General features: G+C 73.5%; 48 protein-coding genes, 2 tRNA genes and 1 other RNA gene (1 of these 51 cut by a window edge). 33 read left to right on the top strand and 18 right to left on the bottom strand.

The window, feature by feature from the left end:
- On the top strand, positions 1–737 hold the 3' portion of the coding sequence (locus tag ACFWI8_RS13725) for an AEC family transporter (RefSeq protein ID WP_387089954.1). The gene continues 187 nt to the left of window position 1, outside the view; 737 of the gene's 924 nt are visible here — the last part of the coding sequence; the start codon falls outside the window, past its left edge; it ends in the stop codon at positions 735–737.
- A 28-nt stretch (positions 738–765) separates the two neighbouring features.
- On the opposite strand, the gene ACFWI8_RS13720 is transcribed toward ACFWI8_RS13725, so the two are convergent.
- Positions 766–966 carry a hypothetical protein gene (locus tag ACFWI8_RS13720; RefSeq protein WP_311596455.1) on the bottom strand — a complete coding sequence of 67 codons (201 nt, stop codon included), beginning with the start codon at positions 964–966 and terminating at the stop codon, positions 766–768.
- A gap of 101 nt (positions 967–1,067) precedes the next feature.
- Between ACFWI8_RS13720 and ACFWI8_RS13715 the strand changes: the two genes are divergently transcribed.
- The 3 genes from ACFWI8_RS13715 to ACFWI8_RS13705 all read left to right on the top strand — a co-directional run bounded on the left by ACFWI8_RS13715 (position 1,068) and on the right by ACFWI8_RS13705 (position 4,903).
- Positions 1,068–1,952, top strand: a complete 885-nt coding sequence (locus ACFWI8_RS13715) for a MurR/RpiR family transcriptional regulator (protein WP_387089951.1) — start codon at positions 1,068–1,070, stop codon at positions 1,950–1,952.
- An 87-nt stretch (positions 1,953–2,039) separates the two neighbouring features.
- Entirely contained in the window at positions 2,040–3,554 is a 1,515-nt protein-coding gene (locus ACFWI8_RS13710; protein WP_387089948.1) for an SDR family oxidoreductase, read from the top strand.
- Positions 3,551–4,903 (top strand): cryptochrome/photolyase family protein, encoded by a 1,353-nt coding sequence (locus ACFWI8_RS13705; RefSeq protein WP_387089945.1) that lies wholly within the window; start codon positions 3,551–3,553, stop codon positions 4,901–4,903. The genes ACFWI8_RS13710 and ACFWI8_RS13705 overlap by 4 nt, the downstream gene beginning before the upstream one ends.
- Before the next feature lie 18 nt (positions 4,904–4,921).
- Here ACFWI8_RS13705 and ACFWI8_RS13700 read toward each other — a convergent pair whose 3' ends face one another.
- Positions 4,922–5,974: a hypothetical protein gene (locus ACFWI8_RS13700; protein ID WP_387089942.1), complete on the bottom strand. Its 1,053-nt coding sequence runs from the start codon at positions 5,972–5,974 to the stop codon at positions 4,922–4,924.
- A 224-nt stretch (positions 5,975–6,198) separates the two neighbouring features.
- Between ACFWI8_RS13700 and ACFWI8_RS13695 the strand changes: the two genes are divergently transcribed.
- The 3 genes from ACFWI8_RS13695 (at position 6,199) to ACFWI8_RS13685 (ending at position 10,662) form a co-directional block, all read left to right on the top strand.
- On the top strand, positions 6,199–8,454 hold the full coding sequence (locus ACFWI8_RS13695; protein ID WP_387089939.1) for a germacradienol/geosmin synthase: 2,256 nt from the start codon (positions 6,199–6,201) through the stop codon (positions 8,452–8,454).
- A 157-nt stretch (positions 8,455–8,611) separates the two neighbouring features.
- Positions 8,612–9,778 (top strand): cytochrome P450, encoded by a 1,167-nt coding sequence (locus tag ACFWI8_RS13690; protein ID WP_387089936.1) that lies wholly within the window; start codon positions 8,612–8,614, stop codon positions 9,776–9,778.
- A 23-nt stretch (positions 9,779–9,801) separates the two neighbouring features.
- The gene (locus ACFWI8_RS13685) at positions 9,802–10,662 is read left to right on the top strand and encodes a hypothetical protein (RefSeq protein ID WP_387089933.1); all 861 of its coding nucleotides are present in this window, start codon (positions 9,802–9,804) and stop codon (positions 10,660–10,662) included.
- 567 nt (positions 10,663–11,229) lie between these two features.
- Here the strand turns inward: ACFWI8_RS13685 and ACFWI8_RS13680 are convergent.
- Both ACFWI8_RS13680 and ACFWI8_RS13675 read right to left on the bottom strand, forming a co-directional pair.
- On the bottom strand, positions 11,230–13,566 hold the full coding sequence (locus ACFWI8_RS13680) for a rhamnogalacturonan lyase (protein WP_387089931.1): 2,337 nt from the start codon (positions 13,564–13,566) through the stop codon (positions 11,230–11,232).
- A gap of 194 nt (positions 13,567–13,760) precedes the next feature.
- Positions 13,761–14,372, bottom strand: coding sequence for a DUF4232 domain-containing protein (locus tag ACFWI8_RS13675; RefSeq protein ID WP_387089928.1), 612 nt, complete (start codon positions 14,370–14,372; stop codon positions 13,761–13,763).
- A 91-nt stretch (positions 14,373–14,463) separates the two neighbouring features.
- Here ACFWI8_RS13675 and ACFWI8_RS13670 point away from each other — a divergent pair.
- Positions 14,464–14,537, top strand: a tRNA-Met gene (locus tag ACFWI8_RS13670).
- 88 nt (positions 14,538–14,625) lie between these two features.
- Here ACFWI8_RS13670 and ACFWI8_RS13665 read toward each other — a convergent pair.
- From ACFWI8_RS13665 to ACFWI8_RS13655, 3 genes are all read right to left on the bottom strand, one after another.
- Entirely contained in the window at positions 14,626–15,087 is a 462-nt protein-coding gene (locus ACFWI8_RS13665) for a pyridoxamine 5'-phosphate oxidase family protein (protein WP_387089925.1), read from the bottom strand.
- A gap of 55 nt (positions 15,088–15,142) precedes the next feature.
- On the bottom strand, positions 15,143–16,615 hold the full coding sequence (locus ACFWI8_RS13660) for an MFS transporter (RefSeq protein ID WP_387089922.1): 1,473 nt from the start codon (positions 16,613–16,615) through the stop codon (positions 15,143–15,145).
- Positions 16,616–16,715: 100 nt separating this feature from the next.
- Entirely contained in the window at positions 16,716–17,204 is a 489-nt protein-coding gene (locus ACFWI8_RS13655) for a MarR family winged helix-turn-helix transcriptional regulator (protein ID WP_387089919.1), read from the bottom strand.
- Between the two features lie 121 nt (positions 17,205–17,325).
- Between ACFWI8_RS13655 and ACFWI8_RS13650 the strand changes: the two genes are divergently transcribed.
- Positions 17,326–19,377 carry a UvrD-helicase domain-containing protein gene (locus ACFWI8_RS13650; protein WP_387089916.1) on the top strand — a complete coding sequence of 684 codons (2,052 nt, stop codon included), beginning with the start codon at positions 17,326–17,328 and terminating at the stop codon, positions 19,375–19,377.
- Between the two features lie 29 nt (positions 19,378–19,406).
- Here the strand turns inward: ACFWI8_RS13650 and ACFWI8_RS13645 are convergent, their stop codons facing one another.
- Entirely contained in the window at positions 19,407–19,646 is a 240-nt protein-coding gene (locus tag ACFWI8_RS13645; RefSeq protein ID WP_387089913.1) for a hypothetical protein, read from the bottom strand.
- Positions 19,647–20,052: 406 nt separating this feature from the next.
- Here ACFWI8_RS13645 and ACFWI8_RS13640 point away from each other — a divergent pair, with 406 nt between their 5' ends.
- The 5 genes from ACFWI8_RS13640 to ACFWI8_RS13620 all read left to right on the top strand — a co-directional run bounded on the left by ACFWI8_RS13640 (position 20,053) and on the right by ACFWI8_RS13620 (position 25,093).
- Positions 20,053–21,069 carry an AraC family transcriptional regulator gene (locus ACFWI8_RS13640; RefSeq protein WP_387089910.1) on the top strand — a complete coding sequence of 339 codons (1,017 nt, stop codon included), beginning with the start codon at positions 20,053–20,055 and terminating at the stop codon, positions 21,067–21,069.
- A 300-nt stretch (positions 21,070–21,369) separates the two neighbouring features.
- On the top strand, positions 21,370–22,248 hold the full coding sequence (locus tag ACFWI8_RS13635; protein WP_387090122.1) for an ABC transporter permease: 879 nt from the start codon (positions 21,370–21,372) through the stop codon (positions 22,246–22,248).
- Between the two features lie 89 nt (positions 22,249–22,337).
- Positions 22,338–23,387: an ABC transporter substrate-binding protein gene (locus ACFWI8_RS13630; protein ID WP_387089907.1), complete on the top strand. Its 1,050-nt coding sequence runs from the start codon at positions 22,338–22,340 to the stop codon at positions 23,385–23,387.
- The gene (locus tag ACFWI8_RS13625; RefSeq protein WP_387089903.1) at positions 23,371–24,174 is read left to right on the top strand and encodes an ABC transporter ATP-binding protein; all 804 of its coding nucleotides are present in this window, start codon (positions 23,371–23,373) and stop codon (positions 24,172–24,174) included. The genes ACFWI8_RS13630 and ACFWI8_RS13625 overlap by 17 nt, the downstream gene beginning before the upstream one ends.
- Before the next feature lie 34 nt (positions 24,175–24,208).
- Positions 24,209–25,093: a TauD/TfdA dioxygenase family protein gene (locus ACFWI8_RS13620; protein ID WP_387089900.1), complete on the top strand. Its 885-nt coding sequence runs from the start codon at positions 24,209–24,211 to the stop codon at positions 25,091–25,093.
- A gap of 8 nt (positions 25,094–25,101) precedes the next feature.
- Here ACFWI8_RS13620 and ACFWI8_RS13615 read toward each other — a convergent pair whose 3' ends face one another.
- The 5 genes from ACFWI8_RS13615 to ACFWI8_RS13595 form a co-directional block, all read right to left on the bottom strand.
- Entirely contained in the window at positions 25,102–25,710 is a 609-nt protein-coding gene (locus ACFWI8_RS13615; protein WP_387089897.1) for an ATP/GTP-binding protein, read from the bottom strand.
- A complete protein-coding gene (locus ACFWI8_RS13610; RefSeq protein ID WP_311596423.1) occupies positions 25,691–26,065 on the bottom strand; it encodes a DUF742 domain-containing protein in 375 nt (124 codons plus the stop codon). Before ACFWI8_RS13610 ends, ACFWI8_RS13615 begins: the two co-directional genes overlap by 20 nt.
- Before the next feature lie 11 nt (positions 26,066–26,076).
- Entirely contained in the window at positions 26,077–26,502 is a 426-nt protein-coding gene (locus ACFWI8_RS13605; RefSeq protein WP_387089894.1) for a roadblock/LC7 domain-containing protein, read from the bottom strand.
- Entirely contained in the window at positions 26,499–28,916 is a 2,418-nt protein-coding gene (locus ACFWI8_RS13600) for a nitrate- and nitrite sensing domain-containing protein (RefSeq protein WP_387089891.1), read from the bottom strand. Before ACFWI8_RS13600 ends, ACFWI8_RS13605 begins: the two co-directional genes overlap by 4 nt.
- A gap of 275 nt (positions 28,917–29,191) precedes the next feature.
- A complete protein-coding gene (locus tag ACFWI8_RS13595) occupies positions 29,192–30,280 on the bottom strand; it encodes a helix-turn-helix domain-containing protein (RefSeq protein ID WP_387089889.1) in 1,089 nt (362 codons plus the stop codon).
- A 126-nt stretch (positions 30,281–30,406) separates the two neighbouring features.
- Here ACFWI8_RS13595 and ACFWI8_RS13590 point away from each other — a divergent pair, with 126 nt between their 5' ends.
- The 8 genes from ACFWI8_RS13590 to ACFWI8_RS13555 all read left to right on the top strand — a co-directional run bounded on the left by ACFWI8_RS13590 (position 30,407) and on the right by ACFWI8_RS13555 (position 40,311).
- A complete protein-coding gene (locus ACFWI8_RS13590; protein WP_387089886.1) occupies positions 30,407–31,756 on the top strand; it encodes an FAD-dependent oxidoreductase in 1,350 nt (449 codons plus the stop codon).
- Between the two features lie 100 nt (positions 31,757–31,856).
- Positions 31,857–33,221 carry a protein kinase gene (locus ACFWI8_RS13585; protein WP_387089883.1) on the top strand — a complete coding sequence of 455 codons (1,365 nt, stop codon included), beginning with the start codon at positions 31,857–31,859 and terminating at the stop codon, positions 33,219–33,221.
- A gap of 90 nt (positions 33,222–33,311) precedes the next feature.
- A complete protein-coding gene (locus ACFWI8_RS13580; RefSeq protein WP_387089880.1) occupies positions 33,312–34,064 on the top strand; it encodes an FHA domain-containing protein in 753 nt (250 codons plus the stop codon).
- 19 nt (positions 34,065–34,083) lie between these two features.
- Positions 34,084–34,794: a Crp/Fnr family transcriptional regulator gene (locus tag ACFWI8_RS13575; RefSeq protein ID WP_387089878.1), complete on the top strand. Its 711-nt coding sequence runs from the start codon at positions 34,084–34,086 to the stop codon at positions 34,792–34,794.
- Positions 34,795–34,948: 154 nt separating this feature from the next.
- Positions 34,949–36,655 (top strand): FHA domain-containing protein, encoded by a 1,707-nt coding sequence (locus ACFWI8_RS13570; protein ID WP_387089875.1) that lies wholly within the window; start codon positions 34,949–34,951, stop codon positions 36,653–36,655.
- Positions 36,652–37,710 (top strand): hypothetical protein, encoded by a 1,059-nt coding sequence (locus ACFWI8_RS13565; protein WP_387089872.1) that lies wholly within the window; start codon positions 36,652–36,654, stop codon positions 37,708–37,710. Before ACFWI8_RS13570 ends, ACFWI8_RS13565 begins: the two co-directional genes overlap by 4 nt.
- Positions 37,711–37,714: 4 nt before the next feature.
- Complete coding sequence (locus tag ACFWI8_RS13560; protein WP_387089869.1) at positions 37,715–38,599, top strand: Ig domain-containing protein; 885 nt, start codon at positions 37,715–37,717, stop codon at positions 38,597–38,599.
- A 2-nt stretch (positions 38,600–38,601) separates the two neighbouring features.
- Complete coding sequence (locus tag ACFWI8_RS13555) at positions 38,602–40,311, top strand: bifunctional serine/threonine-protein kinase/formylglycine-generating enzyme family protein (RefSeq protein ID WP_387089866.1); 1,710 nt, start codon at positions 38,602–38,604, stop codon at positions 40,309–40,311.
- A gap of 61 nt (positions 40,312–40,372) precedes the next feature.
- Here the strand turns inward: ACFWI8_RS13555 and ACFWI8_RS13550 are convergent.
- Positions 40,373–40,460 (bottom strand) — tRNA-Ser (locus ACFWI8_RS13550).
- An 84-nt stretch (positions 40,461–40,544) separates the two neighbouring features.
- On the opposite strand from ACFWI8_RS13550, the gene ffs reads away from it, so the two are divergent.
- The 6 genes from ffs to ACFWI8_RS13520 all read left to right on the top strand — a co-directional run bounded on the left by ffs (position 40,545) and on the right by ACFWI8_RS13520 (position 45,175).
- An RNA gene (gene ffs, locus ACFWI8_RS13545) (signal recognition particle sRNA small type) lies at positions 40,545–40,643 on the top strand.
- A 38-nt stretch (positions 40,644–40,681) separates the two neighbouring features.
- Positions 40,682–42,784 (top strand): DNA polymerase III subunit gamma and tau, encoded by a 2,103-nt coding sequence (locus ACFWI8_RS13540; RefSeq protein ID WP_387089863.1) that lies wholly within the window; start codon positions 40,682–40,684, stop codon positions 42,782–42,784.
- Between the two features lie 70 nt (positions 42,785–42,854).
- Positions 42,855–43,193 carry a YbaB/EbfC family nucleoid-associated protein gene (locus ACFWI8_RS13535; RefSeq protein WP_311596398.1) on the top strand — a complete coding sequence of 113 codons (339 nt, stop codon included), beginning with the start codon at positions 42,855–42,857 and terminating at the stop codon, positions 43,191–43,193.
- A 50-nt stretch (positions 43,194–43,243) separates the two neighbouring features.
- Positions 43,244–43,843, top strand: coding sequence for a recombination mediator RecR (recR, locus tag ACFWI8_RS13530; protein WP_311596396.1), 600 nt, complete (start codon positions 43,244–43,246; stop codon positions 43,841–43,843).
- A gap of 87 nt (positions 43,844–43,930) precedes the next feature.
- Positions 43,931–44,602: a DUF5063 domain-containing protein gene (locus tag ACFWI8_RS13525; RefSeq protein WP_387089859.1), complete on the top strand. Its 672-nt coding sequence runs from the start codon at positions 43,931–43,933 to the stop codon at positions 44,600–44,602.
- A 204-nt stretch (positions 44,603–44,806) separates the two neighbouring features.
- Positions 44,807–45,175, top strand: a complete 369-nt coding sequence (locus tag ACFWI8_RS13520; RefSeq protein ID WP_387089856.1) for a hypothetical protein — start codon at positions 44,807–44,809, stop codon at positions 45,173–45,175.
- A gap of 21 nt (positions 45,176–45,196) precedes the next feature.
- On the opposite strand, the gene ACFWI8_RS13515 is transcribed toward ACFWI8_RS13520, so the two are convergent.
- From ACFWI8_RS13515 to ACFWI8_RS13505, 3 genes are read right to left on the bottom strand one after another with little or no spacing between them, the layout of a single operon-like run.
- Positions 45,197–46,732: an MFS transporter gene (locus ACFWI8_RS13515; RefSeq protein ID WP_387089854.1), complete on the bottom strand. Its 1,536-nt coding sequence runs from the start codon at positions 46,730–46,732 to the stop codon at positions 45,197–45,199.
- Positions 46,729–47,280 (bottom strand): TetR/AcrR family transcriptional regulator, encoded by a 552-nt coding sequence (locus tag ACFWI8_RS13510; protein ID WP_387089851.1) that lies wholly within the window; start codon positions 47,278–47,280, stop codon positions 46,729–46,731. Before ACFWI8_RS13510 ends, ACFWI8_RS13515 begins: the two co-directional genes overlap by 4 nt.
- A gap of 48 nt (positions 47,281–47,328) precedes the next feature.
- Complete coding sequence (locus ACFWI8_RS13505; RefSeq protein ID WP_387089848.1) at positions 47,329–49,509, bottom strand: SpoIIE family protein phosphatase; 2,181 nt, start codon at positions 49,507–49,509, stop codon at positions 47,329–47,331.
- Positions 49,510–49,708: 199 nt separating this feature from the next.
- On the opposite strand from ACFWI8_RS13505, the gene ACFWI8_RS13500 reads away from it, so the two are divergent.
- From ACFWI8_RS13500 to ACFWI8_RS13480, 5 genes are all read left to right on the top strand, one after another.
- On the top strand, positions 49,709–49,996 hold the full coding sequence (locus ACFWI8_RS13500) for a hypothetical protein (RefSeq protein WP_387089846.1): 288 nt from the start codon (positions 49,709–49,711) through the stop codon (positions 49,994–49,996).
- Complete coding sequence (locus tag ACFWI8_RS13495) at positions 49,978–50,391, top strand: DNA-binding protein (RefSeq protein ID WP_387089843.1); 414 nt, start codon at positions 49,978–49,980, stop codon at positions 50,389–50,391. Before ACFWI8_RS13500 ends, ACFWI8_RS13495 begins: the two co-directional genes overlap by 19 nt.
- Before the next feature lie 63 nt (positions 50,392–50,454).
- The gene (locus tag ACFWI8_RS13490) at positions 50,455–54,174 is read left to right on the top strand and encodes a hypothetical protein (RefSeq protein ID WP_387089840.1); all 3,720 of its coding nucleotides are present in this window, start codon (positions 50,455–50,457) and stop codon (positions 54,172–54,174) included.
- A gap of 59 nt (positions 54,175–54,233) precedes the next feature.
- Positions 54,234–54,962 carry an SDR family oxidoreductase gene (locus ACFWI8_RS13485; RefSeq protein ID WP_387089838.1) on the top strand — a complete coding sequence of 243 codons (729 nt, stop codon included), beginning with the start codon at positions 54,234–54,236 and terminating at the stop codon, positions 54,960–54,962.
- 66 nt (positions 54,963–55,028) lie between these two features.
- A complete protein-coding gene (locus ACFWI8_RS13480; protein ID WP_387089835.1) occupies positions 55,029–55,715 on the top strand; it encodes a response regulator transcription factor in 687 nt (228 codons plus the stop codon).
- A 27-nt stretch (positions 55,716–55,742) separates the two neighbouring features.
- Here ACFWI8_RS13480 and ACFWI8_RS13475 read toward each other — a convergent pair.
- Positions 55,743–56,410: alpha/beta hydrolase (locus ACFWI8_RS13475; protein WP_387089832.1), on the bottom strand; the 668-nt coding region annotated here is incomplete at its 5' end.

Here is a 56,410-nt window from a genome sequence, read left to right as displayed (position 1 = left end):
CCTCCCTGCTGGTGACCGCGCTGAGCACGCTCGCCGTCGCCGCGATCTTCGTCACCCTCGGCGTCCTCCGCGGCTGGGGCGTGGGCCGCACCACCATCGGCGCCCTCTGCTCCAGCTACGTGAACGCCGGCAACCTCGGCATCCCGATCGCCGTCTACGTGCTCGGTGACGCCTCACTCGTGGCACCCGTGCTGCTTCTCCAGCAGCTGACGATCACACCCGTGGCCCTGACCGTGCTCGACCTGGCCTCGCCCGCCGCCCAGCGCCGCACCGTCTGGCAGCGGGTCACCACCCCGTTCCGCAACCCGGTGGTCGCCGGCTCGCTCAGCGGCGTCGCGGTCGCGGCCAGCGGCTGGTCGGTGCCCGTCACCCTGCTGGAACCGGCCACCCTGATCGGCAACATGGCGGTGCCGGCCGTGCTGCTGGCGTTCGGCATCTCGCTGCGCGGCTCCGCGCTGCCCGGCCGTGGGCCCGAGCGGTGGCCGGTGCTGGCCTCCGTCGCCCTGAAGTCCGTGGTCCACCCGCTGATCGCCTGGGCCATCGCGGCCGGCGTCTTCCGGCTCGACGCCACCGAGCAGCTCAACGTCGTGGTCACGGCGGCGCTGCCGGCCGCGCAGAACCTCTTCACCTACGCGTCCCGCTACGCCACCGGCGTCCGTCTCGCCCGGGAGTCCATCCTGCTCTCCACGATCCTGGCGGTGCCGACGCTCACCGTGATCGCCGCGCTGCTCGGGTAGCGCCGGACGGCCCGACGGCCGAGGCGGCTCAGGCGGTGATGGTCAGCGAACGGTAGAGCGTGTAGACGACCGCGGGCAGCGTCCCCACCAGCACCCCGGAGGCCACGATGACGCGCGGCAGCCGATGGTGCGAACCATGGAGGACGCGGGCGACGTAGGCGACGAGGGCGATGAAGGCCAAGCTGAGAATGACCCCTGCCAGCACCAGTTCCGAAGCATCGGCTCGCATAGGCGAAGCCTAGGCCCTCGCCGGGCCGCGCCGGTCCGTGGGTGGCGCGGGGACGTCGAGCGGCGAAGGGCGAACCGCCCGTACGGGGCACAATCCCCTGCATGGCCCTCGCACCCGGGAACTTCGACGACCTGCTCGCCCTGCTCCAGCAGCGCCGCGGCACGCTCACCCGCTCCCAACGACTGCTCGCCGAGCGCGTGATGGCGGACCCGGAGGGCGTGGCGTTCATGACGGTCTCCGAGCTCGCCTCGGCGGTCGGCGTCAACGAGGCGACCGTGGTGCGGTTCGCCACCAGCCTCGGCCTCGAGGGCTACCCCGGGCTCACCCGGCTCTGCCGCGAGCGGCTGCGCGAGCAGGCCCAGCTGCTGCGCCGCTACAGCACCCTCGAACAGCTGGGCGGCGGCGAGGGCGACCTGCTCGACCAGGCCGTGGCGCTCGACCGGGCCAACATCACCCGCAGCTTCGCGCGGATAGACAGGTCCACCTGGGCGGAGGCCGTCAAGGCGCTGGCCGAGGCGCCGCGCGTGCACGTGATGGGGCTGCGGAAGTGCCACGCCCCGGCCTACCTGCTCGGCTACCTGCTGCGGATGCTGCGCGAGGAGGTGGCCACCGTCACGCCGGGCGCCGGCACCCTGACGGACGAGCTGCGGCGGGTCCGGGCCGGCGACTGCTTCGTCTCCATCGCCATCCACCGCTACTCGGCCGACACGGTGCGGGCCGCCTCCTGGGCGCGGGCGCGCGGCGCGCGCTGTGTGGCGCTCACCGACAACCCGGCGTCGCCGCTGGCCGCCTCCGCCGAGCACGTCTTCTACGTCGACGCCTCGGGCCCCTCGGTGCTGCGGTCGCTGACCGCCTTCACCGCGCTCGTCCAGTCCCTGGCGACGGACGTGGCCCGCCACCGCGGCCAGGACGCGCGCTCGGCGCTGCTGCGCGAGGAGGAACTGCTCGAGGAGTTCAGCGTCTACGACCCGGAGCACCGGCGGTAGGGCCGGTCGCTCCGGTTGCGGCCCGGCGCCGGGGCGCCAAGAGTGGCTGGCAGCAGCGGGCGGGGCCACGGCGTGCGGAGTGACGGCATGAGCCCACAGCGAGACACCAGGTGCCTGGTCGTCGGCGCCACCGGATACATCGGCGGCCGGCTGGTGCCCGCCCTGCTGGCCGCCGGCCACCGGGTGCGGTGCCTGGCCCGCTCCCCCGCGAAGCCGCGCGCCCACGGCTGGGCGGGACAGGTCGAGGTGGTGCGGGGCGACATCCTCGACCCGGAGTCCGTCGCCGAGGCGATGCGCGACGTCGACATCGCCTACCACCTGGTCCACTCGATCGGCGGCGGGGCCGACTTCGAGGAGCTCGACCGGCGCGCCGCGCGGATCTTCGGCGAGCGGGCCCGCGCCGCCGGCGTGCGGCGCGTCGTCCACCTGAGCGGCCTCACCCCGGCCGGGGTGCCGGAGCGTGAGCTCTCCCCGCACCTGCGCTCCCGCGCCGAGGTCGGGCGCCTGCTGCTCGCCTCCGGGGTGCCGACCGCCGTGCTGCGGGCGGCCGTCGTCATCGGCTCGGGATCCGCCTCGTTCGAGATGCTGCGGCACCTCACCGAGCGGCTGCCCGTCATGGTGACGCCGCGCTGGGTGCGCACCCGCGTCCAGCCGATCGCGATCGCCGACGTGGTGCGGCTGCTGGTGGGCTGCGCCGACCTGCCGGCGGACGTCAACCGCTCCTTCGACATCGGCGGTCCCGACGTCGTCACCTACGAGGAGATGATGCGGAGCTACGCCCGCCGGGCCGGGCTGCCCAGGCGGCTGATCCTGCCCGTGCCGGTGCTGACGCCCGGTCTTTCCAGCCTGTGGATCGGCCTGGTGACGCCCGTGCCGGGCGACCTCGCCAGGCCGCTCGCCGAGTCGCTGCGGCACGAGGTGGTGTGCCACGAGCGGGACATCGAGCGGTACGTGCCGCCGCCCGCCGGGGGCTGGCTCGGGCTCGACCCGGCGCTCGCGGCGGCACTGGAGCGGGCGGGCGAGGACCAGCCGGACCAGGCGGCGCTGCCCGCCGACTCGCTGCGCGCCGACCCGGACTGGGCGGGCGCCAGCCGGTATGTCGACGAGCGGTCGACGCCGGTCGACGCCTCGCCAGAGGCGCTGTGGCGCGTCGTGGAGGCCGTCGGCGGCGACACCGGCTGGTACTCGGCGCCGCTGGCCTGGACCGTGCGCGGCTGGCTCGACCGGCTCTTCGGCGGGGCGGGCGGCCGGCGTGGGCGACCGCACCCGACCCGCCTGGAGCGCGGCGACCCGGTGGACTTCTGGCGCGTCGAGGCGCTGGACCGGGGACGGCTGCTGCGGCTCCGCGCCGAGCTGCGGCTGCCCGGCGACGCGTGGCTCGAACTGCGCGTGGAGCGGGACGACGAGGGCCGCACCCGGTACCGTCAGCGCGCGGTGTTCCGCCCTCGCGGGCTGCTCGGCCACGCCTACTGGTGGGGCATCTCGCCGTTCCACGCCTGGGTGTTCGGCGGCATGACGCGCACCATCGCCGAGCGCGCCGGGGCGGAGTCCGGCTCGGCCGGGGAACGACCGCCGCGTTCTCAGGACCTGGAGCGAGCATGACCGTGGCCGTGGCCCTCTTCACGGCGGACCTGCGGGTCCACGACAACCCGGTGCTGCGGGCCGCGGCGGACGGGGCGTCCCGGGTGGTGCCGCTCTTCGTGGTGGACTCCGGGATCCGGGCGGCCGGCTTCGTCGCGCCCAACCGGGCCGCGTTCCTCGCCGACTGCCTCGCCGACCTCGACGAGGCGCTGCGGAAGCGGGGCGGGCGCCTGGTGGTGCGGCGCGGCGACGTGGTGGCGGAGACCCGCCGCATCGCGGCCGAGACGGACGCCGGGACCGTGCACCTGGCCGCCGGGGTGAGCGGCTACGCGGCCCGCAGGGAGCGCCGGCTGCGCGCCGCGCTTGCCGAGGACCGGCGTGAACTCCGCGTCCACGACGCCTCGTTGACCACCCTGCCGGCCGGCGCCCTGGTGCCGGCGGGGCGCGACCACTACGCCGTCTTCACCCCGTACCTGCGCCGCTGGCTGGCCGCCGAGCCGCGCGCCGTGCGAGGCGCGCCGCGCGCCATCGAGGTGCCCGAGGTGCGGTCCGAGGGGCTGCCGTCGGCGGCCGACCTCGGCGGCGGGGGCGAGCGGTCGCCGGAGCTGCCGGCCGGCGGCGAGGGCGCGGCGCGGCGCCGGCTGCGGGCCTGGGAGCGCGACGGCCTCGACGGATACGCCGACCACCACGACGACCTGGCCGGCGACGCCACCTCCCGGCTCTCCCCCTACCTGCACTTCGGCTGCCTCTCCCCGACCGAGCTGCGCCGCCGCGCCGGGGGGCACGGGGGAGCGGGCGCCGAGGCGTTCGTCCGGCAGCTCGCCTGGCGGGACTTCCACCATCAGGTGCTGGCCGCCAGGCCCGACGCGGCCTGGGCGGACTACCGGACCCGGCACGACCGGTGGCGCCGGGACCCGGACGAGGTCGAGGCGTGGCGCGCGGGCCGCACCGGCTTCCCCCTGGTGGACGCGGCGATGCGGCAACTGCGCGCGGAGGGCTGGCTGCACAACCGGGCCCGGCTGCTGGTGGCCAGCTTCCTCACCAAGTCGCTCTACCAGGACTGGCGGATCGGGGCCCGGCACTTCCTCGCGCTGCTGGTCGACGGGGACCTGGCCAACAACCAGCTCAACTGGCAGTGGGTGGCCGGCACCGGCACCGACACCCGCCCCAACCGGGTGCTCAACCCGCTCACCCAGGCCCGCAGGTTCGACCCACGCGGCGACTATGTGCGGCGCTGGGTGCCGGAGTTGGCCGCGGTGGCCGGCGCGGCGGTGCACCGGCCGTGGCGCCTCGACGGCGTCGACTACCCGGCGCCGATCGTCGACCTGGACGCGGCCGCCGACCGGTTCCGCCGGGCCAGGCACGGCTGACGCCGGGCGGCCCGGGGATCACTCCCCGCCACCGCCCCCGCCACCGTCTCCCCCGCCGCCGTCTCCGCCGCCGCCCTCACCTCCACCGTCGCCGATCCAGCCGTCCCCGCTGCCACCGGGCCCGTTGTCCGCCGAGCCCTTCCCGAGGCCGGTGAACCACGGCTCCTCCCAGAGCGAGTCGACGATCTCCGCCTCCTCCTTCGGCCGGCGCATGCCGAACCGCACCTTGCCCGTGTCGTCGCCGAGCCCGAAGCAGACGCCGAAGAAGTGCGCCAGCACCGCGTCCACCGGATAGCTCGTGTGGTACTGGACGTCCGCCAGCGGCCGCAGATTGCCGGTCAGGGACCGGCGGCGATCCGGCCGGCCGAGCAGCGCCACCGAGCCGCCGTCCCGGAACAGCCGCGAGGTGTTCCAGCCCTCCCGGCGCAGCTCCCACCGGCCGACCGGGGAGTGAACCGTCACCGAACGCTGGGACTTGCGCCAGCTCCGCTCGATGGCGAGGGCGGCCGGCGCGCTCCCGACGGTCACCGCCAACAGCTCGGCCACGTTCTCCTGGCCGGCCCGCAGGCCGAGCGGGCCGCGCAGCCGCGCCGACGGCACGTCCGGCGCCCACACGTCGGCGCGTGCCAGGCGCCGGTCGACGGCGACCGCTATCGGGCCGCCCGAGGGGCCGAACGTGATCCGGCGCGCGATCCACAGCGGTACCCCCTCCTGGGCGGCCAGCCGCGCGTAGCCGGCGACGACGTCCCGGCCGCCCGCCATCCGCACGGACAGCTCGCCCAGCGTCGCGGCGAACTCGGCGGCCCTGCGCACCCGCAGCGGCGTCGCCGAGCCGGAGAGCCTGGTCACCGGCACCACCCCGGAGCCCGGCCCGATCGCGGCCAGCGCCCGCTCGGTCCCGGCCGCGCCGAGCCAGTACCCGCGCAGGTACGCGTCGGCCATCGCCACCAGGTTCAGCTCGCCCAGCGGCATGATCCTGCCGTGGGCCCGCAGCTGACCCTCGTCGAGTTCGACGGAACCCGCCAAGGGGTTCCAGGTCTTGTCGGAGTAGAGCGTCCGTGGCTGAGACATCGATCGACAACCCCCCGTGAGCGCCTGTGGAACGCGGTCATGCTGCCAGCCAGGACGTCACGACGAGGGCCAACGGTTCACCAGGAAGGGTGGTTTGACGGGGCAACGGGGCGAAGTCGGGTAATGCTGGCTGGACCGAGCAGGCCGGACCCGCCACGTCCGGCCGACATCCGGCCCGTGACCGGCCATCCGGCCGCCCGGCTAACCCAGGAGATGACGCGACGGTGGCACAACAGCCCTTCCGCCTGCCCGACTTCTACACCCCCTACCCCGCCCGGCTGAGCCCGCACCTCGAGGAGGTGCGCGCCCACTCCACCCGGTGGGCGCGCGAGATGGGCATGCTGGAGGGCTCGGGGATCTGGACCCAGCAGGACCTGGAGGCGCACGACTACCCGCTGCTCTGCGCGTACACGCACCCGGACACCACCGCGTCCGACCTGGCGCTGGTCACCGACTGGTACGTGTGGGTCTTCTTCTTCGACGACCACTTCCTGGAGACCTTCAAGCGCAGCCAGGACCGCGCCGGCGGCAAGGCGTACCTGGACCGGCTGCCGGCCTTCATGCCCATGGACCTCGCCGCCGGCACCCCCGAGCCGGTCAACCCGGTCGAGGCCGGCCTCGCCGACCTGTGGGCCCGCACCGTGCCCGCGATGTCGCTGGCCTGGCGGGCCAGGTTCGCCAAGGCCACCGAGCACCTGCTCAACGAGTCGCTGTGGGAGCTCGCCAACATCAACATCGGCCGCATCCCCAACCCCGTCGAGTACATCGAGATGCGCCGCAAGGTCGGCGGCGCCCCCTGGTCCGCGGGACTCGTCGAGTACGCGGCGCGCGCCGAGGTGCCGGCCGCCGTCGCCGCCGCCCGGCCGCTGACGGTGCTCCGCGACACCTTCGCGGACGCCGTCCACCTGCGGAACGACCTGTTCTCCTACCAGCGCGAGACCGAGGAGGAAGGGGAGCTGAGCAACGGCGTGCTCGCCCTGGAGACCTTCCTCGGCTGCACCACCCAGGAGGCCGCCGACGCCGTCAACGACCTGCTGACCGCGCGGCTCCAGCAGTTCGAGCACACCGCGCTCACCGAGCTCCCGCCGCTCTTCGTCGAGCACGGCCTGACGCCCGACCAGTGCGCCGCCGTGCTCGCCTACGCCAAGGGCCTCCAGGACTGGCAGTCCGGCGGCCACGAGTGGCACCTGCGCTCCAGCCGCTACATGAAGCCGGCGGAGCCCGAGGCCGCGCCCGCCGCCAGGCTCGGCCTCAGCGGCCCCTTCACCGCGCTCGCGGGGCTCGCCGGTCTCGGCGGGCGCGGCGGCCTCGGGGTGTCGACCACCCCGCGCGCCGAGCGGGCCAGGGCCCGCGGCTTCGCGCACCTGCCGCACCAGCACGTCGGGCCCTCCCTGCTGCCCGACTTCGACCTGCCGTTCCCGCTCCGGCTCAACCCCCTGCTGCCCGCCGCCCGCCGCGAGGTCGTCGACTGGTGCGACCGGGTCGGCGTCTTCACCGACACCCCCGTCGTCTGGACCGAGGACAAGACGCGCGGCTACGACCTCGCGCTCTGCGCCGCCGGCATCAGCCCCACCGTCGGGCAGGAGGAGCTCGACCTGGCCAGCTGCTGGCTGGCCTGGGGCACCTACGGCGACGACTACTACCCCGCGGTCTTCGGCCGCACCAGGAACCTGGCGGCGGCCCGCGCCTGCACCGAGCGCCTCACCGCCCTGCTGTCGCTCGACGACCCCGCCGCCCCGCCCCCGCCGCTCACCAACGCCCTGGAGCGCGGCCTCGCCGACCTCTGGGCGCGCACCGCGAGCGGCATGACCCCCGCCGCGCGCCGCGCGTTCCGCACCACCATCGTCGACATGGTCGACAGCTGGCTGTGGGAGCTCGTCAACCAGGCGCAGAACCGTATCCCCGAACCGGTCGACTACCTGGAGATGCGCCGCCGCACCTTCGGGTCCGACCTGACCATGAGCCTGTGCCGCCTACGACTCGACCGCTCGCTGCCCGAGGAGGTCTACGAGAGCGGCCCGTTCCGCTCCCTGGAGAACGCCGCCGCCGACTACGGGGCGCTGATCAACGACGTCTTCTCGTACCAGAAGGAGATCGAGTTCGAGGGCGAGATCCACAACGCCGTCCTCGTCGTGCAGAACTTCTTCTCCTGCGACTACCCCAGGGCGCTGGGCATCGTGGACGACCTGATGCGCTCGCGGCTGCGCCAGTTCCAGCACGTGGCCGCCAACGAACTCCCGGTACTGGCCGACGACTTGAGCCTGGACGAGGCGGCGCGCGCGACGCTCGACGGCTATGTGGAACAGCTGGGGAACTGGCTGGCCGCCGTCCTCAACTGGCACCGCGAGTGCCGCCGTTACCGCGAGGAGCACCTGCTCGCCGACGTCACGCCCCCCGGCTTCCTCGCCCCCACCGGGCTCGGCACCTCGGCCGTCCGGCTGGCCGCCGCCGTCCGCCACCGGGCCGCCGTACCCCGCTGACCGGGGCCGGCCCGCGACCCAGGCCAGCCGCGGGCCGGCACCCATCCCCGACCCCCACCCCCCGGCCGAACGGCCCCCGGCATCACCCGGCCGGGGCAGGAGAAAGGTTCCCGCATCCGCTACTGCATTCCGTAATCGCACATGTACGTTAGGTGGTGTGCACATCGACGAGTCCTTCTTCGCGGACCCGCACGGGATGTACGCCCGGCTGCGGGCCAGCCGCTCCGTGCACCGCGTCACCGGCCCCGGCGGCGCGGCGGCCTGGCTGGTCACCCGCTACCCGGACGTCCGCGCCGCGCTCCAGGACCCCCGGCTCTCCACCAACGCCGCCACCAGCCACGGCGGCGACTACCAGGGCCTGCCGCTGCCGCCCGCGCTCCGCAACGACCTGCTCCACCTCGACCCGCCGGACCACACCCGGCTGCGCCGCCTCGTCGCGCCCGCCTTCACCCGCCGCGCCATCGAGGGCCTGCGCCCCACCGTCCAGGCCCACACCGACACCCTGATCGACGCCGTCCACCCGGCCGGCGAGGCCGACCTGCTCGCCGCGCTCGCCCTCCCGCTGCCGCTCCGCGTCATCTGCGGCCTGCTCGGCCTGCCCGCCTCCGCCGGCGCCCAGATCGCCTCCTGGACCGACGCCCTGCTGATCCCCGGCCGGCCGCACGCCATCCTCGACGCCATGCGCCAGGCCGAGGCCCAACTGCGCGACGTCATCACCCACAAGCGCCGCCACCCGGCCGACGACCTGCTCAGCACCCTGATCCAGGCCCGCGACGCCGACGACCGGCTGACCGAGGACGAGCTGGTCAGCCTCTCCTTCATCCTCCTCGCCGCCGGCCACGACACCACGGCCAGCATGGTGTGCAACGGCATCCTCGCCCTCCTCGACCCCCGGATGCACTGGGAACGGCTGCTCGCCCGTCCGGAGTTGCTGCCCACCGCCATCGAGGAACTGCTGCGCTACGAGGGGCCGCTGCCGCTCGCCATCCGCCGCTTCGCCACCGAGGACCTGGAGCTCGGCGGCGTCCGGATCAGCGCCGGCGACTCCGTGCTGCTCTCCCTCGCCTCCGCCAACCGCGACGCCGCGCACTTCCCCTGCGCCGACGACGTCGTCCTCGACCGCACCCCCAACCCCCACCTCTCCTTCGGCCGCGGCACCCACCTCTGCCTCGGCATCCCGCTCGCCAGGCTCCAGGCCGACGTCGTCTTCGCCACCCTGCTCCGCCGCACCCCCAAGATCGAACTCGCGGTGCCCGCCAGCCGGTTGACCTGGCGGCCGACCCACCGCACCCGCCGCCTCGAATCCCTCCCCGTCACCTTCTAGCCCCTGGACCACCCCTCGTGCACATGCCCATCCCGAGCCAGCCGCTCCACCCGCGCTCACCCGAGCTGGAGGAGCAGGCCTACGACTGGGCCGCCCGCCACGGCCTGGTCGACGCCGCCGGGCACCGCCGCCTCGCCGCCTCCCGCGTCGTCACCCTGGCCACCAGCTACTACCGCACCGCGCCCTACCCCGAGATGGCGCTGCTGGCCCGCTGGTACGTGTGGCTGCTCGCCGCCGACGACTGGTTCGACCGGGCCGGCACGGCCGGGGGCCACGGACCCTGGGCCGTCTTCCGCCGCGCCCTCGTCCACGAGCTCTGGCCGCCGACCGCCGAGCCGATGTCGACCGCCTGGCGCCGCCGCTTCGCCCGCCACCTCCGCGACTGCCTCGCCGGCTACCACTGGCAGGCCGCCGTCCGCCTCGGCCTGCGCCCGACGCCCACCCTCGCCCAGTACGTCGCCTGGCGCCGGCTCTCCTTCGGCGCCCACCCGATCTTCGAGCTGATCCAGTTCGTCGAGCGCCGCGAGTTCGCCCCCACGCTGCTGGACGCGGCCCCGGCCCGCGAACTGACGGCCGCCGCCAGCGACGTCATGGCCTGGACCAACGACGTGCGCTCCCTGCGGCGCGACCTCGCGGCCGGCGAGCGCGCCAACCTGGTGCTCCTCGTCCGCGACCGCCTCGACCTCGACGAGGCCGCCGCCACGGCCGCCGTCCAACGGATGGTCGCCGACCGGATCGACCACCTGTTGGCCGCCCGCCGCGCCCTGCGACGCCTCGGCCCCGACGCGCACCTTCTCGGCGACCGCGTCACCACCGCCGTCCGCGGCGCCTGGGACTGGCACCACCACAGCACCCGCTACGCCCCGGCGCCGGCGGCGCCGTAGGCGCCGGACGGACCGTCCCGGTCGTTACGGCGGTGCTGGGGCTGGGTTTCGGGGCTTAGGGCCCGGCGGCGCCGTGCGCCCGCGCCGGCCTCAACGGCCGGCCGCCAGGGCGAGGCGAGGGCCGGTACGGCGCGGGGGGCGGCCGCGCCTGCGGCGGCCTGGGCGGCCGGCCGCCGGGCCGCCGTCGGCCGACGACCGCCGCCTGCGGCGGCGCCGGCGCTCGGCCTCGGGGCGCGGCGGCACGCTTCGGGTCTGCGGCGTACGGCCCGGCGGCCGTCGTCTGTCGCCTCTGGCCTGCGGCCGTCCACGCTGCGGGCCATCGGTTGTTCGGCCGGCCGCCTCGGCAACGGTTCTCGGAGTGCGGCGGTGCGCCTCGGCTGCGCCGGGCCGGCCAGGCAACGGCTACGGTGCGGCCGCGCCGGCCTGAACGGCCGGCCGCCGGGCCGTGCCGCAGGCCGGTACGGCGCTGGCGCGGCCGCCGGCTGGGCGGGGCGTGGGGCCGCCCGGCCGGCGGCCGCCGCGTCGCAGCCGCGCCGCAGGCGCCAGGCCCCCGCTCAGACCCGCCGGTCAGGCCCCGCGCCGGCCGGGAAGGGGGACCTGGGACCAGTCCGTGTCCGAGGCCAGGTAGAAGCTCGGGTACGCCGGCTGGTTGTAGGTGGTCTGCTGGCGTGCCACCTCGACCCGGTACTGCGGGTCGTGCATCAGCGTGTAGAGCTTGTGGTCCGTCACCTCGGTGGACACGTAGAAGCGGATCGCGGAGCTGTCCGCCGTCCGCACCATCAGCTCCTCGCGCCAGTCGCCGAACACGTCGGCCACCAGCGACGGGTTGCCCTTGGTGTGGTTGTTGGTCAGCGTGCCCTCGGCCGTCAGCAGCGTGCCGCGCCGCCAGTCGTCCACGGTCGGTGTCTGGTCGATCGAGCCGTTGACGATCTGCGTGGTCAGGTCGCCTGACCAGCGGATCGACATGTTGGTGCCCGGCGTCTGTGCGCCCAGGTAGTCGCCGCGCGCCGTCCACAGGCCGGTCTCGGAGACCGACTGCGGCTGGGACGCCCAGGTCTCGATGCCCCGCTGGTCGGGGTCGACGTCGCCGATCATGCCGCGCCCGGTGTCCACGCCCGTGTAACCGCCGTACAGCACCTCGCCGGTGGCCGCGTCGCGCAGCGCGAAGCCGTAGGGCGCGTACCGGCCGCCCTCGTGGACCGTGAAGATCTCCAGGCCGGGCCGGTCCGGGTCGATGTCGGCGACGTGCATCGCGTCGCCGTGCCCCAGCCTGATGTTCTCGCCCGGCTGCGCCGCCTCCGGCGGTGCCTCGCCGAACGAGCTGTAGAGCAGGCTGCCGTCGTCGTCGATGGTGGCCGAGCCGTAGACGATCTCCTGCCGCCCGTCCCCGTCGACGTCGGCCGAGGAGAGCGAGTGGAAGCCCTGGGTGGTGAGGGAGCCGAACTCCGGGTCGGTGCCGTCGACGCCGTGCGGCGAGTCGTTGAACGGGTTGGACATCGGGGTCCAGCCGCTGTCCACCGTCCAGTCCTGGCGGATCCGGCGGCCGTCCCAGCGGTAGGCGACGAGCGTGGAACGGGTGTAGTAGCCGCGCGCGAAGACGGCCGAGGGGTGGCGGCCGTCGAGATAGGCGACGGTGGAGAGGAAGCGGTCGACCCGGTTGCCCGGCTCGATCCTGGCCATCGCGTAGTCGCCCCACATCAGGCCGTCGTCGTACCGGCCCGGCTCGTAGCGGACGGTCTCCAACTCCCGCCCGGCGCCCAGGTCGAGGACCGTCAGGTACTCGGGCCCCTCCAGGACGAAGCCCTCGAAGGCGCGCAGGTTGTTGCGGGCCGAGCGGCTCGGCGCGTAGACGTCGACGAAGTGGTCGGCCAGGGCCTCGGCGTCGGCGCGCGACAGCGGGTAGTCGTAGGCCGGCTCGATGCCGAACGCCTCCTCCAGGGTGGCCGGCCAGTTGCCCGCGCGCACCTCGGGGTGGTCCTGCCAGCCCTGGAACATCTCGACCAGGTGGTCGTGGTAGCCCTCGGCGCTGAGCCGGTAGTCGTCCTGGTGCGAGTAGCCGGCGCGGACGTCGGCGCGCGGCATGGTGACGTACTCGGTGCCGGCCACCCGGCCGTCCGGGCGGTAGCGGGTGATCGTGGTGCCGGGCGCCGTCTTGAGCATCATCTCGGCGCGGCCGTCGCCGTCGAAGTCGTAGACCAGGAACTGCGTGTAGTGCGCGCCGGCGCGGACGTTGGGGCCGAGGTCGACGCGGCTGAGCAGGGTGCCGTCGAGCTCGTAGGTGTCGAGGTAGACGTTGCCCGTGTAGCCGACCTGGGAGACGTCCTTGGAGTTGGACGGGTCCCACTTGACGACGTACTCGTAGGTCCCGTCGCCGTCGACGTCGCCGACGCTCATGTCGTTGGCGCGGTAGGTGTACGCCTCGCCGGCGGGGGTGACGCCGTCCGCCGGCCGGCGCAGCGGCAGGTCGTGGTAGCCGTCGGCCCAGGGGGAGACGGGGTCGCTGCGGCGGCCCTCGCGGCCGCGCACGATGGGCGCGACCCGGTACTCGGCGCCCGAGGTGGCGTTCTCGTCGAGGTAGTTGGTGCTGTCGGTGACGGTGGCGAGCCGCCGGCCGTCCCGGTAGACGGCGAAGTCGGTGCCCGAGACGCCGGTCTCGGTGTGTCCCGTGGCCTCGGAGCCCAGCAGCCGCCAGCTGAGGAAGACACCCTCCTCGGAGGCGACGGCGACGAGCCCGCGGTCGAGGTCCTCGAGTTGGACCGCGCCCGGCCTGCCGCCCGCGGCCCGCTCGGGTGCCGCCGCGTCGGCCGGCCCCGCGGTGAGCAGCATCAGCCCGGCGAGCGGGATGACCAGGGGGCCGAACGTCAGGCGGCGCCGCGTCGCCCGGGTGCCGTCAGGTGGTCTCATCGTGAGATCGCCCTTCCTCCGTCTTGTATCGTTCGATGACGCTCGATTGAGTCGTTTCAAATCCGCATTCCGTGGGTTCTTGATTCGTTTCAATCAAGCGGGCGTGACAGTAGGGCGACGCGGAACGCCGGTCAATACCCCGCGCACCGGGCGGCTGTGGCGCTACGAGGCGGCTACGAACTCGCTACGTCTGGCTACGACTCGACGGCGACCCGCGTCCACGGCCCGACGCCGAGCAGGCCCGTGGTGCCCAGGTCTATGCCGCCGTCCGGGGTGATCGTCTGCGACTTCTCGCCGGGCGCAGGCACGACCTCGACGTAGCGCGCGTCGAGCGCCGGCCCGCTGGTGTCCGTCGTGTTCCGCCAGACCAGGGACGCCGTGGCCGACTCGCCCGGCGCGAGCGTCACCGGCTCTGGCTCGTCGAAGCCGGCGACGGAGGCCGTGATCTTCGTCTCGTCGTGCTCGATCGCGACGTCCAGCGCCTCGAGCTCGTCGTCGATGAGAGTGAGCTGCGGGTAACCCTCCACCGTGTAGGGCTCGTCGCCGCAGTTGGTCAGCTGGATGGTGCCGGCGCGCAGGCCCATGGCGGCGTCGATCAGGCCGGGGGAGACCCGGGCGCCGGACTCGGGGCACTCGGTCGAAGGGGCCGTGACCTCGGGTGGTTCGGGCTGCGGCGACACCACCGCCGGCGCCCCCGCGCCCTCCGCGCCGTCGCCTCCGCCGGCCACCTCGGTGCCGCAGCCGGCGAGCAACGCCCCCACCGCCGCCAGGCTCAGCGCCGGCCCTCTCGTTCTCCTCCACCTCATGCCGCGATCCTCGCACGCGCCTTCGCCGGGGGGAACGGACGAAAGTGAGGTGCGACCACCCTCTTTCGTAGCGTAGAGTTCATTCCAACGCCGCGGGGTGGAGCAGCTCGGTAGCTCGCTGGGCTCATAACCCAGAGGTCGCAGGTTCAAATCCTGTCCCCGCTACGAGAGTTCGGGCCCGGCATCCGTGAGGATGCCGGGCCCGAGCGTTTTCGCCGTCGTGTTCGTCCGCGTTCAGCGGCGTTCGCCCGCGTTACGCGTCGAGTGCCGTGCCGTAGAGCCGGTCCGCCCGGATCCGGATCACCACCCGCCGCTCGGCCACCTGCTCCCGCAGGAACTCCGCCTCCGCCGCCTGGTCCGCGGGCGGTTCGGGCAGCAGCGACAGCAGTTCGCGCCCCACCTTGTCCCCCGGCTCCCGCGTCGGCTCGGACACCTCGGCGGTGCCCTCGACGACCGCGAAGGCCATGTGGTTCGCCGTGCTCACGTGCAGCGCCGCGTGCGGATCGCGGCTGAGCTGCCGCGGCTTGCCCCGGTCGGCGGTGCTGGAGACCCGCAGCAGCCGCCGGTCCTCGTCCCAGTGGTAGAGCACCGTGGTCAGGTGCGGATGCCCGCTGGCCCGCACGCTCGCCAGCACGCCGAACCCACGCCGGCCCAGCAGCCGCGAGGCCTCCGCCTCGTCCAGCACCCGCGGCCTCGGCTTCTCGTTCTCACTCATCGTCCGCTCCGTTCCTCTCGTCCCTGCTTCTCTGCCGCTTCGCCGCTCGCCGGCCTCAGACCCCGGTCGGCACGGCGTCCGTCCGCTCCGACTCCCGCTCGGCCTCCGGCTCCGGCGCGGCTCCCGGCCGCCGCCTGGCCAGCGCCGCCACCGCGACCACGACGGCCACGCCGAGCAGTGCCGCGCCGATCCCGAACGCCAGCCGGTAGCCGGCGGCCAGCGCCTCCGCCCGCTCGGCGCCCTCGCCGAGCAGCCCCTCGGTGCGGGCGGCGGCGGCCGTGGAGAGCACCGCGATGCCGAGCGCCATGCCGACCTGCTGGGTGGTGTTGAAGAGCCCGGAGGCGAGGCCGGCGTCCTCGGACCTGGCGGCCGACATCCCGAAGGTGGTCAACGCCGGCTGCGCGAGGCCGAATCCGGCGCCGAGCAGCAGCAGGGGCAGCAGGTCGGTGGTGTACTCCGCGTCGTCCGGCAGCCGGGCGAGCAGCACCAGCAGCGCGGTGAGCATCGCCAGTCCGACCAGCAGCATGGCGAGTTCGCCGAACCTGGCGTTCAACCGCGCCGCCAGGCCCAGGGACACGGCGCCGATGACGACGGCCGCCGGCAGCATCGCGAGGCCGGTCTCGGCGGCGCCGTAGCCGAGCACGTTCTGCAGGTGGAGTGCGAACATCACCTGGAACGAGAACATCGCGCCCACCAGCAGCACCTGGATCAGGTTGGCCGCCCAGACCGCGCGCGGCCGCAGCATCCGCAGCGGCATCAGCGGTGTGCGGGCCGTCAACTGCCGCAGCAGGAAGCCGGCGAGCAGCGCGAGGCCGACCAGTCCCGCGCCCAGGGTGTGCGCCGAGGTCCCGCCGTGGCGTTCGACGTTGACCACCGCGTAGCTGCCGAGCAGCAGTCCGCCGGTGACCAGGACCGCGCCCGCCGCGTCGGCGCCGGCCCGCAGCCCGAGGCCCGCGTCGTCCGGCAGGTACCGCCGGGCCAGGACCAGCGCGGCGATGCCGAGGGGCACGTTGATGAAGAAGATCCAGTGCCAGCTGAGGCCGTCGGTCAGCACGCCGCCGAGCACCTGCCCGATGGCGGCGCCGGTCGCGCCGGTGAAGCTGAACACGGCGATGGCGCGGCCGCGTTCGCGCGGCTCGGTGAACAGCGTCACCAGGATGCCCAGCGCGACGGAGGACGCCATGGCGCTGCCGACGCCCTGGGCGAACCGGGCCGCGATCAGCAGCCCGGGCGAGGTGGCGAGGCCGGCCAGCAGCGAGGCGCCGGTGAACACCGCGGTGCCGGCGGCGAACATCCGGCGGCGGCCCAGCAGGTCGCCGAGCCGGCCGGCGAGCAGCAGCAGGGCGCCGAAGGCGATCAGGTACGCGTTGACCACCCAGCTGAGGCCGGTGGCCGAGAACCCGAGGTCCTCCTGGATGGCGGGCATGGCCACGGTCACGATGCTGCCGTCGAGGACGATCACCAGCATGCTGGACGCGATCACCCCGAGTGCGACCCAGCGTGAGCGGGCGGCGGATTCGGATGCCATGGGACCTCTCCTGTCGTCGATCAGGCAACAGGAAGGACACTAACAGATAGTTCTGTTGCAGACTATCTCTCTCGGGTCAAAGATTTCCCGAGGTGGCCCGCTACCCGCTCTGCCGCGCCCGCCGCGCGGGCCGCGGGCTCTCGACCGGCTCCGCCAGCACCCCGCCGACCAGCCGCTTCATCGCCGAGAGCAGCGCCTCCCGCTCGTCCTCCGGCAGCGCGGCCAACGTCTCCCGGTGCACCCCGTCGACGATCTCCTGGCTCCGCCGCGCCACCCGCGCGCCCTCCTCCGTCACCGCGATCACCCGCGCCCGCCGGTCCGCGCTCGAAGGGCGCCGCTCCGCGAGCCCGGCCTCCTCCAGCGCGTCCACGGTCACCACCATCGTGGTCTTGTCCATGTCCCCGATCTCGGCCAGCTGCGCCTGGGTCCGCTCCTCCTCCAGCGCGTGCACCAGCACGCAGTGCATCCGCGCGGTCAAGCCGACCTCGGCCAGCGCGGCGGCCATCCGGGTGCGCAGCACGTGGCTGGTGTGGTCGAGGAAGAACGACAGGTCGGGCTCGGAGCGCGTCTGCGGCGTCATGGCGGTCATGCCGGCCAGCGTAACAAGCAGACGATCCGTCGCGGATGATCCGCAACCGACGCAATCGCCCCCTCCCGTGACGTGGCACTCCGTCCTATGATCATCACTCCGCGTACGAGGGGGTATGAGGATGGCCGCGGGGGACTCGGCGTCGCGCAGGGCCCAGGAGGCTCGGCGGCAGGAACGACTGCTGCGCGAGCAGTGGCAGGAGGCACGCCGGCGCGCCGCGCGGTGGGAGGCCGCGAGCGAGGGGGAACGGCTGGTCGCCGCCCAGCTGCTGGTGCTGGCCGAACGCGGCTGGCGGCTGCTGATGGACCGCCGCTGGCCGGGCACCGCGGCGGCCAACGTGGACATGCTGCTGGTCGGCCCGGGCGGCGTGTACGTCATCGACGTCAAGAACTGGGCCCGGGCGCCCGAGGGCCGGGACGACCCGCGGCTGCCGCGCGAGGTGGCCAAGCTGCTCGCCGTGACCCGGGCCACCGAGCGTGCCGTGACCGCCCTCGGCATGTCACCCGTGGCCGTCCACCCCGTCATGGTCTTCGCCGGGCACCGGGTGTCGGCCACCGCGGGCCGCGTGCGGTTGCTCGGCGAGTACGAGGTCGGCCGCGCGCTCACCGCCGAGCGCCGCCGGCTGCTCCCGGCCGCGGTCCGCGCCGTCGCCGACCACCTCGCGGACGCCTTCCCCGAGTACGGCCAACCCGCCGACGAACCCCCGGCCGCCCCCCGCGCCTCGCCCCGGCCCCCGGCCTCCGACGGCCTCTTCGAGCCCGAACGCCTGCACGAGGCGGCCCTCGACGCGGCCCGCCAGGGGCCGATCGAGCAGTGGATGACCTTCCTGCACCCCGAACAGGTCGCCCTGGTCCGCCGCGACTGGTCGGGCGCCGCCAGGATCAGCGGCCCCGCCGGCACCGGCAAGACCGTCGTCGGACTGCACCGGGCCGCCCACCTCGCGCGCCGCGTCCCGGGCCGGGTCCTCTATGTCACCTTCGCCAAGAACCTGCCCCGGGTGCAGGCCACGTTCCTGCGCGCCATGGCCCCCGCGGTGGCGGACCGGGTGGAGTTCCACAGCCTGCACGGCTTCGCGCAGAAGTACCTCAACGACCGTGGCGTGACCACCCAGTTGCACGGCGACAAGGCGCTGACCGCGTTCAGCCTCGCCTGGAAGCGGACCGGAAGAGAGGGGCCGCTCGGCGCCGTCGCCCCCGACTCCCGCTACTGGCGCGAGGAGATCGACTACGTCATCAAGGGGCGGGGCCTCACCACGCTCGCCGAGTACCTGACCGTGTCACGGCGCGGCCGGGCGCGGCTGGCCAGGGCCCAGCGCGAGGCCGTCTGGGCCCTCTACCAGGAGTACGAACGGCTGCGCGTCGAGCGCGGAGTACACGACTTCAACGACATCCTCACCCTCGCGCTCCGCGAGGCCACCTCGCCCTCGCGTCAGGAACCCGGCCCCTACGACGCGGTGATCGCCGACGAGGTGCAGGACCTGACCCTGGTCGGCGTCCGGCTCCTGCACGCCCTGGTGGGCGACCGCCGCAACGGCCTGCTGCTCATCGGCGACGGCCAACAGGCCGTCTACCCGGGCGGCTTCCGCCTCGCGGACGCCGGCGTCGACGTGCGCGGCGACCGCGGACAGGTGCTGCGCACCAACTACCGCAACACCCGCGAGATCATCGAGGCGGGCCTCGCGCTCGTCGCCGACCACCCCTTCGAGGACATCGACGGCGTCCGCACCCCCGGCCGTCGCGACATCGAACTCGTCCACCACGGCGGCCAGGTCACCCGCGCCACGCACCCCACCCGCGAGGCGCACGACCACGCCCTGGTCCAGGCACTCACCGCCCGGTCCGCCCCGGACCACTGGGGCGACGCCGCGGTGCTCTGCCCGACCCGGCGAGCCCTCGACCACTACCAGCGCCTGCTCGACCGGCAGGGCATCCCGGTCCGCACCCTCGAACAGTACGACGGCAACCCGGTGAACGCCGTGAAGCTGGGCAGCTACCGCCGGGCCAAGGGTCTTGAGTTCAAGCACGTGTTCCTACCGGAACACGACGCCACCCTCCACCACGCCGCCGGCCTGCCCGAGGAACTGGTCGGCGAACACGTCGAGTTGTCCCTGCGCCAGCTCTATGTCGCCGTCACCCGCGCGCGCGACACCCTGTGGCTGGGCAGCGTCGCCTGAGACGCGCGCCGCCGCCCGGCCGCCCGGCGTCAGGTCGCGAAGATCAGCCAGAGGTCCCAACCCGGGGCGTTCTCCCGGCACTCGTAGGCGTCGGCGCCCCCCGGGTTGTTGGGCCACAGGTACTCCTCGCCCACCGCCACGCACTCCTCGTGCGTCGGGTAGTGGCTGTGGAGCTGGTAGTAGTCCAGCGCCTCGGCGGTCCCCCCGGCCGTCGCTACCCCGACCGCCGCGGCCGCTCCGACCACCGCCATGCGTATCCGTGTTCGCACGATCCAGTCCTCCCCTTGCCGCGTCCGATGCTCGCGCCTCGGGATTCAAGGGCAGAATCCCCCGCCCGGCAAGACCTCCCGCGGGGGCGCCCGCAGTGGACGAACATCGCCGACCGGGCTGATGACCCCGTCGCTGGCCGCGCACAGGTGTGGACCCCGCCCACGCTCGGTCGCGTGACGGGGTCCTGTTCCCCCTTGGTTTCCCCCTGATTCCCCCGCGAACCGCCCTGAACTTCCCCCGTGAACGCAGGACGGTCCCTGTCCGATGGTCAGATCCCGAGACCGACTTGGGAGAGTCGGCACCGGGACCTCGGACATGTGCGACGCTAACCGTGGAGTCACCGGTCGACTACCCGCCGAACGCGGTGCTCGGCCGGAAAACGCGGAGACGAGGGAGACGTTCCTGATGGCACGGCTCAGTGCCGTACCCGGTGACCTCAGCAGGCTGACGACGCTCGTCGACACCGGCGACCTGGAGGAGACCCGGGACATCATCAGCCGCGCGTACAGCCCCTACCAGTTGGAATGCCTGGGCGACGCGCGGGAGTTCTCCGCCTGGTACGCCGAGGGTGGGTTCCCCGGGGTCACGCTCTCCGACCTGCGGTACGGGTCGCCGCGGTTGAACGCGGAGACGCTGATCAGGCCGCAGCCGCTCGGCACCTACCTGCTGATGTGCGAGGTCACCCACGGCTGGGTGACGGTGAGTTCGCCCGGGCGCGAGGAGTGCCACGTCGGCGCCGGCGGGACCTACGTACTGGACGCGCACCGCCCGTTCCAGGTGCGTTGGTCGCCCGGCGCACGGATGTTCACCGTGCGGCTGGCCCGCGAGGACGTGGAGCGGGCCGTGGCCGACGCGCTGGGTCTCGAGGAGCCGGTGCCGGCCAGGTTCGCGCTCGGCGGCGCCGTGTCGCCGCGGGCCGCCAGGACGTGGGCCGGCATATCGGGCGCGGTGCGCCGCGAGATCCTCGGCGAGGGCATCGCGGGCGACAACCCGCTCGTCGCCGCGCAGTTGACGCAGACGACGGCGGCCCTGCTCGTCGGGACCCAGCGGCTGATCGTCCCGAACGGCGCGGACATCCGGCGCACCGGCGTCGTCGGCCACGCGGCCGTGCGCCGCGCGATGGCCCTGGTCGAGGAGCGGGCCGACGAGCCGCACACGCTGGCCGACCTGGCGGCGGCGGCCCGGGTCAGCCCGCGCGCCCTCCAGGAGGCGTTCCGCCAGCACCTGGACACCACCCCGCTCGGCTACCTCCGCGAGGTCCGCCTCAGGCGCGCCCACCAGGACCTGCTCGCCGCCGGCCGGGACGGCTCGGCCACCGTCTCCGACATCGCCTACCGCTGGGGCTTCTCCAACCTGGGGCGGTTCGCCGCCTACTACCGCGAGCGGTACGGTCAGCCGCCCTCCAGGACGCTCAGCGGCTGAACCGGCGCCGGACCGGGTTCCGCCCCCTTGGCGGCGTCTGGACGACGTGTAAAAATGCCGCGTGCTTACCTTCCGCGTGGCTCGTCGGCACATCGATCTCCGCCGGTCCACCAGCGCCTCCTGTTGCGCCTGACGCCCTGATCCCGACCGGATCCCCTTCCGCGGCAGCTCGGTCCTGACGACGGACCCTGCCGAGAGCGTCCTTCCCACGAGACCGGCACCCCCTCCCGTTCCCGCGTGCCCGCGCGCCGCGTTCGGCTGTCGTGCTGTCGGCTCGTGCCGTCCCCACCGGAGCGCACCATGCCCTCGCTCGCCCGAGCACGCAGGAAATCCGCCCCCGCGTCCGCCGCGGACCCCCCTCCCGCCGTCGAAGGACGCCGTCGGAAGGCTGTCGCCGGCCCGCTGCGCCGCGTCGGGCTGCGGCTGCTGGCGCTGGCCGTCCTGCTCGGCGCCTGGCAGACCGTCGTCGGGTTGGAGCTGTGGCCGCCGGTGCTGGTGCCGTCGCCCGCCGACGTCGTCGACGCGCTGGTGCGGACGTCGACGGAGAACGACGGCGTCCGCGGCTACCAGGGCCACTACCTGGTCGAGCACCTGGGCGTCAGCCTGCGCCGGATCGCCGTCGGCTCGCTGATCGGCGTGGGCGTCGGCCTGGCCGTCGGGCTCCTCATGGGGACGCTCGGCTGGGTGCGGGTGGTCGTCGAGCCCTGGGTGGCGTTCCTGCGGACGCTGCCGCCGCTCGCCTACTTCAGCCTGCTCGTCATCTGGTTCGGCATCGACGAGTCCCCCAAGATCTGGCTGCTGGCCATCGCCGCCATGCCGCCGGTCGCGGTGGCCACGGCCGCCGCCACCGCCTCGGCGCCGATCGCGCTGGTGGAGGCGGCGCAGGCCATCGGCGCCGGGCGCCGGCAGGTGATCCGTTCGGTCGTGCTGCCCGCCGCGCTGCCGGAGATCCTCACCGGCGTGCGGCTCGCGGTGGGCATCGCCTACTCCTCGGTGGTCGCCGCCGAGACCGTCAACGGGCTGCCCGGCATCGGGGGCATGGTCCGTGACGCGCAGCGCTACAACCAGTCCGACGTCGTCATCCTCGGGCTCTTCGCCATCGGCGTCTCCGGCCTCCTCATCGACAGCGGCCTGCGGCTCCTCGAACGCCGTCTCGCGCCGTGGCGTGGCCGTACCTGAGGCCGCGCCCGGCGCCATGCCCCCGCGCCATGCCCCCGCCAGAACGACGCCGCCGCCCCACCCGTCCACCGCGAGAGAAGGAACCCCCCATGCCCGGATCCCCGCGCGCCACCCGCGCCGCCGCCCTCACCCTCGCCCTCGCCTTCTCCCTCACCCTGAGCGCCTGCGGCTCGGACGGGGGCGGCGGGTCGGGGGCCGGCGACCGGACCCTCCGCCTGGCCTACCAGGCGTTCCCCAGCGGCGACCTGATCGTCAGGGACCAGGGCTGGCTGGAGGAGGCGCTGCCCGAATGGGACATCGAGTGGACGCGGTTCGACTCCGGCGCCACCATCAACACCGCGTTCGTCGCTGAGTCGGTCGACCTGGCGGCGATAGGCTCAAGCCCCGTCGCGCGCGGCCTCTCGGCGCCGTTGGACATCCCGTACCAGGTCGCCTGGGTGCTCGACGTCGCCGGCGAGAACGAGGCGCTGGTGGCGCGCGAGGACGCGGGCATCGGGTCGGTGGCCGACCTCGAAGGCCGCACGGTGGGCGTCCCGTTCGCCTCGACGTCCCACTACAGCCTGCTCGCCGCGCTCGAACAGGCGGGTCTCGACGCGGCGTCCGTCGACATCGTCGACCTGGAGCCGCAGGACATCGTCGCGGCCTGGACGCGGGGCGACATCGACGCCAGCTACGTCTGGCTGCCCACGCTCGACGAACTGAGGGAGACCGGCCGGACCCTCACCACCAGCGAGGAGGTCGCGGCCGCCGGCAAGCCGACGCTCGACCTCGGCGTCGCGTCCACCGCCATCGTCGAGGAACACCCCGAGGTCATCGCCGCCTGGCGGGAGGTCCAGGCCCGCGCGCTCGACCTCATCCACGACAACCCCGCCGCGGCCGCCGAGGCCGTCGGCCGGCAACTCGGCATCGACGCCGACGCCGCGGCCGCCCAGCTCGCACAGGGCGTGTTCCTCCGGCCCGCCGACCAGTCGAGCCCCCAGTGGCTCGGCACGCCGGAGGAGATCGGGGACGTGGCGGTGAACCTGCACGACGCCGCCGAGTTCCTCGCCGAGCAGCACCAGATCGAGAGCGCCCCCGACCTCGCGGTGTTCCAGGAGGCCGTCCACGCGGAGGGATTGGCCGATGTCGACGGTTCCTGACGCCGGGGCCGCCGGCACCGCCACCGTGGCGGCCGTCTCGGTCCGCGACGTGGCGCACGTGTACGGGCGCGGCGCGTCCGCCGTGCGGGCGCTCGGACCGATCTCGCTCGATGTGCCGGCGGGCGAGTTCCTGGTGCTGGTCGGCCCCTCGGGCTGCGGCAAGAGCACCCTGCTGCGGCTGATCGCCGGCTTCGACCGACCCACCTCCGGCACGGTCACCGTGCGCGGCGAGGTTCCCGAGCCGGGGCGCCAGTCCGGCGTGGTCTTCCAGCAGCCGCGGCTCTTCCCCTGGCACACCGTCGGCGACAACGTCGGCCTCGCGCTGCGCTACGCGGGCGTGCCGCGCGCCGAGCGGCCCGCCCGCGTCGCCGAACTCCTGGACCGGGTGGGCCTGTCGGGCACGGCGGGTCGCCGGGTCTGGGAGATCTCCGGGGGACAGCAGCAGCGGGTGGCCATGGCCCGCGCGCTCGCCGGCGACCGTGACCTCCTGCTGCTCGACGAGCCGTTCGCCGCGCTCGACGCGCTGACCAGGGAGCGACTCCAGGAGGACGTGCGGCGGGTGGGCCACGAGACCGGGTCCACGTCCGTCTTCGTCACGCACAGCGTCGACGAGGCGGTGTTCCTCGCGACGCGGATCGTCGTGCTGAGCCGCCGTCCCGGCGTGATCACCCTGGACCTGCCCGTCGACCTGCCGCGCACCGGCCTCGACCCCGACGACCTGCGCGGCCTGCCGGAGTACGCGGCCCTGCGCGCCGAGACGGGCGCCGCGGTCCGCGCCGCCGCCTGAGCGACCCGTACCACCACCCACGGAGGAGACCGAGATGACCAGCACCGACACCACGCCCCTCGCGCTGGGCCTGAACGTCCTCGGCCCCGGCTTCGGCGCCCGGATCGACGACCTCGACCTGACCACCGCGACCGACGCCCAACTCGTCGCGGTCCGCGCCGCGCTCGTCGAGCACAAGGTGCTGTTCTTCCCCGGCCAGCGCCTCGACCCGGACAGCCAGGTGGCGCTCGGCCGCCGCCTCGGCGAACTGACCGCCTCCCACCCGGTGGTGCCGGGGATCGACGAGGACCACCCCGAGATCTACGCGCTCGACGCCGCCGACAACGGCTTCGCCGACGTCTGGCACACCGACGTCACCTTCGTGCACCGCCCCCCGCTCGGCTCGATCCTGCGTGCCGTCCAGGTGCCGCCCACCGGCGGTGACACCAGCTGGGCCGACAGCCAACTCGCCTACGAGTCGCTCTCCGCGCCGGTGCGGGACCTGGCCGACCAGCTCACCGCCGTGCACGACGGCAGCCGCGAGTTCGGCTACTACCTGGCGCAACGCCGTGGTGGCGAGGGCAACGAGTGGGACGGCGAGCGCTACCGCGGCCTCGACCCCGTCGAACACCCGGTGGTGCGCGTGCACCCCGAGACCGGCCGCAAGGGGCTCTTCGTGAACCCCGGCTTCACCTCGCACGTCGTCGGCCTCTCGGCGGCCGAGAGCCGCGGTGTCCTCGACCTCCTGTACGCCCACCTGACCAAGCCGGAGCACATCGTCCGCCACCGCTGGCGCGCCGGCGACGTCGCGATGTGGGACAACCGCGCCACCCTGCACTACGCCAACCGCGACTACGGCGACTTCCGACGCGTCATGCACCGCGTCACGCTCCGCGGCGACGTCCCCTTCGGCCCGGCGACGGCCGGCGGCCGCCGGTAGGGGAGGGGTCAGCGCGCGGCGGTCATCCGCCGCGCCATGGTGTGTTCGAGGAGGGTGATCAGGGCGAGCTTGCCGGACTCGCGGGAGCGCGCGTCGCACATCACGACCGGCACCCGCGGGTCGAGGTCGAGCGCGAGGCGGACCTCCTCGGTGGTGTAGTCGCAGGCGCCGTGGAAGCGGTTGACCGCGACGACGAACGACGTGCCGCGGTGCTCGAAGTAGTCGACGGCGGGGAAGGAGTCCTCGAGCCGCCGGGTGTCGGCCAGCACGATGGCGCCGAGCGCGCCGAGCGCCAACTCGTCCCACATGAACCAGAAACGGTTCTGCCCGGGCGTGCCGAAGAGGTAGAGCACCAGGTCGCGGCTGATCGTGATCCGGCCGAAGTCCATGGCCACGGTCGTCGTGGTCTTGGCCTCGACGCCGCTGAGGTCGTCCACGCCCTCGCTCGTCTTCGTGATCACCTCCTCGGTCCGCAGCGGGGAGATCTCGCTGACGGCGCCGACCATCGTGGTCTTCCCGACGCCGAACCCGCCGGCGATCAGGATCTTGACCGCCGTCGGGAGACCGCCATGACCGGGGTACGACGCGGAGCCCGCGTCAGAGCCTGCGAATTCCATCGAGTACCGCCTGAAGAAGCTGGATGTCGGGGGCCTCGGCCAGCGCGATCGGTGCGCGGGTCTGGATGGCCCCCATGTCGAGTAGGTCTCCGAGCAGGACCTTGGTCACTGTCACGGTCATGTCCAGCCGAGCGGAGATCTCGGCGACGGAGAGCGGGCTGCCCGCGCACATGCGCAGGATCGCGACGTGCTCCGGCTCGTAACCGGGGCGTGCCGTGTCGGGGTTGGTGGCGACGATCAGGGTGATCAGGTTGAACTCGTCCCGGCTCGGCCGGGTCCGGCCGCCGGTCCTCGCGAACGAGCGCACGATGGGACCCGCGTCCACGTCCCACCATGATTCATCCGGTCCGGACATGGGGCCTCATCTCAGGGGGACGTGGGCGAGACCGCTGCCGCGTGCCGGGGCGCCGCGGCGAGGTACTCACCGACGCGCTTGACGAGCAGGTTCATCTCGTAGGCGACGAGGCCGACGTCGATGTCGTCCTCGCCGAGGATGGCGAGGCAGGCGCCCTGCCCCGCGCCGGTCACGAACAGGAAGAGGTTCTCCAGTTCGACGATCGTCTGCCGCACGTGCCCGCCGTCGAAGCGGTACCCGAAGCCCCTGGCCAGGCTCTGGAACCCGGAGGCGACCGCCGAGATGTGCTCGGCGTCCTCCCGGCCGAGGTCGCGCGAGTGGGCGATCACCAGACCGTCGGCCGACAGGACGAGGACGTGCCGCGTTCTGGGGACCCGCCGGACGAGGTCGTCCAGCATCCAGTTGAGGTCGGTGGCCTGGTTCGGCATCTGCGTCATCGCGGGTCCCACTGCCCTTCTCCGGCCGGCCAGTTACCGGCCACGTCGTCTTGTCCGCCGTCACGTTCCCGCTCCGCGTCGACGCGGCCCCGGTACGACTGGCGCTGGTACGTCGACATCAGGCGGCGCGCCTCCTCGGCCGACCGCTCACCGGGCGCCGCGTCGGGCATCGGGGTCGTGGGGCGCAGCAGCTCCGGTTGCATGCTGGCCTGGCGGATCCGGCGCGGCAGCTGCTTCGGCGTCCGCCTCGGCGGCTCCTGGCGTGCCGCGCCGCGCTGGAGGCCGTCGCGGATCGGCTCGACGTTGTCGGGCATGCGCGGCTCCTCCCAGCGGGACGGCGCCACCACCGTCTCCACGCGGCGCGGCGGCGGCGTCGGCTCCGCGGACGGCGGCACCGGGGCGTGTTGTCCGGCGTCCCGCGCCCAGACGGGCGCGCCCGTCGCCGGCCGCGCGCTCTCCGGCGCGGGCACCGGCGCCTGCAGCTGCGCCTGGGCCTGCGCCGTCGCCCCGGCCATCGCCTCGACGCGGTCCCGGGCCTGGGCCTGGGCGGCCTGCGCCTGGGCGTCGGGCTCGGTGTCCTTCAGCAGCTCCGTCGGCGCCAGGACGATGGCCGAGGTCCCCCCGTAGGGCGAGGGACGCAGGGTCACCATGATGTTGTGGCGGGCCGCCAGCCGCGCCACGACGAACAGGCCGAGCCGGGTGTCCTCCGTGAAGCCCATGACGTTGAACTCGGGCGCCGCCGTCAGCAGGCGGTTGGCCTCCTCGCGCACCTCGTCGGACATGCCGATGCCCCGGTCCTCGATCTCGATCCCGAGCCCCTTGGGCACCACCTCGGCGCGGATCTGCACGCTGGTGTGCGGCGGGGAGAACGTCGTCGCGTTCTCGACCAGTTCGGAGAGCAGGTGCATCATGTCGCCGGCCACCGGTCCGGCGAGCGTGACCTCGGGGATCCCGGCCAGCTTGACCCGGGAGTAGTCCTCGGTCTGGGAGGCCGCCGCGCGCAGGATCTCGGTCAACCGCACCGGTCGGCGCCAGCGCCGGGCGGGCATCGCGCCGCCGAGGATGGACAGGTTCTCGGAGTTGCGCCGCATCCGGGTGGCGAGGTGGTCGACCCGGAACAGCTCGGCCAGCAGGTCGGGATCCTCCTCGTTGTCCCGCTCGAGACGGTCGAGCAGGGCCAGTTGGCGGTGCACGAGACCCTGGCTGCGCTGCGCGAGGTTGAGGAACACCCGGCTGATGCCCTCGCGCGTCTCGGCCTGCTCGATCGCCGCGCGGACGGCGATGCGCTGCGCGATGGCGAACGCGCCGGCGACCTGCCCGATCTCGTCCGAGCCCTGCTCCATCTCGGGGACCGCCTCGGCGAGTTCGACCTTGTCGCCCTTCTGCAGGCGGGTGATGACGTCGGGCAGCCGCTCCTCGGCCAGCCGCAGCGTCGCGCCGCGGAGGTCGCGGAGCCGACGGATCAGCGCCCGGGACACCAGCACGGAGATCAACACGGCCAACGCGATGGCCAGCAGCGCCCCCACGCTGGTCAGGACCACCGAGGTCATCAGGTCGTCGACCCGGTCGTTGGCGAAGCCGACCGCGAAGTCCACCTGGTCCAGGGTGAGTTGTTGGAGATTATCGGCGACCTGGAGCATCGAGGTCTGCCACTCGTCGAAGTCGCCGGGGATCCCGCCGGTCCCGACGGCCGCGTCCTCCGCGGCGACCAGCACCGACCACTCGGGCCCGGCGGTGATCTCCTGGAGGCGCTCCGCCTGCGCTCCGCGCAGCGCCGGCGCCACCACCCCCCACTGCTCCCGCTGCACGCCGACCAGCGCGGTGAGTTGCCGCTGCTCGGCGGTCGACATGCCGTCGGGCGACGACAGGCCCGTGGACAGCACCGCGTTCTGCCGGGCCAGGCTCTCCAGCGCGCGGAACATCGCCGCGGCGGTCGTCCCCTCGTTGAGCGCCTCGGAGTCGTTGGTCAGGCGGGCCTCGGCCTCGAAGTACGTCATGCCGGTGCTCACGGCGCCGGTGAAGAACTCGAACGCCTGGGCGTGGTCGACCGCGCGCGCGTCGACCTGCTGCCGGAAGTCGGGCAGCATCGCGAGGCCCTGGCTGATCTGCCCGAAGATCTCCTGGAGGGCGGGCGGGTTGTTCTCGACCACCGGCTCGGCGGCCTGGCTCATCGCCGCGAGCTTCTGGTCGGTGTCCGCGCGCTGCTCCTGGAGCGGCCCCGGATCGGCCTCGGGATGGGCCAGGTAGCTCATCGACAGCCGACGCTCCTCCTGGAGCGCCACCATCGCGGTCACGCCGTTGACCCCGACCGCCTCCACGTCGCGCACGGTCTGCCGCAGGTCGAGCGCCTCGTTGAACCCGGCGATCGTGTACGTGCCCCACAGCGCGCTCAGGGCCAGGCTCGGGATCAGCACCAGCACGAGAACGCGGGCCCGGATCGACCAGGGGCCCCGCCGCCCACGCGCCCGGAGCAGGGGCCGCCGGCCGGCACGCTGCCTGGCCCGGCCCCGTCTCGCCCGCCTTCCGGTGCCGGACGCACTCACGGTGGGGGCTGCCTCGGGGTCATGCGGTGAATCTGACAGCAAGTCGAAAATTCCCCTGAACGGTGGACAACCGGAGCACCAGTCGTGACACCCCGTACGACATCGGCGCCCAGGATGCTGGAGCCCGGCGCGCCGCTGTCGACGATTCACGAACGCGGAGTCGTCACTTCCCGCACCGGGGTTTCCCCGTCGCCCCGCTCCCCGGCCTGGGACCGCCGGTACTCGCTGGGCGTGACGCCGTAGAAGGCGCGGAACACCCGGCTGAACACGGTCGGGTTCTCGATCCCGACGGACCTGGCTATCGCGGCTATCGGGCGCTGCCTCCGCCGCGGGCTCGCCAGGTTCCGGCGCGCCTCCTCCATGCGGCTCTGCCGGATGTACCTGGCCGGCGACGTGCCGCCCTCCCGGAACACCAGCTCGACGTAGCGCACGGAGACCCCGAACGCCGCCGCCACCACCTTCGCGGACAGGTCGGGCTCGGCGAGATGCCGCCGCACGAAGTCCCGCATGCGCAGCAGTTGGGCGTGGTGGCCGAGGAGCCCGTTCACCCCCGACTGGTCGCCCGACTCGTCGGACCGCAGCACGGAGAAGACCAACTCACGCAGCACGTACCCGAGTTCGGGCAGCAGGTCAGGATCGAACCGCTCGCCGCCGGAGTGCACCTCGGCGATCGTGGCGCGCAGCACCCGCAACACCGGGTTCTGGGCGGCGATGCGGCGACCGACGTGTTCGCCGCTGACCGGCATCACCCGCGTCACGTCGGCGCGCGGCAGCGTCAGCACCAGGTGGTGGCCGAACTCGTTGGCGCTGAGCTGGAAGGGCGCCGTGCTGTCGAGCAGGACCGCGTCCCCGCGCCGCAGCCGGGACAGCGCGTTCCCGCTGAGCGACGCGCTGTCCTCCTGGGCGATCGAGAGAAGGAAGAAGTCGTCCTGGTTCCCGGCGAGCATCCTGGGCGTGCGCACGACGCGCACCGGATCGGTCCCGACGTCCGTCAGCGTGAGGCAGCCCAGGTCGAGTTGGCGGAGCCAGCCCGTGTAGCCGGCGCCGTTCCCGGTGCCGCCGATCGGGATCGCGTCGAGCTCGATCAGGCAGTCGCGCAGCATCCCCCGCCAGGTGTCGACGTCGGATGACGTGCCGCCGACCAGGGGCGACGGGCTCGGCCCGGGGGCGACGCGCAGGGCACGGGAGGCGGCCCCTCTCCCGTGCGGCCGCGAGGTCCTGGGCGGCAGGCTCATCGCACGGCCCTTCCTTCGTAGGGGGCGGACCTCCAGAAATGTACAGACCGGGTGCGCGGATGGTCGGTTCAGGTCACGACTGACGGTTCACCATGATCCCCGCCGCTGCCGAACCAGGAGGTACAGATGCGTAGGGCCGCCGTACTCGGGGGCAGTATCGCGGGGCTGCTGGCCGCCCGGGTGCTGAGTGACCACGCGGACGAGGTGGTGGTGCTCGAACGCGACGACATCGCCCCCGCCGGCGACTTCGGGGGCGACCAGGAACCCCGCCCCGGAGTCCCGCAGGGCACCCAGATGCACGCGCTGCTCGACGCGGGCCGCCGCAGGATCGACCACTGGCTCCCCGGCTTCGCCACCGAACTCGTCGCCGCCGGTGCCGCGCTCGCGGACACCGGGACGGACGTGCACTGTTTCCTCGACGGCAGACGCAAGGTGCTGACGGGCGACATCGAGATGGTCAGCGCCACCCGGCCCTTCCTGGAGGCACACCTCCGCCGCCGGGTGCTGGCGTTCGACAACGTGCGGCTGGTCAACGGCCGCGTGCGGGGCCTGGCGTTCACCGGCGACCGGGTGAGCGGGGTGCGGTACGCGGACGCCGCCGACGCGGAGGACGTCCTGACCGCCGACCTGGTGGTCGACGCCACCGGCCGGGCCAGCCGGATCGGCACCTGGCTGCGCGAGGGCGGCTGGCCTGAGCCGGGGATGCGGCGCATGCCGGTGGACCTCGGCTACGCCACCGCGCTCTTCCGCCGCCCCGCGGGACCCCACGACGCCACGCTGGCGCAGTCCCTGGCGAACCTGCCGGACGGCCGCCTGCGGCTCGGCACCCTCGGCCGGGTCGAGGGCGACCGCTGGGTCGTCCTGGTCGCCGGCTACGCGGCCGACCGACCGGGCCGCGGCGTCGAGGAGTTCCTGCTCCGCTGCAAGGAGGACCCGGCGGCGCCCTTCCGTCAACTGGCCGAGGACGGCGAGCCGATCGGCGAACCGGTGACCTACCGGCACCCCGACAACCGACGCCGCGACTTCCACCTGCTCGACCGGTTCCCCGCCGGCCTCGTCGCGGTCGGCGACACCCTGGCCTCGTTCAACCCCATCTACGGCCAGGGCATGTCCTCGGCCACGTCGCACGCCTCCTGCCTGGCGACCTACCTCGAATCCGGGCAGTCCCCACGGGACCCGGCCTGGTCCTTCTTCAGACAGGCCCGCACCGTCGTGGACGACGCCTGGCAGACGTCCGCCCTCAACGACATGAAACTGCCGCACGTCACCGGCCCACGCCCCCGCGGCTTCACGGTCGCCGCCCGCCTCAGCGACCTCATCGTCCGCGCCTCGGTGACCGACCCGGTGATACACCGCCGCTTCCTCGACGTGATGCACATGCGGTCCTCGGCGAAGACCCTGATGCGCCCCGGCACCCTGCTCCGCGCGGCCTGGGCGGTCCGCCGGGACCCCGCGCGGGCCGACGTCGCCGTGTGACAGCGCGTCGGCGCGAGCCGCCCTGATCCAGCACCACCGAGCGCGCGGTTGCGGCACCCTGGGACCCAACGGACATCTCGTGGGAGGGGAACGGCAACCTGTGGTCCAGGGGGATGCGGTCGAGGGGGATGCGGTCGAGGGGAATGTGGTCAAGGGGGACGAGGTCTTCGACCGGTACGAACTCAGGGAGAAGCTCGGCGCGGGAAGTGATACGGCCGTCGAGGTGTGGACGGCCTTCGACCGCGTGATGGCGAGAGACGTCGTGCTCAAGCGGGGCCGCGACGAGCGGGCCATCAGGCGCTTGAAGGCGGCGAGCCGGGCCATGGCGGAACTGAAGGACCACCCCCACGTGGCCGAGCTGTACGGGACGGAGGAGAGCCCGGTCACCGGCTTCTGGCAGGTGATCGAGCACGTGCCGGGCGGGAGCCTGGAGCTGCGGCTCGTCTCCCCGGAGCAGGCGGCCCGCTGGTGCGCGCAGATCGCCGCCGTGCTCGTGCGGCTGCACACCGTCCAGCTGGTGCACTGCGATGTCAAGCCCTCCAACGTTGTCCTCACCGCCGAGGAGAACGCCAAGCTCATCGACTTCGACTCGGTGTGCTCACTGAGCGGGGACGGCGGAACGATCAGCTTCACGCCGGAGTTCGCGGCGCGGGAGGTGGCCAGGTACAGCGCTCCCTGCCCGCGGTCCGACGTCTTCTCCCTGGCCGCCACGTTTCACACGCTCGTCGCGGGCACGCCACCGCGCCTGTCGCACAGCCCGCGGAGCCAGGCCGAGCAGGGAAGGGTGGTCATCGATGACCGGATCCCCCGGCGGCCCCGGCGGATGCTCGCCGCCATGCTGGCCGCCGATCCCGAGCTGCGCCCGGACGCCGCCGGAGCCCGGCGCGTGCTGGAGCGCGTCGCGGCCGGCGGCCGATTACCGCTGGGCTGGCGACCGGATGTGCGACGGCGGCTGCTCCGCACCGGGGCGGTGGCCGTTCTCTCGGCGTTGTCGGGTGTTCTGTCCCTCCTCCTGGGAGGGCCGTGGAACGAGGAGACCGCCCGCTCTCCCGAGCCCCGCGAGGACACTGCCGCCACCTCCGGCTCCGATCCGACGCCCTCCGCGCCTCCGCTGCCGACCCCCGCCGCATCGCCCAGCGCTTCCGTGGGCTCGCCGCCCCCCTCGACCGTCGAATCCCCCGATCCCCCTGAACTTTCGCGCCTGGACGCCTGCTTCGACGGCACCTGCGAGGTGACCGTCGCGGAGGGCACGCGGATCCAGCTCGACGGGCGTTACGGCGTCGACGAGGTGCTGGTGACCGCGGTCACCCCGACCAGCGTGAACGTGAGCGCGTGGAGCGACTACGGCGGCGGGGGCGGGATCGGCCCCGCGGGCCAGACCCTCACCGTCATGGCGGGCTTCGGCGTGCGCGTGGTGTCCCTCGGCGGCGACGGAACAGCCGTCATCGCCCTCATGCCCCTGTGAAGTCCCTGGTCGGAGAGGTGGGGAGGGGTCCCCGGCGACGTCAGCATGCTTGGTTCCCAGCGGCCGACCACCCGAGGAGCCAGAAGCGTGATGACGAGCGACGCCAGCACACTCCATGCCAGTTCCATGGACGGCGCGGTCACGAGCGAGCCGCGACCGGGGCTGACCGTCCGGTTCGGGCGGGGAATCGGCCCGCAGGACGAGGGGCCCGACGTGGACCTGCGCGTCGGCGCGGCCGACCTCCAGGTCAGCCGGCGGCAGGGCGAACTGTCCTTCCGGCACGGCCACTGGTGGCTGCGGAACGTGGGCACCGCGCAGCTCCGGCTGTCCCAGGGGCGCTGGCTGTTCCGCGCCTCGGATCCGGTTCTTGTCACTCCCGGATACACCACGTTCCAGGTGTTGGGCAGCGGCAGCCGCGTGCATCTCGTCGAGTTGTTCGTGACGGAACTGGGCGACCGGCCGCCCGCCGTCCCTCCCGGCGCCCGGACGGTCGGGCGCAGGCGCTGGCCACTGCGCCCCGACGAGCGGCTCATCCTGGCCGCGCTCGGCCAGCGGTACCTCGCCGGCGAACGGGACCCGCAGCCACTGACGTACCGTCAGGTCGCCGAGCTGCTCGACCTTCTCCACCCCCGGGCGCGTTGGCGGGAACCGCGGGTCCGCAGGACGGTGGACGAGGTCCGCGGTCGGCTGGCGCAGACCGGCTTCCCCTACCCCCTGCGGGAGGGCGAGCGCGGCGAGGCGTCGGACAACCGGCTGAAGCACAACCTGTTGACCGGCCTGTTCGAGTCGGACAGCCTGAGACCCGAGGATCTCGGCCTGCTCGATGACGGAGTCGACGGCTGAGCCGGGGGAGGGACGGCGCATGGTCAGGCGGACCGTCGGGAGCCCCGGCCTGTCAGGGCTCGGCGCCCTACTGCCGGTCTCCTCCTGGAACGACCTGCTGGGCTTCGGCGCGGCCAGACACTACCGGCCCGGCCGCACGCTGATGTCCCAGGGCGGCCCGGGAGACGCCGTCCATGTGCTGGTGCGTGGCCGGGTGCAGGTCCGGCAGTTGGTGCCCGAAGGCATCGGGCTGCCGCTCGCGGTGCGCTACCCGGGCGAGGTGCTCGGCGAGATCGCGGTTCTCCGCGAACTGACGCGCACCGCCACGGTCACCGCCATCGATCCGTGCGACGTACGAGTCGTGCCGGCGCCGCGCTTCCGGTCGTTCGTCGCCACCCGTGGGCTGGGGCCGCTGATCGCCGAACTCTCCTACCGGCGGCTGCAGGAGGCCGAGCGGCTCAGGACCGAACAGGTCGCACTGCCGTTCATCCAGCGGCTGTGCAGGATGCTTGTCGCGCACGCGGTCAGGGACGGGCGGGGCGACTGGGCTGTGGACCTCCACATGTCACAGGAGGAGCTCGGCCTGATGTGCGGTGGACGCCGTGACTCGATGAGCAGGGCGCTGCGGACCCTCCGCGAGGAGGGGATCGTCACGACCGCGCGACGGGTGGTCGTGATCCTCGACATGTCCGGCCTGCGGCACTACGCGCACAACGGCGCCCCGGCCGGCAACGGCCCGAGCGGCGCGTAACTCACATCCAGCACTGCCTGTTTTTACGCACCCCTCCCCGACGAGACGGGTCATCGTGACGTCTCCACAGGGTCGTTCGAGATCCGGGTGCCGCTCATTTCCCGTGGACGCCGGGATCCCCGACGACCACACGACCAACCGTCGAAGGACCGCCATGTCCGTCCAACTACCGCCTTACCGAGCCCTGTTGGCGGGGGACATCGAGAGTTACTCCGCCCGGCCGGGTGACGCGCTGCCGGCGGTGCTCGGCACGCTGCAGAGAGTGGTGCGGGAGAGCATGCGCCGCTGCGACCTGGACTGGTCGGAGGCGGTCTTCCCTCAGGTCACGGGCGACAGCTTCGTCCTCGGGCTGGCCTCGGAGCGGTTACCTGTGGTGCTCGACCGCTTCCTTCCCGAGCTCCAACTGGCCCTGGCCGACGAGGCGGCGGCGCTGCCCCGGCGCGTGGGCGCGGTCCGGCTGCGCTGCGCCGTTCACGTCGGGCCGGTGCCCGACAGCGGGGTGTGCACGCCCATGACGGAGGTGCACCGACTGCTGGACTGCCAACCGGTGCGCGAGGCGCTGGCGCGGACCGACCCGGAGGTGACGTTCCTGGCCGCCATCGTCTCCGAGGCGGTCGTCAACGACGTGGTGAAGGCGGGCTACTCGCGGCTGCGGCCGGGTGAGCTGACCCGGGTGCGGGCCCGGGTCAAGCGGTTCGACCAGCCCGCGTTCGTCTTCGTCCCCAAGCCCTCGGGGCCGGGCCTGGGCAGTGGGTTCGCCGGGCCCACCCAGGCCCCGCCCGTGCCGCCGACCCCAGGGACCTCGGGGACGCCGGGGCCCTCGGGGACCTCCGCGGCGAACGGGACCTCCGTCCACAACGTGGTCAGCGACGCCCGCGTCAACGGCTTCGTCATCCAGAGCGGCGGCAACATCGTCGGCGGTATCCAGGCGCCGGTGACGGTCCAGGCCGCACCCGCCTCCCGGACCTGCCCCGTCCCGGCCGACGAGCTCGCCACGGCCGCGCGCCGGCACGCCGGTCTCGCTCCGCCCGACGTCCTGGAAGCCCGACGGCAGCTGCGGGAGCGGCACCTGGTGGTGCTGGCCGGCGACCCGGGAGACCGTCGTCACGCCGCGCTGTGGCTGCTCGGCGAACTGGCGGAGCGCGACCGGATCGAGATCGTCGATGTCGTCAGGGAACGGGCCCGCCCGGCCGTGGCCGGGCTCCCCCTGGACGCCCGCACCGGTTCCGTACTGGAGCTGAAGGAGTCCGACCGCGATCGCCCGGACACCCCCTTCGCCGAGGAACTGCTCCTGCACGCCCTCCGGCTGGCGCAGCACGGCTCCTACCTGGTGGTCACCGTTCCCCCGCGGCTCTGGGGCGCGTGCTGGCCGGTGCTGCCGGCCGTGCGCCTGGTCCGGCAACGCGACTCGGGCGGTACCGACCAGGGCGAGGAGTCCCTGCGTCTCGTCGACCCGGAGGGGAGTGACTCCGTCTACCCGCTCCGGACCGACCTCGGCGCCCCGCGTGGCCTGGTGACCCTGGGCCGAGCCACCCCGCACGCCGCCCCGCCCGACATCGTCCTCGACGCCGACCCGCGGAGCTGGATCTCCCGCGATCACCTCCGCCTGGAGTTCGACGACGGCCACTGGTGGCTGGTGCCGCGCAGCGACAACCGGCCGTTGCTCCTTCCCCGGGGCGGCGACGAGCCCTCCCGGGTCGAGGACCGGACTCGGCTCAGGGACGGCGACCAGATCCACATCGCGGTCCGCCCTGGCCAGGACGGCCGGTCGCGCCACTGGCGCATCGAGTTCACCGACCCGCACGACACGCGCCGGGCCCTCGGCCCCGGCGCGGCAATGGAGAACGGAGAGAACCGTTGACGACCTCGCTGTCATCTTCCCCAACCCCGGCCACGCCCGGCGCACTTGCCGACCCGGGCGGAACCCCCGCGCGCCGCGCCCCACGCACCTTCCTCGGCACCGGGATCGTGGCCGTCGGGTCCACCGCCGTGGCCGTGCCGCTGGGGCTGCTCGACCGGCTTCCCCTCCCCGACGGCCTCGGCGAGGGCGGAACGGGCGGGCTCGGGGCCGTGGTGCTCGGTGCGGCCCTCTGGGCGGTGCTCTTCGCCCTCGCCCGGCTGGCGAGCACCGCACGCGAGCGGTTCCTGCTGGGCCAGGTGCGGCTGGTCCTGGCGGACCAGCCGTACGCGGTATCGGTCGGGTCCGTCAGGCGTTCGCTGACGGCCCGGCTCAACGGACTGCCGCTGGAGAACTCCTTCATCGGGCGCCGCCTCAGGGCGCTGACCGAGGCGGGGGAGTCGGTCCCCGGCGTCCTGGCCGCGCACTCCGAACTCGACCACGGGCACCGGGAGGTGACCTATGGCCCGGCCAGGGCGCTCACCTGGGCGTTGCCCGCGCTCGGCTTCCTGGGCACGGCCTCGGAGATGGCGCGGGCCGTGGAGGGTCTGGGCAGCACGGTGGCCGCCACCTCGGACTACGCCCAGCTCCGCGACGCCCTCGTCACCGGTGTCATCCCGGCGCTGGCCCACGCGTTCACCCTGACACTCTTCGCCCTGGGGGCGAGCGTCGTCGCTCACACCCTCCTCGCGTGGGCCCATGCCCGCGAGGAGCGGGTCCTCCTGGACGTGGAGGACGTGATGCTGGAGATCGGCACGCTCGTCGGCCCCGGTCGTGGCCCCGGCGGCGCAGCCGCCGTGCCGGCCGAGCTGCCGGGCCAGCTGGCCGGTCTCGCCCACGAGGTCGGCGAGGCCCGGCGGGCGATGACGGAGTCGGTCGGCCGGCTCTCCGCCCTCGACCTGGCCCGCCTCGGCCCGCTGCTCCAGTCGGTCGACCACCGTCTCGAGCTGATCCATGGCGAGTTGGGCCGTGACCTCGTCATCAGTCGGGCGTACCGGCCCGGGCCGCCGCGGAGCTGACACGATGACCACTCCTCTCATCCCGGTCGCCGTCCGGCGGCGCGCCCGCACCGGTGACGGCGGGGCTCCCGTCGAACTCCGCTTCGTGGACATGCTCATGATCGTCATCGCCACGCTGATGTTCCTGGCGATCACGCTCAGCGTGGTCAGCGCCGTCGCCGCCCGCGGGGGCGGGGCCGACATCGCACGGCAGGCGTCCCCACCCCAGGTGACGACGCGCTCGGCGCCCACCGCCATCGCGGGACAGCCGTACTCGCTCACCCTCGCGGTCGAGGGCGGCGACGGCGACTACACCTGGCAGGCCACGAGCGGCGACCTGCCCGACGGCCTGTCCCTGCGCCCGGACGGCACCATCGAGGGAACGCCAGAACGCGTCGGCGAGGCCCGGCTCGACGTCCACGTCACCGACGGCTCCGGCCGCGTCTCGCCGGAGCGCGAGCTGATCCTCGCGGTGCGCCCCGCCGCCGAGGAGCCGACGGAGAGGATGCCGCTCCGGGTCCTCAGCCCGCTGGCGCTGCTCGACGACGCGGCGGAGGACGAGCCGTACCGCCACGCGTTCCGCACCGGTGCCGGCACGCCGCCGTACCGCTGGGAAAGCGGTGAGCTGCCGTCCGGGCTCCGGCTCTCGGCCGACGGCGTCCTGACCGGCCGCCCCGAGGACGGCGGCACCAGCGACTTCACGGTGACGGTGACGGACGCGGAGGGGGAGACGGCCCGTCAGGCGGTCCGCATGGAGGTGGCGGACGCGCCGCGCCCTCAGTGGCAGCAGTGGCTGCGCTGGGCCGTCATCGCCTTCGGCATCGTCGTCTGGGGCCGCTGGCTGCTCCTCGGGGGTGGCTTCGTCGGGCTCGTCAACCTGTTCACCGCCGGCGACCGGCGAAGGAGGTAGGAATGGCGCTGAAGAGCGGCATGGTGCTCTCCACCGGAGAGAAGGTGGTGGAGGTACGGCACGGCGGATTCGCCGAAGTGGGCGTGCTGGAGGACGAGTTCGAGGGGAGGAAGGTGATCAAGCGGCTCAAGGAGGAAGTGCTCAGGGAAGGCGGCGAAGACGTGGCCGAGGCGTTCTTCCGCGAGTGCAGGATCGTCGTCTCGAAACTACGCGAAAAGGCCCCGTACATCGCCGAGGGCCTGCTGGCCCTCCGTAACCTCGACGACCTCGGGCCGGTCCTCTTCGTCTCCTACGTGGACGGACCGGCGCTGCGGCGACTGATCCGCGACCGCCGCCAGTCGCTGAGCCAGGCGCTCCGGCTGGGCGACCAGATCGCCGAGGGCATCGCCTTCGCCCACGGTCGGGACGTCCGTCACCGGGACCTGAAGCCCAGCAACGTCCTCCTCACCAGGACCAACGAGATCCGGCTCATCGACTGGGGACTCTCCCGGGCGCACGACGTGATAGGCCTGACCGCCAGGGTGCCCGAATACCAGTCCCCGCAGCGCCGTGTCGACCCGGCCCTGGACGACCCGGCCGACGACGTGTACGCCGTCGGCGTCATCCTCTACGAGTGTCTGACCGGCGGCTACCCGCCCGAGGCGGCCGATCCGCCCCGGCTGCGCGCCGCGCTGGTCAGGGCCCATCCGCTCGCGCCCGCACCCGTACTCCAACTCCTCTGTCGCATGCTGGCGTTCCACCCCGAAGAACGCCCGTCCGCGGCCGAGGTGAAGAAGATGCTCAGCGATCCGGCCCTCCGAGCCGACGTGGCCGCGCGGGAGATCGAGAACCCCTTCTGCCGGGCCTGCTCCTTCGTCGCGGAGGCCGCGACCCGCACCCCCGACTGCCCGGTCTGCGGGGAGCCGATGTACGAACGGTACGCCGCTTCCCCGCGGGGAGGCATGGTCCGTGTGCCACCCGGTGTCTTCACCCACGGCCTCAGCCAGAACCAGGCGCGGCAGGCACTCATGGCAGCCGGCCTCAACCCCGATCCCCAGAACCTCGAACAGCTCGCTCCGCCGGACGACCCCCCGCGTGAGGTGTTCGTCCCCGGCTTCGACATCGACATCGCGCCGGTCACCAATCTCGCCTTCAAGGACTTCGTGGACGCCACCAACTACCCGACGCCCGAGGGCCTGCGCGACGCCTGCACCATGCGGCCCGACCACCCCGTGACCCACGTCACCTGGCGGGACGCGCTCTGCTACGCGCTCTGGTCGGGCAAGCGGCTCCCCCACCCCCTGGAACGGGAGAAGGCAGCGCGGGGCGACCGGGACAACCGGACCTACCCCTGGGGGGACACGTTCGAGTCGCGGCGCTGCAACCACGCGGCCTATCCCCCGAACTACTTCCCCACCACCTGCCCGGTCACCGCCTTCACCGAGGGGGACTCCGACGGCCGCTCGCCCTTCGGCGTGGCAGGGATGGCGGGCAACGTCAGCGAGTGGGTCTCCCACGGCCACGCATCGCACGGTCAGGGCCGCGACACCGAGATGCGGTCCGTCTGCGGCGGCGCGTGGAACGAACCCGTGGCGGTGTACGGAGCGGTGTCGATGCAGATCACGGCCGACATCAACTACAAGAGCGGCTCGGTGGGCTTCCGCTGCGCGGCGGACATCGTCTACCAGGAACGGAGGATCACGGAGAGCCCGCCCCAGGACAACGAGCGCTGAGACAAGACGAAGGCCCCGGCCGTGGATGGCGGCTGGGGCCTTCGGTCAGCCCGGTGAGAGCTGGCGGAGGATACGAGATTCGAACTCGTGAGGGTGTGAACCCAACACGCTTTCCAAGCGTGCGCCCTAGGCCTCTAGGCGAATCCTCCGTGGGGAACGATACAAGACTCCGGTGGATGGTCGCGAACCGTATGCGGGGGCGTGGGTGGGGGTGGGGATCGGGTAGGGTTGGCGGCAGCCCCTCACGCGGCGCTATCTCGCTGAACTCCCCCAGGGCCGGAAGGCAGCAAGGGTAGGTGAGCTCTGGCGGGTGCGTGGGGGGCGCTGTGCTGTCCGCCGGGTGTCAGTGGGGGCGGATATGGTCAAAGGCGTGTCCTCGCTCGCGCTGTACCGCCGCTACCGACCCGAGACCTACGCCGAGGTCATCGGGCAGGAGCACGTGACCGTCCCGTTGCAGCAGGCCCTGCGGAACAACAGGGTCAACCACGCGTACCTGTTCAGCGGCCCGCGTGGTTGTGGCAAGACGACCAGTGCGCGGATCCTCGCCCGGTGTCTCAACTGCGAGCGTGGGCCGACGCCCACGCCGTGCGGGGAGTGCCAGTCGTGCCGTGACCTCGCGCGGAACGGGCCGGGGTCGATCGACGTGATCGAGATCGACGCCGCCTCGCACGGTGGCGTGGACGACGCGCGTGAGCTGCGGGAGAAGGCGTTCTTCGGGCCGGCCGTCAGCCGGTTCAAGATCTACATCATCGACGAGGCGCACATGGTCACCCCGGCGGGGTTCAACGCCCTGCTGAAGGTGGTGGAGGAGCCGCCCGAGCACCTGAAGTTCATCTTCGCGACCACCGAGCCCGAGAAGGTCATCGGGACGATCAGGTCGCGCACGCACCACTATCCGTTCCGGCTGGTGCCGCCCGGCACGCTCCGTGACTACCTGCACGAGGTGTGTGAGCGCGAGGCGATCGCGGTGGAGAGCGCGGTGCTGCCGCTGGTGGTGCGGGCCGGGGCCGGTTCCGTGCGTGACTCGATGTCGGTGATGGACCAGCTGCTCGCGGGCGCCGGGGCGGACGGGGTCACGTACGAGATGGCCACGTCGCTGCTCGGGTTCACGGACGGGGCGCTGCTCGACGACATCGTGGAGGCCTTCCGGGCGGGGGACGGGGCCGCGGCGTTCGGGGTGGTGGACCGGGTCATCGAGGGGGGCCACGACCCCCGGCGGTTCGTGACGGACCTGCTGGAGCGGCTGCGGGACCTGCTGATCCTGGCGGCCGTGCCGGACGCGGCGGAGAAGGGGCTGATCGACGTTCCGGCGGACGTGCTGGAGCGGATGAGCGCGCAGGCGTCGGCGCTCGGTCCCGCGGAGCTGAGCCGGGCCGCCGACCTGGTGAACGGGGGGCTGACGGAGATGCGGGGGGCGACGTCACCGCGGCTGCAGTTGGAGTTGATCTGTGCCCGGGTGCTGCTGCCAGCGGCATACGGGGACGAGCGGTCGTTGCAGAGCCGGTTGGAGCGGCTGGAGCGGGGGGCGGTGTTCCAGCCGGGGCCGGGGCCGGCGGCGGGGGCGGGCCAGGGGCAGGTACGGGAGCAGGCCGCGGCGCCGGTGCCGGCTGCGCCGGCCCCCGTGGCGGTGCCCGAGCCGCCGCCCGTCGCGGCGCAGCCGCGGCCGCAGGCGGCGCCCGAGCCGCCCGCACCGGAGCCGGCTCCGGCGCCGAAGGCGGCCGGCGCCTGGCCAACGGCGAGCCGGCCCGCGGCCGCGCCGCAGCCAGCCCCGCAGGCGGCCCCACAGCCAGCCCCACAGGCCGGGGCCTGGCCGACGGCCCAGCCGGCCCAGCCGGCGCGGCCGGTACCGCAGGCCCAGCAGCCGCCGCAGGCCCCGCCCCCGCCCGTCGCCGGCGGAGGCGGTGGTGGGGACATCGGGCGGGTGCGGCAGATGTGGCCGGACATCCTGGACGCCGTGAAGGGGCGGCGCCGCTTCAGCTGGATCCTGCTCAGCCAGAACGCGCAGATCGCCGGCTTCGACGGGACCACGCTGCGGCTCGGCTTCGCCACCGCCGGCGCCCGCGACAGCTTCGTCAACAGCGGCAGCGAGGACGTGCTGCGGCAGGCGCTGAGCGAGGCGATGGGCGTGCAGTGGCGCATCGAGACCGTCATCGACCCGAGCGGGGGTGGCGGCGGTGGCGGTGGCGGTGGCGGGATGGGCGGCGGCGCGCCGTTCGCGCGGCCCGCCGCGCCGCAGCAGCCGCCGCAGGCCGCCCCGCCGCCCACGCCCTCGCCCATGCCCTCGCAGGGTGGCGCGCCGCAGCCGCCGCCCCCGCCCGAGCGGAGCGGGCCCCCGCAGCCGCCCCCGGTGGCGGCCGAGGACGACGTGGCGGCCGAGGACGACCCGGATCTCGACGACACGGCGCTCACCGGATACGAGCTGATCGTTCGGGAGCTGGGTGCGACCGTTATTGAGGAGTTTCGGCATGAGTAAGACCGACCGCCGCTGAGCCCGTAGGCTCAGGGGGGTCACAGGTAGTCGAGAGCCAGGAGTGAGACCGGCCGTGTTCCCCGGTGGTGGGGTCGACATGCAGCAGCTGCTGCAGCAGGCCCAGAAGATGCAGCAGGACCTCGCCGCGGCGCAGCAGGAGCTGGCCGAGACGCCGGTCGAGGGCTCCGCCGGTGGCGGCCTCGTCAAGGCCACGGTCACCGGCGCCGGCGAGCTGAAGAGCCTGGAGATCGATCCGCGCGCGGTGGACCCCGAGGACACCGAGACGCTGGCGGATCTCGTGGTCGCCGCCGTCCGCGACGCGAACAACGCGGCGCAGGAGCTGGCCAAGACCAAGCTCGGCCCGCTGGCCCAGGGCCTCGGCGGCGGTGGCCTTCCCGGGCTGCCGTTCTGAGCCTCGCTGGCCTATGGTGAGGCGGACCGAGGGAGAGGGCGGCACATTCCGTGTATGAGGGCGTGGTCCAGGACCTGATCGACGAGCTCGGCCGGCTGCCGGGTGTGGGCCCCAAGAGCGCCCAGCGGATCGCGTTCCACATCCTCCAGGCCGAGCCCACCGACGTCCGCCGGCTGGCCAACGCGCTGACCGAGGTCAAGGCGAAGGTCAGGTTCTGCGCCCTCTGCGGCAACGTCGCGCAGGAGGAGCACTGCCGGGTCTGCCAGGACCCGCGTCGGGACGCCACGGTGATCTGCGTGGTCGAGGAGCCCAAGGACGTGGTGGCGATCGAGCGCACCCGCGAGTTCCGTGGCCGCTACCACGTGCTGGGCGGCGCGATCAGCCCGATCGACGGCGTCGGCCCCGGCGACCTGCGGATCAGGGAGCTGCTCGCCCGCCTGGCCGACGGCACGGTCACGGAGCTGATCCTCGCCACCGACCCCAATCTGGAGGGCGAGGCGACCGCCACCTACCTGGCCAGGATGGTCAGCTCGCTCGGATTGCGGGTCACCCGGCTGGCCAGCGGGCTGCCGGTCGGGGGAGACTTGGAATATGCCGACGAGGTCACCCTGGGGCGCGCCTTCGAGGGGAGGCGGCTGCTCGATGTCTGAGGCCTCGACGTCTGAGGCAGGGAACGCGGGGAACGCTCGACACGGGCAGTCCGTTGGGTCCGTAGGGACAGCAGGGGAGGCGATCGCGTGACGTCCGAAGTGGTGCCGAGCGAAGAGGAGCTGGCGGCCTCCGGGCCCGACAGCTTCGCCGTGCAGATCGCCGACCAGGTCGAGAGCTTCATGGTGGCGGTCACGGAGGTCGCCAAGGGCGACGACCCGGACAGCGCCGTCCCCTATCTGCTGCTCCAGATCTCGCAGCTGCTGCTCGCCGGCGGCCGGCTCGGCGCGTACGAGGACATCGTCCCCGAGGAGCGCTACGAGCCCGACACGGGCCCCGACCCCGACATGGACGAGCTGCGGGAGCGCCTCGCCGCGCTGCTCGCGCCGATCGACGTGTACTCGGAGGTCTTCGACCCCTACGTGCCGCACAGCAAGCCGGTGCCCTCCCGCATCTCGGACGACCTCGCCGACATCATCAGCAACCTGCGGCACGGCATGGCGCACTACCGCGAGGGCCGGATCAGCGAGGCCCTGTGGTGGTGGCAGTTCTCCTACCTGTCGAACTGGGGCCCGACGGCCAGCGCCTCGCTGCGCGCACTGCAGTCGCTCGTCGCGCACGTCCGCCTCGACACCCCGCTCGCCGAGCTCGACGGCCTGGACACGGACAGCGGCGCCGAGGACGGCGACCTGGAGCGGCAGGCCGGCCGCGTGATGGAGGCCGAGATCGCGACCCCGCTGGGCCTGTCCCCCGAGCGCTGAGCGCTTCGCTGGATGTGCGGCGCCATGTCGTCGGTCGGACCCGCGCATCGTCGTGGCTGAGGGGCGCCCAGGCGGCCCCAGCCGCCCACTTCACGGGCCCGGCCTGGGCCCCGCCATGCCCGGCGACGGCTTCCGGTGGCGCCCACCCCGAAGGACAATGGGGGTGAGAGACGTCAAACGATCCTCCTGAGAGGGGTGAGCGTGATGACGACGATGACCCGGGACGAGACCCCCGTGGTGGTGTCCAACGAGGCGGGCGTCGAGGTCCGCAGCAAGCCGATCGGCGGCGATCTGGCCGTCAGCTACATCCGGCTCCCCGCGGGTACGGACATGTCGATCCCGCTGAAGGGACTGCCGGACGACCAGTGCCAGTGCCCGCACTGGGGCTTCCTGACCAAGGGCCGGATGAAGCTGCACACCGGGCACGGCGACGAGATCTACGAGGCCGGGCAGGCTTACTACTGGGCGCCCGGGCACGCCCCGGAGGCGCTCGAGGACAGCGAGCTGATGGAGTTCTCGCCGGCCGACGACTTCGCCGAGGTGCTCGACCACGTGAAGGAGCAGGTCGGCTGAGCGACCGGCGCGGCCGGCCGCTCAGTGGTCCACGGGCTCGCCGTCCAGCAGCCGCTGCCCGCGCAGCAGGAACCAGGCCGCGACGGCGGCGGTCAGCAGGACCGCGGCCCCCGCGCCGGCGGCGAGCGTCAGGCCGTCGACGAAGGACTGGCGGGCGACGTCCAGCAGTTCGGCGGCGGAGGCGGGCGGCAGCTGGGCGGCGGCCTCGACGGCTCCGCCCAGCGACTCGTGTGCCGCCTCCGGGGTGCCGGCCGGGCCGGTGAAGTCCCGGTAGACGCCGGTCACGAGGGAGCCGAGCAGCGCGATGCCGAGGGCCGCGCCGAGTTCGTACGCCGTCTCGGAGACGGCGGAGGCGGCGCCCGCCCGCTCCTTGGGGACGCTGGAGAGGATGACGTCGGCGGTGACGGTGAAGGAGAGCCCGGAGCCGAGGCCGACGACCAGCAGGGCGGCGCCGAGCAGCGGGTAGTCGGTGTGCTGGCCGATGACCGTGAGGGCGGCGAGCCCGAGGCCGACGGCGGCCAGGCCACCTGCGACGACGGCCCGCACGGAGAACCGCCGCGCCGCGCGACCGGCGAGCAGGCCGGCCGTCACCGCGCCGAGGGCGGCGGGCAGTTCGGCGAGTCCGGCTTCGAGGGGCCGCCGGTCCTGGACCAGTTGCAGGTACTGGGAGAGGAAGAAGACAAGACCTGACAGGCCGAGGATGGTCATCAGGTCGGCCATGACCGCGCCGCTGAAGCCGCGGCTGCGGAACAGCCGCATGTCGAGCAGCGGCGTCGGCAGGGTGTGCTGGCGCCGCACGAACGCGGCCAGGGCGGCGACGCCCAGCAGGCCGGCGGCGAGCGTGCCCCAGGCGAACCCGTGCGCGGCGGCCTCCTTGATCGCGTACACGATGCCGACCATGCCGACCAGCGACAGGGCGACGCTGACCAGGTCCCACGGCCCGGGGGCCGGGTTGCGGGACTCCGGCAGCAGCCTGGCGCCGACGAGCACGAGGACGGCCATCACCGGCACGTTGATCAGGAAGACCGAGCCCCACCAGAAGTGCTCCAGCAGGAAGCCGCCGGCGATCGGGCCGATCGCCATGCCCGCGGACGCGGCGGCACCCCAGACGCCGATGGCGACGCTGCGTTCGCGCGGGTCGTGGAAGAGGTTGCGGATGAGGGCGAGGGTGGCGGGCATCAGCGTCGCGCCGGCGACGCCCAGCAGGGCGCGGGCCACGATCATCAGCTCGGGCGTGGCCGCGTAGGCGTTGAGCACGGATATCGCGCCGAAGGCCGTGGCACCCAGGAGCAGGACGCGCTTGCGGCCCACGCGGTCGCCGAGGCTGCCCATGGAGATGAGCAGGCCGGCGATCACGAAGGAGTAGACGTCGCCGATCCACAGCAGTTGGGTGCCGGACGGGCCCAGGTCCTCGCTGAGGTAGGGGGTGGCGAGGCCGAGGACGGTCGCGTCGACTGCGACCAGCAGCACCGCCAGGACGAGGACGGCCAGCGCGAGCCAGCGGCCGGGGCGCCTGACCTCCCCGACGGTGTCGGCCGGCCTCGTGGTGGTGGTCATGGTTCCTCTCTCCGGATCGCGCCGCCGAGCAGCAGCTCGACGATCAGGTGGGTGAAGTCGTTGCGCGCCACCCGGCCGTCGCTCACGGCCCAGGCCGCGGAGCCGATCAGGCCGTAGAGCGCCTCGGTGAGCCAGACGGGGCTGAGGTCGACGCGGAACTCGCCGCTCTCCTGGCCGCGCCGGAACAGCGCGGCGAGCCGGGCGTCGACGCGGGCCCAGCCCGCGTTCTGCTCGGCGCCCTCGAAGAGCTGGTTCTCGGTGTAGAGGAAGGCGAGCAGGGCGGCGGCGGGCTCGATCGCGGCGACCAGGCGGCGCACCGCGTCGGCGGCCGTGCCCTGCTCGGGGCGGGCCGCCTCCAGGGCGGCCTCGCACTCGGCGATGCCGAGGGCCTCCAGGGCGCGGACGAGCGCGTCGCGCCCGGCGAAGTGCCGGTGCAGCGTCGCCCGACTGATCCCGGCGGCCTGGGCGACCTCGTCCATGGTCGCGGTGGACTTGCGGGACAGCAGCGCGGCGGCGGCCCGCAGTACGTGGTCACGATCGACAGCCATGAGACAAACGTAACTCATGTGAGACATGAACGTCTCACGCCGTCCGCCTCACCCCCGCGGGCTGAGCAGCAGCAGCGCGATGTCGTCGCCGCGGCCGCCCGTCTGGTGGGAGCGCAGCAGCGTCTCGGCCAGCTCGTCCATGCTGCGCTCCGGCTGCTCCGCGATCCGCCCGAAGTGGTCCGCGAGCGCGGCGGTGGCGTCGTCGAGGTGGATGCCGGGCCGCTCGATCAGGCCGTCGGTGAAGAGCAGCAGCACCGCGCCGGGCGGCAGCGGGATCTCGACGGCCGGGTAGTCGGCGCGCGGGTCGACGCCGAGGACGGGCCCCGGCGGCACGTCCACCTCGCTGATCCGCCCGTCGGGCAGCCGCAGCAGCGGCGGCGGGTGCCCGGCCGTGGCCAGCCGCGCGATCCGCCGGCGCAGGTCGAGGTGGACGTACAGGCAGCTGGTGAACAGGCCGGGGTCGAGGTCGTTGAGCAGCCGGTTGGTGCGGGTCAGCACCTCGGACGGCGCGGTGCCGGCCGCCGCGTGCACGGCCGTGCGCACCTGCCCCATCAGCGCGGCCGCCGTCACGTTGTGCCCCTGCACGTCGCCGATCGTCGCGCCCGCGCCGCCGTCGAGCTCGATCACGTCGTAGAAGTCGCCGCCGATCTCCATGCCCTTGGTGGCGGCGAGGTAGCGGGCCGCCACGTCGAGCCCGGGGATGCTGGGCAGGTCGCGCGGGAGCAGGTCCTTCTGGAGCCGGCGGGCGAGACGCTGGTTGGCGTCGAAGAGCCGGGCGCGCTCCAGGGCCTGCGCGACCACGCCGGCCAGCGAGGTCAGCAGCGTCCGCTCCTCGGCGGTGAAGTCGTGCGGCCGGTCGTAGAAGATCACCGCGCAGCCGGCCACCCGCCCCGAGGTGACCAGTGGCAGGAAGGCCCACGCCGCCGAGGCGGCCTTCGCCCGGCCGGGGCCGGCGACCTCCTCCTGCGCGTCGGGGATGTGCGGGAAGCGGCGGCGCATCTCGTCCGGTGAGGCGTAGTAGGTGGGGACGCCCTCGGACATGGCGGCGGCGGTGGGGCTGGTGCGGCTGGTGAGCGGCGTGCCGTCGAGCCGGTTGGCGATCTCCGGGGGGCAGCCGCGATGCCCCACGACCCGCAGCCGGTCGCCCTCCGTGACGCACAGGATCAGCCCCTGCGCGTCGAAGGCCGGCAGCAGCTGGTCGGCGACCAGACGCACCACGTCCGCCACGCCCGCCGCCTCGGTGAGCGTGACCGCGAGCCGCATCACCTGGTAGATCGCCCCGACCCTGGTCGGCCCAGCGGGCGGCGGCTCGCCCCGCCGCTCGGGCGGCTCCTCGGCCGGGGCCCTGGCCGGGCTCAGCCGGAGGCTGACGCCCCGATCGCCCGGGTGCAGCTCGAACCGCAGCCAGTGCCCGGTGGCCCGCCGGGCCGTGAACGAGGTCGGCTGGCGGCTGATCACCGCCGATCTGAAGCGGTCCTCGTACGACGGGTCGGCCAGCCAGGGCACCGCCTCCCACAGCCGCGCGCCGAGCAGCTCGGCCCCGTTGACGCCGAGCAGCGCGGCCCCGCGCTCGGTGACGAAGGCGACCCGGCCGTCGAGCGCGAGGGCGCAGGCACCCTCCGGCAGCCGCTCGGCGAAGTCGGTCGCGGCCAGTGCCTGCTCCGGCTCCGGCATCCGGGTCCGGGGCCGCTCGATGATCGTCGGCTCCTCCGGCAGGCGCACCGGGCAGCCGCGGCGGGCCGCGTCGCGCAGCAGCGGCCCGAGGCGGCGGCAGCCGGCCTCCAGCGGCTCACGCTCGTGCGGCGCGAGCTGCGAGGGGTGCGAGCCGGGCCAGAGCACCATCAGCACGCCCCAGCACTCCTCCTCCGCCGCCTCCGTCCCGTCGGTGGTGGTGATGGGCGCGTGCGCGACGGCGTACGAGTACGGCAGCGGCACGCTCACCCGGGGCCCGCGCCGGTCGTGCCGGCCGCTCTCCTGCCAGACCAGACGCCGCTCGTTGACCGCCCTGGTCAGCGGCACCGGCACGTCCAGGCCCACCCGCGACCAAGGCCCTGCGACGTCCATCGGGATGCCGCAGACCACGGAGAGCCGCAGCACGTGCTCGCCCGGGGCCAGCAGGAAGACGCCGCCGCCGTAGCCGCCGGCCTCCCGGATGACCCGGTGCAGGTGCGGGCTCAGCAGCGCCAGGTCGTCGTCAGGACCGGAGCCCGAGCCCGTTCCGCAGCCCATACCAGCACGGTACGACGAGGTCACGCGGCCGGCATGCGTTGGCCATGGCCGGCCGGGCTCTGGCCGGGGGAGGCGGACACGCGCTGGTTCCTCGACCGGGACGCGCTCACCGCCGAGATCGTCCCTGCCGCCATGTGACGCCGGCCGGGGAGGAAACCGGTGGCGACAGGGTTTCCTACTTCTTTGATAATCTGGCCTCATGAGCACGGAGCCATACCGCGTCGGCGAGGGGCCGGCGACGAGAGTGAGCCTCTCGCTTCCCGAGGGAACGGCCGAGGCGATCCGGCAGCGGGTGGGCAAGCGTGAGTTCTCCGCCTTCATCGCGGCGGCCGTCGAGCGTGAGCTGCGAGGTCGGATCCTGGACGAGTACCTGGCCGACTACGAGCGCCGCCGGGGGCCCGTCTCCGAGCAGGAGCAGGAGCGAGCGCGAGGGATCTTCGACGAGGTCTTCGCCGAGGAGGCCGGTGAGTGGCCCGCCGCAAGCTGAGCCATGAAGGCACCCTCGTGCTCGACTGCGAGGGGCTTTCCCGGTTCGTCAACGACCACGAACCGGTGGTCGCGCTCGTCACGGAGGCGCGCAGGCGGGGCATGGAGGTGGTGACCAGTGCCCTCACCATCATCGAGGCAACCCACCGTCGCACGGACCGGGCGCGGCTCGCCTGGGTGCTGTCCGGGACGCGGGTCGTCCACGTCGGTGACGCGGAGGCCAAGGCCGCCTCCGCGTTGCTCATGGACGCCGGGCTGCACGGGCACAAGTACGCCATCGACGCCGCCGTCGCCGAGATGGCCCTGCGCCAGCAGCGGCCGGTCGTGATGCTGACCTCCGACATCGACGACATGGTCAGGCTCTGCGGTGACCGGGTGCGGCTCGTCGCCGTCTAGCCCGCGCCCTGGCCCGGTCGGTGCGGCGCTGGCACCATGGCGTGACGGGGGGTGACGGAGCCGATGCCGGACGATGATCAGCCGGAGTTCCGACAGTGGGCCGAGGCACGTGACGGGGCGCGGATCTACCAGGCCGGGCGTGATCTGCACGTGGTGTACGTCGCGGACGTGCGCGCCGCCCGGCGCGCGGGCGCTTCCGGGGGCGGGACGGACGAGTGCCCCTATCCCGGGCTTGCCTCGTTCGAGGCGGACGACGCCCGCTGGTTCCACGGCCGGGACGGGCTGACGGCGGAGATCATGGTCCGCCTGGACCCCCGGCTGACCGTGGCCCCGCCGGGGCCGTTGGTCGTGGTCGCCCCGTCCGGTGCCGGCAAGTCGTCACTGCTGCGCGCCGGCGTCGCGCCGGCGCTGGCGCGCGCCGATCCCGACCGTCCGCGCCCCGAGATCACGCCCGGCGCTCATCCGCTCGCCGCCCTGCCCGAGACGGACGGTGCCCTGCTCGTCGACCAGCTCGAAGAGCTCTTCACCCTCTGCGAGGACGAGGCCGAGCGGCTCGCGTTCCTCGACCGGTTACACGAGCGCGCCCAGCGCGCACCGGTCGTCTGCGCGCTCCGTTCCGACTTCTTCGCCCGGGCCGCCGGCTACGCGGTGCTCCGCACCGCGCTGGAGACCCGGCAGGTCGTCGTCGGCCCGCTGAGTGAGGACGGCCTGCGCGACGCGATCACCCTGCCGGCCGCCGAGGCGGGCCTGACCGTCGAGCCCGGTTTGGTCGAACGGTTGCTGGACGAGCTCGGCCACGCCGAGGCCGGGCGACTCCCGCTCCTCGCCCACGCGTTGCGCGCCACCTGGCAGCAGCGCGAGGGCGACACCCTGACCGTGGACGGCTACCGCGCCACCGGCGGCATTCGCGCCGCCATCGCCACCACCGCCGAGACGACGTACGCGGCGCTCGACGAAGCGGCGCGCGCCGCCGCCCGCACGATGTTCCTGCGCCTCACCCGCATCGGTATCGACGGCGCCGAGGACACGCGGCGGCCGCTGCCGGCCACCGACCTCGACCCGGTGGCCCTCAAGGCGTTCACCGCCGCGCGATTGCTCAGCCGCGACGACGACACCGTCACCATCACCCACGAGGCGCTGCTGCGCGCCTGGCCGCGCCTCCGCGAGTGGATCGAGGCCGACCGCACCGACCAGCTGGTCCGTCAGCAGCTGGAGGAGGCCGCGACCGAGTGGGATCGGGCGGGCCGCGACCGCGACCTGCTGTGGACCGGCAACCGTCTCGGGGCGGCCGAGAAGTCGCCGGCTGACCGGCTGTCCGCGCTGGCCACGGCGTTCCGGACGGCTGCCCGCCGCCGCGCTCGGCGCGCGACGCGCCTCCGGCGTGGACTGACGGCGCTGCTCGCCACGCTGACCGTCTCCGCCCTCCTCGCCGCCTACCTCGCCAGCCAGGCGCGAAACGAGGCCGAGGACCAACGCGACACGGCCCGGTTACGCCAGATCACCGCCGTCGCCGAGGAGCTGCGCGACTCCGATCCATCGGTGGCCGCCCAGTTCGACCTCGCCGCCCACGCGATGCGCCCCGACGACCCGGGGGCCCGCGTCGGCCTGCTCAACGACACCAACCGTGTTCTGTCCACGCCCCTCACTGGGTTGGCCAACGTCGTTTTCAACGAGGCGGCCGGGGTGTTGGCCAGCCTCAGCGACGGCACCGTGCGACTGGTGGAACTCGGTGGTCCGTCAGGCGGGGAGCCGCCTCACGTGTCCCTGCCAGGTGATCCGCCCGACATCGCGACCATGGCGTTCACCCCGGACGGCACCAGGTTGGTCACCTCCCACGTGGACGGCACCCTGCGCCTGTGGGACATCGGCGACCCGGCCAGGCCCGAGCTACTGGGCGACCCCGCCGCCACGGAAAGCACGCCCGGCGGCGCGGTGTTCAGCCCGGACGGTGCGGCCTTCGTCGTCACCAGCCTGGAGGGGCCGATCCAGCTCTGGAGTGCCACCGGCCCGGACGGCCCGCTCGCGCTCGGCGAACCGCTGCCCAGCGACCCCACCGGCGTGGCGGAGGCCGAGTTCAGCCCGGACGGGAGCCTCCTCGCCACCTCGGGCCTGGCCGGTGCGGTGCAGGTGTGGGACGTGACCGATCCGGCCCGGGCCACCCTCGTGGGCGAGCCGCTCACCGGCGATGGTGCCATTGGTGTCGCCCGGTTCAGCCCGGACGGCACCACTCTCATGACGGGGGACGACGCGGGCGCGGTGCGGTTATGGGATATGGCGGACCCCGGCGACGCCCAGCCGATCGGCGCCCCCGTGACCGGCCACCCGTCCGCCGTGGTGTCGGCGGCCTTCTCGCCGGACGGCCGGACGCTCATCACCGGCGACGAGAGCGGCGGCCTGCGGATATGGGACGCCACATACGAGTTGTCCGCCCAGACACTCGGCCCCGAACCGATCCCCAGCGGCGGCGGCGTCGATCTGTCGGCCATCAGCCCGGACAGCCGCTTCCTGGCCACGGCTGGCGGTACGGACGCCGCGGTGCGGCTGTGGGACGTCAGCCGCGCCGGCGAAGCGGGACTCCTCGGTCCGCCGCTCGCCCACAACTTCATCATCGATTCGCTGGCGTGGACCGCCGACGGCCGAACCCTCGTCGTCGGCGACCGGGACGGTACCGTTCGACTGTGGCGCCTCCCCGCCACGCTGCTCACCGGTGCCTTCCTGGCCAGCCCTGGAATGGACCAGCCGGTCAGCCCGGACGGCAGGACACTCGCGATCCCCGCCTACGAGACGGTGCTCACGTGGGATATCGCGGATCCGAACCGCCCGGAGCCCTTCGCCCCGCCATGGCGAAGGCAGGACTGGGATCCGTGGTCCACGGCCTGGAGCCCGGACCAGGCGTCCCTGGCGACGCTCGAGAACGACGGGACACTCGAGCTGTGGGACCTCAGTGACCCCTCGCGTCCGGTGTCGCTGAGTCGCACGTCGATCGGCGACTACGGAGTTGTCGACCGCGTGATCTGGGCTCCGAACGGCGAGACACTGGCGGCGGTCAGCGCCGCCCAGAACGCGGTGCAGCTCTGGGACGTGCGGGACCGGGCCCGTCTCGTCCCCCGGGGCGATCCTCTGAACCCGCCGTCGGACGCGCGGTTGGTCGCCTTCACCCCCGACTCCCGAATCGTCGTCGTGGTCGGCGGCACCAATGCGGAATCCGCCGCGTACCTGTGGCGGGTCGACGGCGCCACTCCGCCGGACGGCCCGCTCGGAGTGGTAAGGGCGGTCGACGAGAACGGCATCAGCGCGGTCGCGTTCAGCGGGGACGGCCGGACGCTGATCACCGGCGGCGGGGACGGCACCGTGCGCCTGTGGAACGTGGCCGACCCGGCCAGGCCGGAAGCCTCCGGCGTGATGTCGGCCGGTCACCGGGACGGCGTTTCCCGGTTGGCGAGCAGTCCGACCGAGGGCGGTCTCCTCGCCAGCCTCGGTCTCGACGGGCGGCTTCAGCTCTGGGACATCAGCATCCCGGACCGGCCCCGACGGTTCGGCCAACCGTTCGGTGTCGCCGGCGAGTCGAGCATCTGGTTGGGTACCGGCCTGGCCTTCACCCCCGACGGCGACACGCTGGTCGCCACGATCGGCGACGTCCTCTGGATCTGGCACCTCGACCCGGACGTGAACCGGGCCACCATCTGCGAGGCCACCGCCGGCGCCCTCACCCGCGAGCTGTGGGAGCGGTATCTGCCCGATCTGCCCTACCGGCCGCCGTGCGGCGACGACGGTGGCGCGTGACGCCGCACGCGGCGCAGATATGCCATATTGCGGGCAAAGCCCCCACCGAAAGGCATGTCATGAAGCTCGCGGTCATCGGCGGCACCGGTCTCATCGGGTCGCGGGTCGTGAAGGATCTGGACGCCGCCGGCCACGAGGCGGTTCCGCACGGGAAGTCCACCGGCATCGACGTCATCAGCGGTCAGGGCGTGGACGAGGCCGTCGCCGGGGTCGACGTCGTGGTCAACCTCACCAACTCCCCGACCTTCGACGAGGCGTCCCTGGCCTTCTTCCGGACCTCGATGGACAACCTGCTGGCCGCAGCCCAGCGCGGCGGCGTCCGGCACTTCGTCGTGCTCTCCATCGTCGGCGTGGACCAGGTGCCCGAGCTGGACTACTACCGGGCCAAGGCCCTCCAGGAGGAGATCCTGACGTCGGGACCGATCCCGTATTCCATCGTCCGCGCGACGCAGTTCATGGAGTTCGTGGACGCGGTCATGTCCTGGACCGCCGAGGGCGAGACCGTCCGGCTGCCCGCGACGCCGATCCAGCCGATCGCCGCGAAGGACGTGGCCGCCGCCGTCGCCGAGGTGGCCGCCGGGGAGCCGCTGATGGGTGTCCGCAACGTCGGCGGGCCCGAGATCCTCCCGTTGGACGAGCTGGGTCGGATCACCCTCTCCCACCGGGCCGACGGCCGCACCGTCGTCACCGACCCCACCGCCGGCATGTTCGCCGCCGTCCGGGGGGACGTCCTCACCGACCCGAACGCGCGTCTCGCGCCGACCCGTTACACCGAATGGCTCAACTGAACCGGTGATGACCGGTAATGAACCGTCGCCCTCGGGACAAGTAATGGCGAGGTGAGGAGTCGAAGCATGACCCGGATTCTTGTCATCGACGGCGACGAACGGTTCCGGCAGGGGCTGGCCCGGCTGCTGCGCGCCGAGGGGTTCGAGGTGTCCGCCGCCGCCACCGGCCGGGACGGCGCCGAGCTGCTGGAACGCGACGGCGCCGACGTGGTGTTGCTCGACGCCGTGCTGCCGGACCTCTCAGGACTTGAGCTCTGCCGCCGGATCCGCGGCCGCTCGCAGGCCGCGGTGATCTTCGTCAGCGCGCGGGACAGCGAGATCGACCGCGTCGTCGGCCTGGAGGTCGGGGCCGACGACTACGTCGCCAAGCCGTTCTCCGCGCGCGAACTCGTCGCCCGCGTCCGCGCCGTGCTGCGCCGCCGCGACGAGTGGCACGCGGTCGACGACGACCCGATGGCGCTGGAGGCGGGACCGGTCAGGATCGACATCGAACGCCACCAGGTCGCCGTCGCCGGCCGCCAGGTCGGACTCCCCCTGCGGGAGTTCGACCTGCTGGCCTACCTGCTCCGCAACGCCGGCCGCGTCCTCACCCGCGGCCAGCTCATGGACCGCGTCTGGGGCGCCGACTACGTCGGCGACACCAAGACGCTCGACGTTCACGTCAAACGCCTCCGCGACAAGATCGAGCCGGACCCCGGCGCGCCACGCCACCTGCTGACGATCCGGGGCCTCGGCTACAAGTTCCAGCCGTGAGGGACCGCCCGCGCCGCACCTTCCCGATCACGGCTCGGCCGGGCAGGCGAGGTCACGCGCGGGGCGCTGCCCGGTGGTCAGGAACGTCGTGACCGCGTCGTTGGCGCAGGTGTTGGCGCCGAACGGGTAGACGCCGTGCCCGCCCTGGTCGGCCGTCACCATGACGGCCCGGTCCCCCAGCGCCCGCCGCATTTCCCGGGCGCCGGCCAGCGGCGTTCCCGGGTCGCGCTCGTTCTGCGCCATGAGCACGTTCGACGGGCCCCGGTCGCCGATCTCCAGCGGCGGTTCGAACCCCTCGGTCGGCCAGAACGCGCACGGCCCGATGTTGGCCGATGACCCGCCGATCATCGGGTACCGCTGCCGGTCGTGCGCGACGTTCCGCTGGTACTCCCGAACCGAGTCCGGCCAGCGCGAGTCGGCGCAGATCACATGGAGCCGGGCCGACATGACGTTGTCCATGTTCGGCACCGGCGGCAGCGGCGGCGGGGCCTGGCCCGCGTCGAACGCCTGCCATGCCTCGGCCAGCTCGGCCAGCTGCGCGTCGCTGTAGAGGCGGTCGAAGGTGAGCCCCCGGAACCACCATCCGTCCAGGCCGTCGATCGGCTCCTCGTCCAACCGCTCCGCGAGCTCGAAGAACGTCGCGGTCACCTCCTCGGGCGTGCTGCCGAGACCGTACTCGGGACGCGCTGCCGCGA

The organism is Streptomyces sp. NPDC127098, from assembly GCF_042722465.1.
Classification (GTDB): Bacteria; Actinomycetota; Actinomycetes; order Streptomycetales; family Streptomycetaceae; genus Streptomyces; species Streptomyces millisiae.
Note: the sequence above shows the minus strand (reverse complement) of the source record. Positions and strands in the feature narration are given on the sequence as shown.

Bases quoted from the DNA above. Each gene is read 5' to 3' on its own strand.
- ACFWI8_RS13595 (WP_387089889.1), bottom strand. From the start codon at position 30,280: ATGAGCCTGCCGCCCAGGACCTCGCGGCCGCACGGGAGAGGGGCCGCC.
- ACFWI8_RS13560 (WP_387089869.1), top strand. From the start codon at position 37,715: ATGACCACTCCTCTCATCCCGGTCGCCGTCCGGCGGCGCGCCCGCACC.
- ACFWI8_RS13710 (WP_387089948.1), top strand. From the start codon at position 2,040: ATGAGCCCACAGCGAGACACCAGGTGCCTGGTCGTCGGCGCCACCGGA.
- ACFWI8_RS13485 (WP_387089838.1), top strand. From the start codon at position 54,234: ATGAAGCTCGCGGTCATCGGCGGCACCGGTCTCATCGGGTCGCGGGTC.
- ACFWI8_RS13700 (WP_387089942.1), bottom strand. From the start codon at position 5,974: ATGTCTCAGCCACGGACGCTCTACTCCGACAAGACCTGGAACCCCTTG.
- ACFWI8_RS13665 (WP_387089925.1), bottom strand. From the start codon at position 15,087: ATGAGTGAGAACGAGAAGCCGAGGCCGCGGGTGCTGGACGAGGCGGAG.
- ACFWI8_RS13490 (WP_387089840.1), top strand. From the start codon at position 50,455: ATGCCGGACGATGATCAGCCGGAGTTCCGACAGTGGGCCGAGGCACGT.
- ACFWI8_RS13635 (WP_387090122.1), top strand. From the start codon at position 21,370: ATGCCCTCGCTCGCCCGAGCACGCAGGAAATCCGCCCCCGCGTCCGCC.
- ACFWI8_RS13715 (WP_387089951.1), top strand. From the start codon at position 1,068: ATGGCCCTCGCACCCGGGAACTTCGACGACCTGCTCGCCCTGCTCCAG.
- ACFWI8_RS13570 (WP_387089875.1), top strand. From the start codon at position 34,949: ATGTCCGTCCAACTACCGCCTTACCGAGCCCTGTTGGCGGGGGACATC.
- ACFWI8_RS13510 (WP_387089851.1), bottom strand. From the start codon at position 47,280: ATGGCTGTCGATCGTGACCACGTACTGCGGGCCGCCGCCGCGCTGCTG.
- ACFWI8_RS13720 (WP_311596455.1), bottom strand. From the start codon at position 966: ATGCGAGCCGATGCTTCGGAACTGGTGCTGGCAGGGGTCATTCTCAGC.
- ACFWI8_RS13480 (WP_387089835.1), top strand. From the start codon at position 55,029: ATGACCCGGATTCTTGTCATCGACGGCGACGAACGGTTCCGGCAGGGG.
- ACFWI8_RS13590 (WP_387089886.1), top strand. From the start codon at position 30,407: ATGCGTAGGGCCGCCGTACTCGGGGGCAGTATCGCGGGGCTGCTGGCC.
- ACFWI8_RS13520 (WP_387089856.1), top strand. From the start codon at position 44,807: ATGACGACGATGACCCGGGACGAGACCCCCGTGGTGGTGTCCAACGAG.
- ACFWI8_RS13515 (WP_387089854.1), bottom strand. From the start codon at position 46,732: ATGACCACCACCACGAGGCCGGCCGACACCGTCGGGGAGGTCAGGCGC.
- ACFWI8_RS13660 (WP_387089922.1), bottom strand. From the start codon at position 16,615: ATGGCATCCGAATCCGCCGCCCGCTCACGCTGGGTCGCACTCGGGGTG.
- ACFWI8_RS13500 (WP_387089846.1), top strand. From the start codon at position 49,709: ATGAGCACGGAGCCATACCGCGTCGGCGAGGGGCCGGCGACGAGAGTG.
- ACFWI8_RS13505 (WP_387089848.1), bottom strand. From the start codon at position 49,509: ATGGGCTGCGGAACGGGCTCGGGCTCCGGTCCTGACGACGACCTGGCG.
- ACFWI8_RS13630 (WP_387089907.1), top strand. From the start codon at position 22,338: ATGCCCGGATCCCCGCGCGCCACCCGCGCCGCCGCCCTCACCCTCGCC.
- ACFWI8_RS13685 (WP_387089933.1), top strand. From the start codon at position 9,802: ATGCCCATCCCGAGCCAGCCGCTCCACCCGCGCTCACCCGAGCTGGAG.
- ACFWI8_RS13640 (WP_387089910.1), top strand. From the start codon at position 20,053: ATGGCACGGCTCAGTGCCGTACCCGGTGACCTCAGCAGGCTGACGACG.
- ACFWI8_RS13605 (WP_387089894.1), bottom strand. From the start codon at position 26,502: ATGACGCAGATGCCGAACCAGGCCACCGACCTCAACTGGATGCTGGAC.
- ACFWI8_RS13680 (WP_387089931.1), bottom strand. From the start codon at position 13,566: ATGAGACCACCTGACGGCACCCGGGCGACGCGGCGCCGCCTGACGTTC.
- ACFWI8_RS13580 (WP_387089880.1), top strand. From the start codon at position 33,312: ATGACGAGCGACGCCAGCACACTCCATGCCAGTTCCATGGACGGCGCG.
- ACFWI8_RS13610 (WP_311596423.1), bottom strand. From the start codon at position 26,065: ATGTCCGGACCGGATGAATCATGGTGGGACGTGGACGCGGGTCCCATC.
- ACFWI8_RS13705 (WP_387089945.1), top strand. From the start codon at position 3,551: ATGACCGTGGCCGTGGCCCTCTTCACGGCGGACCTGCGGGTCCACGAC.
- ACFWI8_RS13655 (WP_387089919.1), bottom strand. From the start codon at position 17,204: ATGACCGCCATGACGCCGCAGACGCGCTCCGAGCCCGACCTGTCGTTC.
- ACFWI8_RS13625 (WP_387089903.1), top strand. From the start codon at position 23,371: ATGTCGACGGTTCCTGACGCCGGGGCCGCCGGCACCGCCACCGTGGCG.
- ACFWI8_RS13575 (WP_387089878.1), top strand. From the start codon at position 34,084: ATGGTCAGGCGGACCGTCGGGAGCCCCGGCCTGTCAGGGCTCGGCGCC.
- ACFWI8_RS13650 (WP_387089916.1), top strand. From the start codon at position 17,326: ATGGCCGCGGGGGACTCGGCGTCGCGCAGGGCCCAGGAGGCTCGGCGG.
- ACFWI8_RS13620 (WP_387089900.1), top strand. From the start codon at position 24,209: ATGACCAGCACCGACACCACGCCCCTCGCGCTGGGCCTGAACGTCCTC.
- ACFWI8_RS13675 (WP_387089928.1), bottom strand. From the start codon at position 14,372: ATGAGGTGGAGGAGAACGAGAGGGCCGGCGCTGAGCCTGGCGGCGGTG.
- ACFWI8_RS13615 (WP_387089897.1), bottom strand. From the start codon at position 25,710: ATGGAATTCGCAGGCTCTGACGCGGGCTCCGCGTCGTACCCCGGTCAT.
- ACFWI8_RS13555 (WP_387089866.1), top strand. From the start codon at position 38,602: ATGGCGCTGAAGAGCGGCATGGTGCTCTCCACCGGAGAGAAGGTGGTG.